Source organism: Vibrio sp. V15_P4S5T153, assembly GCF_963874485.1.
Classification (GTDB): Bacteria; Pseudomonadota; Gammaproteobacteria; order Enterobacterales; family Vibrionaceae; genus Vibrio; species Vibrio anguillarum.
The window spans coordinates 769,940-823,661 of sequence record NZ_CAWNHR010000017.1 but is presented as its reverse complement, the minus strand read 5'-3'; the positions used below and the strand labels follow the sequence as shown (position 1 = coordinate 823,661).

Sequence of the window (53,722 nt, the reverse complement as noted above, 5' to 3'; positions counted from 1 at the left end):
GGAGCTAAATTGGGATAGAGTGCTTTTAGATTACAGTCTGGCAGATAAGGTCGATGATGTTAGCCTTACTCATTATTCAAACAAGGGTAGTGTTACAAGGTATCTGTCATCAGCAAGGATATCTGTTGACTTCAATCAAGCAGAGGTGTATTACTCGCCCGTTATTGGTTTTTTGGACTAGTTTAATAACCCATTGATAACTAATAAAAGCATATCCAAAAGGCTATGCTTTTATAATTTCAATCAATAAATCGACTTAAAGCCTTGCGAAGCTCTTGATAATCTGTAATAGGTTTATCGAGTTTTTCATCTCCAATATAATGAACTTCAAAGTCAGCATCTATTCCAGAAACGTCATCTAAATCATGTATGGATATAAGCTTACTTTTACGCTTAAGGAATGCTCTAGCAACTCTCTCAGCATAACCATCAAGTCTACTGTATTCAGGTACAGAAGGAGGCTTTATCGGGAATAGTTCACTACTATATTCTTGAGACAGAAGATGACGATAAACTAGAGCTGGATTAGAATTAGGGCGATCTTTAATGAAATCATAAATTTTTTCTTCTCCCAGTGTAGAAAGTTCAGTAGTGAAAAAAACATCAAGATCACCATAATCAACAGCTTCTTTATTGATAGAAGAACCGAAAAAACCTAAGCAGTTAGGAACTCGAACCATCTTATCTAGGTGTTTTCTTGAATCCAAATAGCGTTCAACAATGATACTCATTTGTTTTTTAAGTGCAGTTTTATTCATTCTTTTACCACCTCTTTTCATTGACAAGGCATTACCCTTGATTGTGAATTGAAATGGCTCTACAGAAGAAAAAGTAAATACATCATTATGGACGGATTCAATTAACTTGTCTCTTACCGCAATATCCACAAAATCACTTAATTGTGTGAGTGACATACCCGAAGTATAAGCAAGAGTTCTTGCCGTTTTATATCTTTGACGACAGATTGACTCCATTGCATATTTTATCTGATTTGCGGTATACCCATATTCATTTAAAGGAATGGATGACTTAATTCTCGAAGGCTTAATTTTTACGTCATCAACCTTAAAATTCATATCGATTTTCTGTACAGGAATACCCTCTATCTTATAAACATCTTTACCAGGCTCTTTAGACATGTCATTTCTGAAATTATCAGATTTACATAGAGAGATTAAGTAGGGGAGATCAGATTCCGAGCATAGATAGTATCCTACCTGATTAAACATTTTGGCATAAAAATTACTAGTCATGTATTTTTCATCATCGTAAAACATCTCAAATAAATATTTGATATCACGCATTGTGATCAATGCATAACCATTTCTATCAATATAGAAGTGACACGCCTTAGAAGCTTCTTCTCCGCACTTGAACTTATTGAGCACAGCTTGCGTTAATCTTTGAGATTGCAGAACGGTTGGTCGATAAGTTATCAGTTCAGAAAGCTGATCTAGATCTCTTTGATTTGCCGCTTTCTGAAAAACAGAAATCAAGTCAAAAATACTCTCTCCATTCCAAAGATCATATTGAGATGATTTGGTAACTAACGCATTGTATACATAGTTAGATGAATAGCTAGATGACTTACGTGAATGTATAATTCCATTAATTTGATAGTCATTAGGCTTTTCCATAAAAATTACGGCATCGCTCGGGTAGCTAATAAGCTCTCCATCAAAATAAAAGTGTGCTAACGAATACTTAACCTGCCTGTTAGCTTCAGCCCTTGCTTTAAGGATTACATCTCCTGATATGTGAGCATCATTATCTTTGAACTCTTCCAGATTTAAAACAATCATCACATCTCCCTATAATATAAATATTTAATCAGGTAATTATCACGATAAAAAAGTCATGGCAAGCAAATTACCACTTTAAATCAAAAGGTTGATCAACTCAGGCATTACCAACAATGAAACCGATTTCAATCAACTCATCTTCAGTGAGAAGATCAATTCTACACCCAAAGAAATTTGTCTTCGGTTTGTAATTTTTGGGTTCTGGTGGAATGTCATAAACAACATCTCTTTTGATGGCTTTAATCATACATTATTCGGGTTTTTGGTCAGTGATTTATTTATTAAATAATGTATAAAGTCCGATTAATCTTTCACTAAATTTTAAATTTGTATCCCAGGCGGAAAAATAGTGAGTCACAATCCTTCCCAAGGCTAGAGCAACCGTCATTTTTCGTGTAGTTGATGTCCACATGAATTGCCTCTGTTACGTTTACAGTAAGCTGTGGAGTCGCAGCGATACGAGAAACGCGCTCATCTGAATACCCTACAAACTTTCCGTTAGAAGTAGTGTAAGTGCGCTCTGTATCGTTGATGATACCTACATTGAATCCAAGATCGATACTGTCAATCAGGTAGTTAACATCAAGACGATACTTATATGATGCCATTACGGACAAACTAGGGTTATCGAAAATATCCTTCATGTACCAAACCTCACCTCCAAGCTTGTGATTACTGTTCTTACTAGCAAAAGGGTAGTAAGCAACACCTAAACCTAGATGATTTTTATTAAAGCTCTCACTTGAAAGACCTGAGCTAGGAGTGTGAGTTGACCACCCACCAAACTTGATATCCAATTCATTCAAGTCATAAGACTGTTCATTTTGAAATGAGAAAGATGGCGCTGAAACTAATGCCGCAGCCAAAATCATAGATAATGTGATTTGTTTTTTCATGAGGTTTATTCCCTATATTTTATGTATTCATTATATATTAATTAGTTTAATAGTAAAGAAATATTTCAGGCAATAAAAAACCACCGACATGCGGTGGCTTTGTTCACATCCATTGCTTTCTCTTTTTGCTCTGATTCTTCCAGCAGCGAATGATGCTATCCCAGCGGCATTCACCGTAACGATTCAGAGCTTGCGCCGTGGTCTTTCTTGCAGTCCTCAAAGGACATTGCAAATCGAACTCATCGCGGCTTGTAATCGCCTTTAACTCATTCGAAAGGGTGCAAGGCTTATAATGAGCGTTAAGACGTTTCTGGTGGTTTTTATCGCGCTTGTAGCCGCTTCTTACACCGTTAGGTCGATTACTAACCCAGTATCTGCCATTTCCCTTTCTCTCATGAAGAGCCTTATAGCGTTGCTTGTATCGCTCAACAATATACTCAACTGAAATTACACGGTTAAAAGCATCCAGAACAATGTATTTGTTTACACAAGACAACCATAGGTAAGGTTCATTACCGTGCTTTGTGTAACTCCAAGGTTGACCAGGATACTTACTGCGAGCAAAAATATCATTCTTATCGAAAATCTGAACAGCCTGATTAAGCTTGTATTCATGAAAATGACCGATAAGAGAAATTCTTGGAGCAAATGTCTCGCCAACAATACAGTTTTCTGTCTTTAAAAGAGAGTAACAATATCTTCCATATCTAGAATAGCAATACCTATTAGGAAACTCAGCCTCAAGCTTCTCGAAGATCTCATTAAGGGAGTTAAATTTGGATTTGCTACCGTCAATGCATTTTAAATAATACATGTATCACCTCGTTTCTTAGTTAGTTACTAAGTCGGTGATACCCCCTTGTTCTATACTCATATCGGATCATAAGAATCCCCTTATTTAAGTTTAAAGTTCTCAAGTGACTTAAAAAATTCAGAGTCGTAACCCTGACTCATCAGCTCACAGATTGCTGCACCTACCACACCTCTTTCTCTTTGATACCCAAGAGAGGGATATGTTTTGGATTAAAGCTTACCTTGTTGATAGTGAGGTAGTGATTTAAAAGATTCAAGAAAGGCTAATGCCTTTCAATGTACGATTCTGATGTTATGCACTGCACACTTCATTATGCGTACTGGGTTATGAACCTCCCAGCTCTAAACGACTGGGTTTCTGAATAATTGATGCCGAAGCTCAAATATTCATCCTGTTAGAAACATTTCCGATATGAAATATCAGGTGAAAGGTGCCATAGCTCTATGGTCTTATGGCTAACGTCATTAAGATGTTAGCACCGCTCTTTCTTTGTCTCTCGTTTTTATACTGGTGTCGGTTCTGTCAGCCAGTTTTTTCTTTCTTTTCAAGATACTTTTGCGAGTTTTGCTTTTGGCAAACGCATTCTCTTTAATGTAATGTATCAATCGTTTCTTTAGCACTTTAGCGGCATTTGAGTCTGCATTATCTCTGTTCCCACATGACAAACAGATAAAAGTCGCTTGATCTGGACGCTCTGTATTTAAGCTCCCACAACAAGCACACTCTTTTGAGCTTGCTTTATGTGGCAACAAGGTTTTTAGTTAAAACAAGAAATAATCTGGTTCTGTTTTCATGTTCGCTCACCCCTACCTAAAGGAAGGGGATTGCGCTCACTCTCGTTCAATTTTCTGATAGTTATAGCGAAATTTTCGCAACAATCTCATCCAAATTCTTAGTTTCAAAAAAATCAGGCTCTTGATCTTCTATTTCAGTAACAAGTCTGTACGTATTTTCAATCAAAACGATTTCCAAGTTATTAATTCCATCATGATCGCCTGATTCAATGTAGCGATGCATAATTTCAAGGATTTCATCTGCCTTGTACGCAATTTCCATTCGAACTGAAATGCTACCACTAATGACATTACCAATTTCTACCGATGCGGGAACACCCTCAGAATGCACGAAGATTGGAAACACTGGGTGTTTGACAAAAGACGGAGACCCCATCTCTACATCGTTTTCGATACGAAAGTAATCAGGGATTTCCTTTAGATCATTGAATGGTTTGTACATGGTTAAGTCCTTTAATTATTCATTTGTCTTTATTATACATATATAAAAAAACAAGTCAATTACTGAGTTTTAATTTATTTATTAAATTGAGATCTGTATACATAAATCTTGAGAGCCATTATCATTTATAGCTTTCTCTTGGCTTTTTTATTATTTGCACAATATCTACTATACAAACAAATCAAAACCATGACTCCATATATGTTGACTCTGCGCCTTATATATGTATAATTAAGCCATAACAGAGGGAAAGGCTAAGCAAGCTCTTAGTCAGTCGCTTTGGGGGTTAGACCCTTGGCATCACTCATCCTTAACGGGAGCTGGAAACCATAAACTTAATGGAAAAGTCAAAATCCTCCTTTTATTTATCAAGGGTTTTGTAACGAGCGAGAACCCAAAGATAATGTATATTGGAGATTTACAAATGCCATCAACAAAAATTATCATTCCAGGCTCTAAAGTCCTAGAAAACGTATCTGCATCATTTATCGCGAATAAAGTTGTTGCTGAAGTAAAAAACAAATACGGTTCAGATTTTCCATGCACCCTGAAAGAGCTTGATGATTTCTTTGCGCCCAAAAAGCCTAAGCTAGAGCGTCATACCAGCTTATCTTTTTCAAAAAAGAAAGATAAGTTCCGTGACTTAATGTGCGATCTGTTCTTTGATATCGATGGCTATCAAGCTTTCAAGGGTATCTGGCATAAAGCATTCAATGAAGCCTTATCTGAGGTAGAGAAAGCGATTAATACCCTACCTGAATCTATGTACTTTTCTCGCTGCGATTCGTCAGAAACCTTGCTTCTTCTTGAAGATAAAGATCTAGATCTGTCTATTGGTAAATACTGTTTTAACTCTTCAAATTCTTTACTCGTTGATGTCGGAAACAATGAATACAATGAAGGTTGGCGCGAACTAAGTGAACTTGAATTTAACTTAGTGTGCTCTGCATATGTTGCTAATAATATCGCTATTGATACTGGAACAACTAGTTGTGGAGGTTCTAGTGGCTTTGGTGATATGCACAGCGATATTGAATACATCGAAAACACATATGGATTGAACTTTGCAGGTAATCACTCAAACTATTACTCTGTCACATCAGAAGAGCAGTCTATTGTTATTATTGAAGCAAAACGCCCATCTTCGATTGAAGAAGTTAAAGCTGAGTTTGCTAAAAGAATTTCATTAATCTAAACATTCAGGGAAGGGGAAGACTCTTCCTTAATATCATTGGAGTCAATTATGTACCATTCCCTTTTATCGAAATTCTATGACGCAGGCTTGAAGTTTGAATTTAACGCAGAGGATAGCCAGCCATTTTCAGTTAGTGTTGAACCTGATATTACCGTTCAACTAGTACTGCTATCTACAGGCGACATTAAGTTTAACTGCACATCTAAAACACAAAGTCTAGATCGAGTTGATGTTGTATATGGCTCTATCCAGATGATGGGTGGCTTAAACAAAAACGAGGTAATGTTTACATCTCATGTAAATATCGGTTCTCCAGCCCTTACTTTAGATTCTGTGCATGAAAAAGACGAATATCTATATGCAGATATTTATGCGATCCGTACTGCACTTGGCTCTATGATTGCTTTAACTATTAAAGATATTCTAATTGAGCACAAAAAGGATTTGGAATACCTTCGCGCTATGTATATCGCTCACCTTGATGAAGATCGCAAGGAAGAAGAAGAAAATAAAAGGATTGAAGATGCTAAAAAACTACAGGATTTTCAATCCAAGCACACAATGATTGGCTCAATGGCTGCTGATTTACTGGCTAATGAAACTAAGATTTGGAAGCAGTCACAAAATGACACGCACACCATTAATGTGATTCGTTTTGCAGACTTCTCACCAGTGCAAGTTGCGATCACACTAAAGAAAGGCTCTGCATTGCTTAATGGTGTCCGAACATCTAAGGCAAATATTGTTGAACAGCTTAAAGAGATGTACATTTTAAAATAATTTAAGTATTGACTTTGACTGTAATTTACGTATAATTGAAAGCATAGAAGAGGTTGAGGTCAATACCATGAAACAAAAGAATAAAATCAAGCTATCATTCGTTCAGAGTGCTATCATCCTGAATGTATCTCTCATTTCGTTCTCATTTTTAGTCGCAAACATGTAGGATTTGAAACTATGAAAAAGTTAGCTGTACTTTTAGTCCTTACGGTAATTTCCTTAGTAACGATCTATCAATCCATTTTCAATCAGAATGATTCCAATCTGGTTTTACCAAACGGCGCACCAGCAATCAGCAGTGAAGCTGCAAATGAATTGGTAAATCAAATCAGCGAGAATGTTAAACAATACAAGAGCGATTTAGAGAGTAAGTAGAACACTTCTTAGAAAAAGCTTTTCCGAAAGCTTTTTCTAAGGGATGGTTCGATTCCATCTCGCTAGCCGAGGACAGGTGTGAAGGGAGTTAGGTTCAATTCCTAATGATTGTTTTGCGGAATTTCTTAAGAAAAAATCTTTCTAAGAATGGCAAGTAACTCTGGTGAGACAAATGGCTCGGATGGCACGTCCGTTAAAAATCACTCGGAATGGTGATTGGGTGCAAAAAATTCAGAACTAGGCGAATATTCTTTTTGTCTTGATTGCTAATTAAAAGCCCTCTAATATTGTTATAACACCTTGATTTATATTGCCTTCTGCGTATAAATCATATTGTCGCGTTAGAGTCGATTGGTAAGTATCTGTATTACAGCGGTCAAATTTCTAATCCGATTGCTGCTTTTGAAAAATTAATGCGAACTGAAAATGGTGATCGCATTATTCGCATCTATTCTCAATACTCACTCAATATTGACAAGCTCTACATTTTTGATGAAGAGTCGAAGAACATCATGGAAGATGATATCGAGATTGATACTTCGGATTTCGACCTGTCTTGCCTTGAGAACTCGTTTAACCAGACAATGCTAGTTTGCTCTGTATTTAGAGACTACATAAAGCCTGAGATTGAAACCGAGGATGATGACGATGAGTTCGATGACGAAGACTTACCAGATGGATACGATGTCAATGAACTGATCTCTATGCTCGCTGGTGGAATAGAAGCAAATGCAGATTTTGAAAGTATGCTGCCTCAATTACACTCCTTATTCGGATTCTCTGAGAAAAGAGAAATAAACCCGTCTGAAGAAAAAATCATTACGCTCATTAATGATGAGCGATTTAACGAGCTTTCTGCTTTGCCTCTCTCTGAACTCGCTGCCTTCAGAGATCAAAATCACAGCAATCTATTTCATGTTGCGTGTACGCTAGACAATCTTGAACTACTGAAGATTGCTATTGATAGTCGCATAAGCCCTCTGGAGCGCGATGGAGACTGTTTTAGCGGAATGGATATCTGTGCGGAGCGCGGCTCAAATAAGGTCTTAGAATACATCCTGGACAACCATATAGCCGATTCACTCATCAATGCTCAATGTAATAGGGGATTTACCCCTGCTCACAGAGCCATAACGTACAACCAAACAGACTCTCTTAATATTCTTAAGTCGCATGGCGCAGATATGACCATTCGGAATGCCGTTGACATATCCCCTAATGACTACATAGGAGAATAATCGAGACTGGCAGGCTAATGCCTGCCTTTTTGTAGATTTAATTGGTATTGTTTTATCACCCTTCCTTTTTTACTCATTTTTTACTCATTCTATACTCGAAGAACACTCATTTTATACTCGCAAATCGATGATTTACAAAGGGTTTTTATCTTGAAATAATAGGTGAAACTTCAAAGAGGATTTAAAATGAATACAATCACGATGACCGATGAACAATCAAAAAAACTGGAAGAGTTGGTATCAATTTCTGCACACAACAACCCATTAGATTTAATCAATGAGGCGTTAACACTATATGAGTTTAAAGTTGCAGAAGAAAAAGAGGGGAGGTTTCTTGCCTCTATCGACAAAGAAAGTAAGCAATATTTTCGCGTGAGCTTATCGGGAGATACAAAATAGAATGATTTAACGGGCAGGGATAGTGCTGCCCGTTATCGAAATCATTGATTATGCTGCTCAAACATCGGCTTAAACCAAGCTTCAGGTGCATTTTCATTAATCCACTTTAACGCGATACGCTTTACGTGTGATTCCGTTAAAGTAATAATGACTTTAGGGTATCCATCAGCTTCTCTTCCCCAGTTCCCATTCATTGAATCGATATCGCGTTCAGCAACTTTCATAACCTCATCTGCTTGCTCTTCAAACATGCCATTATTCACTAGCATGTCTTTCATTACTTGGCGTACAGTTTTTCCGTTATAAGCCCCACGTTGAATGATTCTTGCTTTTTGTTCTGGAGTTAGATGTTTGCCAACTGAAATATCACTAGCAATAGATACAGGAATTTCTTTATTCATTTTGATGCCCTAATTTAATTTTCTTCTATTATACAAAAGAAGAGTGTAAAGTAAATAAATTAATTTATTCAAATCCATAAAAACAAAAAACCGCCCGAGGGCGGTTGATTGCCTACACCGATTTCTCGATATAGTGGAAAGACAGACGCTTCGCTTTCGTTCTCTAGTGATCTTGGCGTTCACGCGTTTGTTAGACGCTTCACTAGCTTTGCTACACTCACGTTACGGGCTGAGTGCGATACCTCCAACAACCATTAACTTTTTGGCTCCGCTAGAATTGTTAGGCCATAACCTTCTAACTTCACCTGACTAACCTAGATACCCGAGCATCTTCTTTAGCCCCCGTTAGGGCATGTATGACTTTTCAGCCTCTACATGAAAGCACTTCGTTAATAACTGTTTGCGTTTTCATCGGGACAAATGATAATACATCATTCAATTTTTTTAAGTTATCTGCTTGCCATAAAAGCTTAAAGGCTGACCAAAAACAGACAATGAGTTGGCGCTCACCTCATTTTTTTAGCCTTGAATCCAGCGACCCTCTATAAGATGAGCTTAACCACCCACCGTTAAGGATTCAAATTCATCCTGCACACCTTTGAGTCGCCAAACCCACTGAGTGTGCGTCATCTCTCTAGTACCAACCACCTGAGAAGGCAAAATGTACATTGATGACCCCTCTATATTAGCACCGCCGCAGTAAAGCAAGTGCTTTCAGTTCGGGAGGTTTCCGAACATTCCTCTGGGGAACGATTTCAATGATATTGATTCAGATTTTAAAAGTCAATATCTTTTTTATTTTTCTTTCGAATTGATTTTTTGGTTCATGTTAGATTTACAATTCTTGACCAAAATGTATACTTCTAAAACCACACATGTACTGGAAATAGATAGTGAATCTTAAAAAAATCCACTCATTGAGCAAATTAGGAAGGGAGTGCATTCAATTCCTGGAAGGTCATGATCACAAAGATACAGCGAATTGCTTCTTCGATATACTTGAGCAAACATCGAATCTTATCACCAGTTATGGTTTCCGATTAGAAGACAATGACTGTATTAAGTCCATCTTCTGCGACTCGACAGCTTTTTTTAATCAGCTTAATAAATCGCATAAACATCACTGTGACTTTCTATATGCCGTATTTGAGCTAAATCAATCACCAATTAAGAAGCTTGTACGCTTGTATGACGCAATTGCAAAGCAAGAACATGACTACTTTTCACATGACACTAAGATGAGTGTTTTATTGCAGGTATCAGAAATCATAAAATTCGAAACCGATGAGGTTGCGTTTTATAGAGGTTCTGAATCAATGTTTAGCAAAACCTTCAGGGAAAACATAAGCAATGAGCACACTATCGCAGATATCTCGCATATTATTAATGCCGAAGTGAATAGCCGTGATCTCCGCACCCGACTCATCGATCACTATGCTGCAAATTTTCTATCTTCACTGATTAAAAATGATAGTTTTCCCCTTTACAGTAAAAGAGAAGACAAGATTGAACTTGGAAATCTCGGAAAATTTTTGGAGTCAAACAATCTATCTGACTCAAAAGAACTTGATAAGCTTATTGTGACAGTATTAAAAGCCTCCAAATTCAAATGCCTTTGGTAGTCGAAAAGTGCAAACTTGATAAGTAATATATATAACTAGTGAACTTTGCACTTGAGAAATGTGTAAAGTTTTACTCATTAGATTAGAATTCAGTAATTTATGAGTAAAGTTTTACTCATTGATAAAAGCCTCCAATGTCGGAGGCTTCGTATCAGAACTCATTCAAAAGTAACTTAGGCTTAATTTTTGGTACAAGTAATCCTTCATTAGATGTTTTCAGTTTATCACCACCAGAAAGAGTCATAATCGCAAGAAAAAGCTTTTCTGGATCATTCATTAGATATCTACCGCTATTTTCATAGGGATTAATTTCGATAAGCTCTACACCGCTTGTTGTTTCCGCAAAGTCTGCCACACAAATCAAAGGGAGTCTTTCTTTAAACTTGCTTGCGAAATCCTGGGCGTAATCCAGTACATGTTTAGGACTAACGTAGTAGTCATAATCAAAGTAACGACTTAATGATGTTACCTTTCCATCAACGATGAAAGCACGATGCTCTTTATTCGGATAGGAACGAAGATCATCTAAGATGTTAATGACATCGCTTTTGATGAGTTTTCCATCCAAAGATTTGTAACTTGCTGGAATAATTTGGCTTTCTCCGACCCACGGATTGAAGTAACTTGATTGTTCAGTAAATAAGGTAAGCACAGAATCTTCAAATAAGGATAGGTATCGGTATAAGGTTGTTCCTTCAACATCAAGATCTGGTCTTTCTGATGTAGGCAATAAAAACCTGATATTATTTTCATCAAACACCTTCGCTAAAGTGTTGCCGTGAGAGCCTTTATCAAGAGTTTTTAGAAAGAATGGAAATGACAGTTCTTTTGATTTCAAAGAATCAAGGAATTCGGCTTGTGACAAGATTTCAACGTTACGACCAATCTCATCTTTAGTGAATAGATCAGCCCAGTATTTGACGCTTTCTGAAGTAGCTTTATCAATAAAGTAATCAAATCCAAGATTGTCAGGGTAGGAGTTCGACTGTTTTCTTACAACAAGGGCAAATTTATCTTTATCCAAAGAATTAATGTCAAAGTTAACTTCCGCAATAGAGAACTTTCCCTCTTGACGATCTTGTTTTGTTTGCGGTTTGACATAAGCCAGGTATGGGATTCCAAGTTCTCTACAGGTCAGAACTTCTTTACCTCTTTCTCTCAAGAGACAATGAGTCATATCCTCTTCAATCTCATTAAATCTACAACCTGCGATTTCAAGAGCATTTTCGAAAAACGCAAGGCTTTCGAACTCAATAGCTATAATTAAACCCTTTTTCATTTTTTAGCCCTTATAAATTTAATTGTTTAAATAATACATTTCTCAGCATAAAAGTCAACCGAAAGTGACCACTACAAATCAAAACCTACGAATAAATCATTAAATATGCTTTTCTTTGCCGCTCATATATGTATAATAATTGCGCTAGGGATTAAACCCTCTTAATAAATGATAAATATTGGAAAAATGAATACTAATATCCGACCTGAAAATACAGGTGTGTATGAGTTAAACTGCAAGATCGCTAAAGCTTTAAATCTTCCTCATAAGCAAGAGCTTGATAAGAAAGAACGTGCTTCTGGTGACTGGGATCAGAGAAGCGTACATATTCGAGTTCACTACAAAGATAGATTAAAGCCATTCCTTTGGGTTACGGGAGTTAATACCGTACTTACAGTCAGAGCGGTTGGCTGTAGAAGCAACAGAACCGTTGCTCTAGTGGGGAGGCTTGAGTGTGCGCTCGTCGCACACTCAAGAGAGCCGCTTAAAAAGAACCCTCGACCGATCAGGGCGGGGAGTGTCAGTACAAGTCAATGCTCTAACCAATTTTGATAATTTGGAAACAAAATGAACGCATACGAATTAAATGAACTCACCCCTAAATACCTAGTTGAGAGCGGTCATAATCGCTGTCACCCAGAAACCTGCACATGTTGGAATTTCCGCGTGTTCGAAAAATCCAGTAACGGAAGCAAAGGTGAAAACGTATTGAATTCCGACTCATCGAAAGAAGTGAAGCAGTTCTTGCTTGAAAACGACCCTCAATACAAGAACAATGACTAAAAAGGGCGCAAAGCAATGAAATCATTAATACTGAAAGCAAGTTATAAGAACTCTAATCTAAAAAAGATTTTTTTATCCCACTTGATTTACTTGGTTCTATTTATTGTTGGATACAATCTGTTTTTAGCCCTTTCAGATTCAGAAATTACTAAAGCATTGGAAAAGTTGGCGCTCTTTATTTTTATTTTTTCAATTTCTTCAATTCAAACTGAGGAAAGATTTCGATTTATTCCTAAGCTTCTATTTATGACAATTGTCATGCTTGCAAATATCTTAATTGGTGTAACCATGTTTGAATACTATGGTTCTTTGCCAACTGATGAAATTACCACTAGTGAAATTTCTGGCGATACAACCTTTAAAGCGTATGCATTACTTTTTCTTCATTTCGTTATTTGCAAAGCCATTTCCTTCTATTTTGACTGCAATGAGAAAAAGATTGTTGAGGATTCTGTTAAAAGTGAAAAAACTGAAAAAGCCCTTTAAGGGCTTTTTTTATAAATAAACCCAGAGCTTTTCGATTAAAAGAAAATGCTTCTCTTAGGTTTATTATAAATTTCATCGTATCTAGGGATTGTTTCACCAATCATTAGCTGATGGAGTTGTTCAAGAATTTCCTGCTTCTTAGGCAATAAGAATAACTTATAGTACAGTGTTTTGAATGGGTTTATGGTTGGTTCCATTATATTGATATCGAGAAAAAACCATTTTTTATAGTTTGTTCCAAACTGGAAATTAAATCCATCAGCATCACGCTTATCAATATAACTTTGTTCAGCTTCCACATCAAAAACCGTTCCTGATTTAGAATCAAAGCTGCCATCATTGGAAATCGAGTGATTTGAAACATTAGCGACATTACTAACAAAGTGATAGGTAAGTGCAGGTATTTCAGATTTCAACACGGCTTCTAGAAACTTTGAACGGGATTCCTCACTACCAAAGCCTATTTGCAAATGAATACGTATAGGATGACCAGCGCAACTTGAAATTGTGTGGTATCCCTTATCCACAAGAGCCTTAACCGTTGGATAAATGGGCGGTTCAATTTGAGTCTCAAACTCTTCAAACTTTGGGGAAATAGACACAGTATAATAAGCATCAGAACCATGTTCTGGCGCTGGCTTTCCAGTATGCACTCTACCATCAGGAAACAACTTGTTATGCTTCTGCATAAATATCTCGTTGAACATTTCCTCGGCAGTCTTTTCCTGCCTTGACTCTGAATATTGTTCCTTGTGATATTGAGACTCAACAACAATGCTATTATTCTCACGATTCAAAATAGACATTTTAAACACCCAAATCCATACGTTTATCTTTATTCTAAATTAGAAAAGTTCACTGATATAATCAAAGTCAGACACGTTCAAATCACCATCAATTTTCGTGATTTTATCTATGGCATTTTTTTGATCATATACCCATCCATCAGGGACGCAACCAATGAAGTAGCTAATTCCATCATTTGGAAAATCGTAACCATCACCATAATCACTCAAATAATCGGACAATGATTTACCATTTTTTATTGATGCAAAACTCATTTCATGAGGTTGGGCTACCACTAATAGTTTATCACCATTTTCCAAAGCATCTTCACTAAGAATACATACAAAATAATCATTAACTGATTGGATGCTCAATCGTAAATCAAGAAGCCCGTTACTAAAAATACTATTCACCAACATGACCATTTTCCAATATCTCTAAAGCTGAATCTGTATTCCCTAAAACCGCTTTTTTATGGTAACTGTAAAAACCCTTTTCGGCTTTATAATCAACACTCCAATCAGGCTTATCAATCATTCCTGCTTGCGCAATTAACTGGAAACGACAACATCCAGGCTTAATCAATTTTGTTACTTCATGATAAATGGTTGGATTCATATTATTAAAAATCACAATCATACCGTGCTTAGGAACAACCCTATCCAAAAATGTCATCTTGTTTGGGTTTTCAGGATCCTTAACATCAACCTTGAAGAAGTCTAAACAACCCCCAGAATTTACGTCACCGATATCATCACCAAAATAAGCAATGATATCCAGAACAGAGCGATCACCGACATCGCTATGAGGCTCCATGAAATAACCCTCAGTGCCGCAAAATGCACTAACATGGTATGAATTTCCATTCTCAAACTTGCTAAGTACAGGCTCAGCCCACAAGCAAAATTCATCCATGTAACGCTTAAACCATCTGTTTGGCTCGTCAGGTTTCATCATAGAGGCTACAGAGATGTATCTGGATTCATAGTATTTGTCGATCTCGCCATATGAATTTAAGACATCAGGGACAACCTCAATCCAAGCCTGGTTCTTCAGAACTTTAAGGATTTTGTTAGCCCACTCTTCTTGCAAGTATCCAACAGTAAATCCCTTTGTGAACAAATCATTTATATCAATTCTTTCAGTGGTAAACATTAGCCAATTTCCCCAATAATTCCGCAGACCAAGTATCTTGTTTTCGTAGTTTTTATTTCGGTGCATCTATGCTGATAATTCAGATCTGAGGGATTGAAGAAGACTATCTGACCTGAATTATTGGTAGGGAAGCTTCCTATAACTTCTCTATCGATAATGCTTCCACGACTATCGTATTTTACTTTTGAAAACTGCAAAACTCCGCCTTCACCTTCTTCAAAGTCTTCTTCGTTAATGACCATGCAGAAGCTAATTACAGCCTGGTTAGTACAGTCTTGATGCCAATCTACGTAATACCCTTCAGATAGCTTACAGACAGCCACCTCAATTCCCAGAGGGCATTCTTCAATATCGAACATGGAAAGTACACATCCGAACTCACTGTAAATTTTATCCACCAGCAGTGATACCATTGGTGGTAAGCCGTTTTTGTTAAAGCTGTATTCTGTACCCTTACCGTGTGTGATTGAGTCCATGTGATACTCATCAAATGACAGCTTTTTAAAAAGCTTCAGAAGCTTCTTGTTTAAAGAGGGGATGACTTTATTACTAATAAAACCCTGCTCATAAAGCTTGTTCACATCTATATCTGAGTTTTCAAATATGTCAGCAGAATGCTTATGAACGAAATGGTCTTTGAAAAGATATTTGTCCATTGATAATTGCTCTTATTTTATTGATTTGGCTTTTTGTTAACCAGTATTTTATTAATTAATAACTTTTCAGAAATAATATACTAATGAGTAATTCTATACTAGAGCTGATTAATGAAGGCATAAAAAAACCGCTCCATATACTGAAGCGGTCTTAAGCGCATACTGCGCAATTATCAATTGGTCTTTTTCCCTTCTTCACAGAACTTGTCGGCGTTCTCTTCGCTAGAACAGTGTTCTACCACTTTATCAAAGTACGGTTTATCGCGCATAACTTCTCGTTCAGAAGCACCATGACTCTTTCGAGCTTCAAGATACTCATCAAACTCCATCTTTCGGAACTCATTGCCATTTTGCATCAAAATAACCATGATGTTTCGAGCAATGGTTTCGGATTCACTGTTTTTAACAATAGATCCCATTGGGTGTCGTGTGTAATCGCTTGGTTGCGCCGTAGTAAACCTCTTTTTGAAGCCAGCGTTATCCCCGCTGGCTATTCATTGTTATCGCCTAGTATTAGTTGTAAGACACGTAAAGGGACGCGCTATTAGCCTTTAGATGCTGCTTTAAGAGTTCAGCAATGGTTTCGCCCTGCTCATCTTGAAAACCGCCTTCTAATTCGTGTAGAGCGCGGATTTTCTCTGTAGGGAATGACTCATCTAACTCATCATTCAAGTCAGTTGCCAAAAACTCTAACCATTCAAGAAGCTTATCTTTCAAAACCTCTGAATATGCAGCTTTGTTTACCATGATTCGGTAGCGTGTGAACGACGTTTCAGGATCATATGTGCGATTTTCAGCCGCAGTGTTAATGTAGTCGGTCAGCACATCGCCATACATAGAATCATAGACACGATAGTAATCAGTATCCGACTCAGTGAACGCAAGACGTTCAGAACACCATTCAAACAATTCACCGTCTTCATTTAGCAAATCATAAATACGCTCATCCAGTTCACCTTCAACTGCTTTTTCAATTGCAACCAAAAGACGCTCAAAGAAAAAATCCGTGTCAATAAATGCATTCAAGTCGCTCATTAAATGCTCATTAAACAAGATTTCTGGATGATTCTGGCTTGTATCAGTGGACACCTGAACAGGCTCGGATAACGACTTGTTCTTTAGTTCAGCCTTCAAGGTGTTGATGCTATAGCCCTCAGGCTTTCCCAACATCGCCTTTGCTAGACACGAAGCGACAAAGTTCTTTTTAGGTGAAAATTTACCGTGGCTTTCGACGTGAAAGACTTTAGTAAGATTTAGTGCGTATTGTTCAAGATGATCATTAGATTTGAACATTGTTTCTATCCTTTATTATTTATGATTGCGCTGTCGGTTTTTTCACAATCACAAAAGTTCAAAGGTAGAATCATGTGATGAAGTGTGAACGCCTGTTTACCAATCATCTTTCGATGCCGACAAAATCCGCTGGCTGGCAAGCCAATTCCTAAACGAGTCAGAACATGCTGAGGTTGTTTTCTAAGGAATGATTCGATTATACATAAATAATATAGAGGGTCAATATAAAAAGGCGGATAAATCCGCCTTTTTTGATGCTGTCTTTGAAAGTTTTGTTAGCAACTCCGCCGTAAACCCTCGCCCGATCAGGGCGGGGAGAATCACTTCCTCAAGCTCATTGATTAGCTTTTCTTCAATAAGGCAAAGTTCGCTAAGATTAACATAAGTTTCTTCACCTCCGATGAACGTAGTTACATCAATATTAATCTGATTCCAATCAAAGACCTGATCGCAACCACCGCATAGCGGCTCATTTGTTTCTTTAATAAGGTCTTTGTTTTCATGACCGCATTTTGCGCATGTCCAAGAAACCTCATTGATTTCAATATGTGTTGCATTCATTGTGCTATACCCCTATACGCTTCACAGGTTGAGAAGATGAATATTCTCGTTTGCTGCTTGACAGAATTCAGCATAAGAATCATATGGCATTACAGCACTCTTAAAAGACTCGGTAATCTCAACAACTCGGAATTCACGAACATCTGTACCGACATTGTAAGTAACAACTTCTACTGTTTTACTTTCACTTGCTGTCATTTTCGGTGATTCAAGATGACTAGTGCCACCCTTTAGAACTGAAAATAAGACAGGGGCTAATTCTGAGCATCGAAACTCACCAACACCCTGACCGAAATCAGCCATTTCATATTCAGTTCCTGCTGAATAAGTGGTAGACCAAGATTCGCAATTTACTTCTTTCATTAACTTGCTTTCTTTTTCACGGATGCCGAACATTTGTAAGTTTTTCATGGTGCGCCTCGATATTGCTTACATTTTTCTTTGATGTTTTTCATTATACATATTTAATTATTTAAGTCAATATTTATTGACTTAATTTTTTATTGGTGTAACTTACTAAGCATTAAATAATTAAAGGATACCACCATGAAAAGAGAAGATTGCTTAATTGTCATTTCTGAAGCCCTGAAAGCGGCTTCAGTCATTACTAAAGCCCAGCTATGTGCTTACCTGCGAGTTAGCTTGGATGGTGATTGTGATTCTTGCTTGGATGAAATCAAGTCACACATTGAGTCTCTTCCTGAAACATTCTCAACAGAACAGCTATCAATCGGAATCGATTCACTTTTAGATGATGAAAACGATACTGAATGGGTTCAACTGATCAAAGATGGCGCAAACTACTTCTTGAGCATTGATTGCGGTATCAAATCAACACCATTTACGAGCCTGGTTGATGCTGTAAGTTCAGCTATTGACAGCGCAATGTGCGGTTATCCTGTATTCGACATTTCAAAAGCATAAAGAGGGCAGCGCCATGAATAAACTGAATAAAATCGTTATCGCTAAATACCTTATTGATAACTGTGCAGATCACCCATTTATCGTAGATATTTACCAATCTCATGGATTGAAAATCCTAAGCGAATCTGTACGAAACAGCCGTAATTTTTTGCTAGCTGTGACAGATAAAGTTGGATGTAATCTTGATGCAAGCACAGTGAGTACACTATGCACAAACAACCTAGTTTTAAAGCTTACTGAGTCATATCTAGATCTTAAATATGAAACCGTACATATCATCGAGAACATTGTTTTTGTAAGCAATCTAGAAAATGATCTGGTAGTTATCTCTGCCAATGGCGCGGAAACTCTTGACGGTGCGCTAAACAAGACTGATATTGAACAGTTAGTTTGTAAATACAACATCCTTAACGCTTCTAAGGGCGTGTTACTTAAAGTATTAGGTTACATTGATAAGGATATCGACACTATTACACACAATTTTGAGAATTTAACAGAAGGCGACAAGCTTTCACATCGACTTCACTCAACGCCAGTTGAGATCAAAGATACAAGTCGCAATGGCACAGGTACTTATCTAGTTCCGCAAAGTGAATTAGCGTCAGGAACTCAAAGCGGAAACGTGTTTCTCTTCAATCCTGAAAAGTCATTCACGGTACTTGTTGAGGGAAGTGAAAACAACCTTTACACACATGCTATTGCGGAAAGTTTCGCGATTGATGCTGCATAAACAAGCCATAAAAATGAGGTGTTTTACCTCATTTTTAAATTGAGCTTGTGGCGTATAAATGTATAATAGAAACAAATCACTATTCAAGGAATTGCAGAATGAAAACGAAGTACAGACCACATCTAATCAATGCTAACAAACCCTTTGAGTTTACCCCTTCCAAGGGTAATGAAGTGCGCTCAGCTTTGTTGCTTGTTCTTTTTCAGAACTTCCTAGCCATTGAAAATCATTCGTTAGCACCGTACAAATCTCGCCTTGAATTTTGTGGTGAGAATAATCAACTCCACCCAAATCACCAAAGCTATGTGAATAGCGTGAACTCACATGCTTACGGCGATCTGTTCGAGCAATCACCTGATAACTTACAGGAATGCTCTGATGCTAAAAAGTTTGGTCTTCGCATGGCATACTTTCCTCAAGTGCCTTGCAATCCGTTTTACTTCCCTGTTAAAGACATCAAAGAAGCGGTTGAATTCTACAATCTGCTTGTTCGTTACGATGAGTTCTTGCTAACAGAATGCGACTCTATGCGTGTTGATTACTCCAACATCTTTGAGTTGGAGATGATTGATCCTCAAGATGGAGAATGGTGTTCTTGGTTCTTAGAATCTGGTGATGAATATTTTGATGATTTCCGTCAGTACCTAGACCATATTGAAGAAAACGAAGCTGCATAAAGCACACTGGTTCGGAATAGGGTAAGCAGTTTAAGCTTGCCCTTTTTTATTTCCTATAGCTCAATATCAATCAAATCAGATAACCAATTAAATCAAAGCTCATAAACCGAACTAACTCTGAAAACCATTCAGCATATCTTTCAAGAAAAACTCATGGCTTCCCCATGAGAAATAGCAATGGGCTTTGTTCTTTTTACTCTGAAAATGTTTTTTAAATTATTTATTATTTATCTATTGACTTCGGTTTGGTTATAAGTATAATTGTAAACATAAAGAGGGCAAAAGCTCTTAACAAAATTGAACCACACCAATAGTAAATAAGGAATAAATTATGGCATCTCGTGGCATTAATAAAGTAATTCTTGTAGGCAACTTAGGTGGCGACCCAGAAGTTCGTTACATGCCTAACGGTGGCGCGGTGGCTAATATCACTATCGCAACATCTGAATCATGGCGCGATAAGGCGACTGGTGAGCAGCGTGAAAAAACTGAATGGCATCGCGTAGCTCTGTTCGGAAAACTAGCAGAAGTGGCTGGCGAGTACCTACGTAAAGGCTCTCAAGTTTACATTGAAGGTCAACTACAAACTCGTAAATGGCAAGATCAGCAAGGTCAAGATCGCTACACTACAGAAGTTGTAGTTCAGGGCTACCAAGGCATTATGCAAATGCTAGGCGGTCGCGCTCAAGGCGGTCAAGGTCAACCAGCACAAGGTCAACCAGCACAAGGTCAACCAGCACAAGGTCGCGCTCAAGGTGGTCAACCTCAGCAACATGCTCAGCCGCAGCATCATCAACAGTCGCAGCCGCAGAACCATCAGCAGTCGCAACCGCAATACAATGAACCACCAATGGATTTTGACGACGACATTCCTTTTTAGTCCGTAAGTCATTGATTCTAAAGGATTTTACCTGAAAGGGTTGGCATTAGCCAGCCCTTTTTTATTTATCTGCAAAAATATTTAATGGCGCTTTTTAATTATTAAATTATTGACCTTTAGCGTTATTAATGTATAATTATTAAAGTTGGTTTTAGGCGGTAACATATGAAAGAAATTAAAAAAATCCCTACTCTTCAAGATGCGGAAATTAACCTTAATGGTTTCGAAATTACGGTTATTTCGCATATTAATAGTACGGGGCAGGGCGTTGGTCGATTACATCTTTACTTTATGAAGAACGATCTGGAACTCTTTAATGCAAGAATCACCTTTGTCCTAAGACCTCGTTCAAATTTCAAACAGTACAATATTGCCTTTTCACTGAATAAATCAATTTACTCGATCAGTTCAGATGATAACAATGACCCATATTATGTCTTGGAGACAAGTGATGGTCTCATTGAAGCAAGTCAGAGCCTTGCTAACCTAACTAGAAATCATCTTATGCATACTGTTAAGAGCTGTTTTGAAGATTGCTATAAAAATTATTTGATTAAAGAAAAACACGTAACCATCAAGTCTGCTATGAACGATCTAGTTTTAGGTTATTTCAAAAGCGTAGATGCTCAGATCAAAGAGTAGGGGATCAAATGAAAGCTAATAGAACAAGTCGCATTGACACCTCGCTAGACAAGCTAGCTATCGAGATTGACCTTGATATTACTGAAAGCCAAAGAGTAGAAGGATACCTAACTTTTATTTTTGCTGAGTTTGAAGTTGCGGATCTCGAATTTGTTGCTCATATCGATCTTCATAACATGAAAAAGGATATGTTTACGATTGAAAGCCCTAAGCTAAAAATCAAGCATGAAAAGGGGATTGAAGGCTTTTACAAGCAGGGTAAGCAAGCGGTTTATTTTAAAGACGAGAAGCTAAAAGAAATCATTATTAATCGAATTTCAGCGTTTACAAAAAACTTTCGCATGAACAGCGATAAAACCATTAGCCAATTCAGACATATTTTTAGAAGCAATGATAATCCCCAAGTTAAATTAGGGAACGTTGATACCTTATTTCAAAATCATATCAGGAATGCAATTCCTGATTGATGCGGCACCAAACACCATAGTAGGACAACTTATGTTATCAATTACAATCGGCACATGCCCTAACTGCAATCACCCTACACATAAGGAAGTAGGCTCGATTGGACGAAATTCTACGGACGCTTGCCCAAATTGCCAGTTGCTATACACCGAAGATTGCCAGACCAATAGCGCTCTTTTGGGGCGTGTTTATGAGTGGCAACAAATCAAAAAATTTCATGAAGCGGGCACATTCTCAGAGCTTGCTGAAAAACTAAGAGCGTTTGCTGTAGAGCATTATCAAGAAGATAAGCCAGCCTGGAGCTATGAAGAAAATGAAGATTTCAAAGGGTTATGTAAGCTTGGTGGAATGGAACACAGCGTAAAATACGGCTTATCACACCTTAAATTCATTGAAGATCGAAATATTCAATGGCGAGCACGTCAAAACAACCCTGATTTGCTCCCTTAAATCGCTCATACGCCTCTTTATGGTCAAAGTCATGGCTGTGACTACCCTTTTTTAAAAACGCCTTAAAAAGCACTCTCTGAGAGCAAGCCGTTTACTTAAAGTGGTTCTAATTTAAATTAGCGCCACTTTTATTTAGATGTCACAAGTGCTTTGGTTTTTTGGTTCTGGCAAGAAATCCATCTTGGCTAATCAAGCTTTAAGTCTGGACTTTCACTTAATTCCTTTAGAGTAAACTCATAATTGCGCTGACTGTCTGTGCATGTTGCACTTATTGTTTTATCTATTTCATCAACACTTTGTATTTTATAGTAATACCCATCAAGTGTAAATCCTTGTGATTCTTGAATTTGTTCAAAAGAAAAGCCCAATTAAGGGCTTTTACAGATCCACGTTAGGTAAACGGCTTGCTCTCAGAGAGTGCTTTTTCTGTCTAATTAGCAACTTCGCCGCAGTGTCAACGAACAATTGCTATCAATTCACATGAAAAATCCCCAAACACCCATACCTCATTTACTTTTGATTCTATATATGTATAATTGGTGATAGTTGGATTTTTATGCTGACAAGCAAGGAATAGGAACATGCACCCACTTCAAACAATCTGCTTTACCTTATCTATGACACCAGTCAATGGAAAGACGGACAACACATTTCCTGGTAGCATTCGCGAACTCGTCAACCATCAAGCCATGACAACACCAATTTATAACCTTCTCTATGATTTGGAAAAAGTGGTTGTTCACACTTCCTCTGATCTAGATGTTGAGTTTTATAAAAAGCAGATCATGACTAAAGCCGAATTGTTTTTCGATGGCGTTACTGAGCCGCTAATTCTCGATCTCATGCCTGCTCATATGGCTTTCCCACGATTCCCTGATCAGCTATTTAAGCCTAATCCAGCATCAGGTGAAATTGAGTTAGTAGAAGGCAATCCGTACTTTGATACATTTGATGATGCTATCCAGAGTGTATTTCGCTATTACATTGCAATTGCTAGAATGTGCGGACACTCCAACTTAAAATCAACTCACATCATCAAAACGTTTACCGTTGATGTAAAAAACGTAGCAACTCAAACCGTCTACCAGAAAAATATTAGTGAGGATGCAAAAAACGCGTTTATTCTATGCCTTGATAAAAAATTCTCTGAGCCTGAAGCGATGGACGGTCTCATTGAGCACTTTATTATCAACTTTATTGGTGGTATGACGCAGCAAAACGCTCACGCTCCAGTTAAAATTATGCATGAAGGTAAACCAGCGGTACAGAACGCTTTCGAAGCGCGTGATTGGTCTGAAGAAGACCTGGCGAAACCTTATTATGAAATGCTTGCTGAAACTTCATTTGACGACTACGGCGACTGTCCTGCGTATATGAGCCACTATGAGAGACTTTCTCGTTACCATAAAGCGTTATTTGAAAGCCTAAACATCGTTAATTTCCCTATGACAGAACAACGCGATGGAGTTGAGATCAGCTCTTATAGAGAGTTCTACCTGACTCCATTTAGCAATGTGGTTGTAAGTCATCTTGGCGAAATCATCAAGCAAGAGATCGATAAAAGAGGTTTATCTCTTGGTGACTTGATTAAAACTTATGCTTTAACCGTTAAGGCTTAGAGAAAACAAAAAGAGTGGCAACCGTTGCCACTCTTTTTTAATCAAATGAAATGTAAGCTCGCTTCTGAGAACTAATCCTTTCACCTCGCACATGATAGATATTAATTCCGCAAGCCTCCATGTTTGTAATCATTCCATTATCAACAAAGTATTCTTTGCATCCTGTTTTATCAAAAGAAAGCTCCCCACCAAACTCTTCTTCGTTGATTGCGTACTTAATCTTATAAGCTCCACCTTCGCCAGGGAGTTCGCTCTCTCCAAAGTAAACCGCATCCTTGACTGTGTACGTCTCATTCAAGCTGTTTGATAAAGTAACATCTTTGGGTGTGGCTAATTTTTCATGATGAACATACTCATAAATATCCGCAGGAATAAACACACGAATCATTGAAACCCCTAAGGAAGTACCGTACTTTATTTCTTCCTTTACTCCTACAGATACAGAACAACCAGAAACAAAAACAGTGGCTAAAAGTGGTAGTAAAACTGATTTTCTAATCAGATCTTTCATTTAAATTCCTTTATTTTATCAATTAAATAGTTTTTCATTTTGGAATAATTAGACGGGATAAGCCCGTCATTGTCAATCCATCTCTTTTATTACTCTTTGATTTGCGTGAACGAAAAAACGGGAGCATATAGCCCCCGTATCTTAAGTCTGAAATATTTAGAACTGCATACTTGCGTATAGACCCACTTCATCACCGTTAACATACGGAGCAAGAGCGATGTTTGTCATTGAGTAACCCATTTTAGTTACTGCGTACTGAACGCCTGTAGCAAGCACCGCACCTGCTGCAACATCACGCCAGTAGTGTCTGTCAGCTTGAACGCGAGAGTAACCAACCACCGCCGATACTGCGTAAGCAGGTAGACCGTATTCCCAGCCATAGCGGAACTGTAGGAATGCTGCTCCTTGAGCTGCTGCTGATGTGTGACCAGACGGGAATGAGTTATTTGCTGAACCATCTGGACGCTCTGCATCAACTGCCAACTTAAGAGTGTGGGTCGCTGCGGCTGTATAAAGTGCGCCTTCAGCTAGCTGGAAAAAGCCTTCTCCATCACCTTTCCAAAGAGCAATTGCACCTGCTGTTAGGGGAACACCGATCTGAGCAATATCACCAAACTTGGTTAGGTTTTCGTTTTCTGCGTGAGCCATTGGTGCTACTACGGTTGCTGCTGCCAGTGTTGCTGCGATGATTAGTTTTTTCATGGTGTATTTCCTTTTGAACTTTAACGTTAATTTAGGGAAGTCTTTGCTTCCCCTTGATGTTTATAATAATACACTAATTAGATTTAGAGTCAATGCTTTTTAATAAATTAATCTGTATTTACGGGGAAGTCTTTTTCCCCGTAATTAGATCATTTAGAAGCTCATGCTTGCGTAAAGACCCACTTCATCACCGTTCACGTATGGAGCAAGAGCGATGTTTGTCATTGAGTAACCCATTTTTGTTACTGCGTACTGTACACCTGTTGCTAACACCGCACCTGCTGCCACATCACGCCAGTAGTGCTTATCAGCTTGTACGCGAGAGTAACCAACCACCGCTGATACAGCGTAAGCAGGTAGACCGTATTCCCAACCGTAGCGCATTTGTAGGAACGCTGCGCCTTGTGTTGCTGCTGATGTGTGACCAGACGGGAATGAGTTATTTGCTGAACCATCTGGACGCTCTGCATCAACTGCCCACTTAAGTGCGTGTGTTGCTGCTGCTGTATAAAGTGCGCCCTCAGCTAGCTGGAAAAAGCCTTCACCGTCACCTTTCCAAAGAGCGATTGCACCTGCTGTAAGAGGAACACCGATCTGAGCGATGTCGCCAAACTTAGTCAGGTTTTGGTTTTCTGCTTGAGCCACTGGTGCTACTACGGTAGCTGCTGCAAGTGTTAGTGCGATGATAGACTTCTTCATGGTGTACCTCTTAAATTTACTTTATTGTTCAGATGCTTTGCATCTCTTTATGTTTCTTATAATACATTAATTAATTTAAAAGTAAATTATTTTTTAAATATTTAATTAAATTTATTAATGCATGTTCAAGTGACTATTCTAAGTCTTTTCTTAGCTGCATTCCTGCTGCTTGCTCTCAATAATACATTGCTAACGATCAGAGTCAACAATATAATTTAAATTATTTAATTTTTATCTTTTTTATAGCTTAAATTAAAGGTGGACTTTTATCGTAAGATGATGATAAAATGAGAAAAAATAAAGATTGGCGGCTTTAATTCCATGCGAAAGTAATGTTTATGATAAATTCAGAATTAACCAATAAAGTAGCTGTAGAATTCAAGATTGGTGAGACGAACTTAGTTAGCACCATATATCACTCAGATTTTGATACTGTTTTTCACGAGCTATCCGTTACGATAGGTGCGAACAGGATCAGAAATGCTAAAGCAGTATTGAAAGCAGAACTATCAAGCAGTGATTGCAGCATTGATACATTTGTACTCGATACGCTTAATGAAAATGAATCTGAACTAATCAATCAAGTAATTAATCAATTTGAGTCACTATCAAGCCAAGCCCGAGAAGTGTATGAGGCTGGTGGAAGAGGGTATACAGGCTTCTCGCTAGTAAGAGATTTTCTTCATTCTGAGGTGATAAGCGCACTCAAAGGAAGAGAAACATTGATGATTGAAGCCGCATAGCGGCTTCTTTTGTATTTCTTAGCCCTTGATAATATGGCTAAGTGTCCAACGGTCAATTTGATTTCCGTCTAACATAAACTGAAACAAATCTTCTCGCTTAACCCATGCATGGTCGGAATGATCATCGTTTTGTACAAGCGAAACCTCACCAGAAGTAGTTTTGGCGCTAAAGAGATTAGCTTCAAATTTCATTTCTGGATCTGCATCATCAGAAAGGAACATTGTTCCATCCATTTCAACAGAGACATCCAGACCCGTTTCTTCTTTCACTTCTCGAATGACAGCTTCAACTAGTGTTTCACCATCATCAACGCCACCACCTGGTGTTTCCCACATAGAACCGTGCTCGTCACTGCTTGAACGTTGAATAAGAAGGATGCCCTTATCTTCACTCTCAATCAGACATTTTACGTATTTTTTCATGTATACCATCCTTTTGCTTTGTCCTTATAATACGCAAATTTATCATCATTTACGCATTATGACGCTAACTTTTCAAAAACTGATTTCGGGATGAATGCGTATTTTTGACCACGAGGAAGTTTCTCTTCAACGCTTTGGTCAGATACTTTCCAGTAGGATACGATTGCACTTGGCTTTCCTTCTTTATCTAACTCAAAGACGGTAGCCAACCAGCCATTTGAACGTAGAGCTGAATGACCAGCAGCCATAGCGCACATTTGATCTTCAGATTCGTCGCCCTGGAGTTTAGCAATGCCTTTTACTACACGTACCAATCCAAACATATAATCACCTTGATAATTTTAATCGTTAAAATCTAACATGGATTACCGTACATGTATAAGGCATCCATCACGAGTTCTTAATCTAGCTACGAAGCAGAATAAAATCGAAAAATCGATCCAAGTCCTCTTTGTATTCAGCGACATCATGACTGATGAATCGCGCTGAACCAATTGGAGCCATATCCGTAGAACTCAGCCAGTAAGTTGCAGAGGTAGTACAAACAGTTAAATACACATGCTTGTTACCATGAGCGACATTAATCAACCGTAAATTTCGATTACGCGTTTCAACAGCATCGGTTTGTTCCGCTGTAAGGTGTCCCAATGAATTCAGGATATCTACCGTTTCTTTCGCGTTTACGCGAGAACCCAGAACTTGCTCTTCTACATCTTGATGACCAATACTTACGCGCTGACTAAAACATAGGTATGCGGAATCCAGACCATCCACAGCATTGCCGATCTTAAGGCTTTTAAAATACGAATCTTCAGTATTTAGAACAATATCGCAAAGCTCACGTAAATAAACAGTAGGATTATCAACTCTTAGCTGAAGGTATAACTCTAGCTTGTTGGCGAAATCCTTATCATTATTCGCTTTTGCTACGAGTTTGTATGCGAGACTAGAAGAGTCATTCCATTCGCGCTTAGTAACATACTTTTGTAGCTCGCTTAGTCCATATAGAGCGAATTTAGATAAGTTTGATTCATTTGTCATTCTTTCGACCTCAATAACTTTATGTTTTTATTATACATAAATTACATTGAGAGTCAAATTGATTTAAATAAAAAAATGGCGCATATAAATGCGCCAGAGTATTTGAGGCAACAATCGAGGTGATTGTCATTTTTATAGTTTTTATGATTTGTGTAAACTATGAATTGGAGATTCATGCTTAGTTGTATTGTAGTAATGGGGTTGTTAATAATCAAATTATTATTTTATATATGTGATAAAAATGCGATATAGATCAACTCATAAGTGACTGATATTAAAATAAAAATATTGCTTTTTACTTTCACTGGTGTATTCTTAATCAAATATATGAAATGAGGAATAACGATGTTTGATCGCAACCTATTGAAACCACTTGAGACTGTTGTTTTCATCAACGACTTTCGTTTTGTAAAGAAAGGAACAAGAGCTGTATTCATCCAACCTGATACCGATTCTGGACATAGCGTTGCACTTGTCGCCTTATTGGATGAAAGCGCAGAATCTTTTCTAAAAGAAAATGGATTTAATAGTGTCCAGGAACATATCGAACATAAACGCAAGCATTGTATTTTTGGTGAATCACAATGGTATAACCCTTTTACAACTTGCAAACCTTACTATGCAGATATTGTAAGCAAAACACAGCTAGATAAGGCTGAATCAGACATCAAAGGTCAGATTGAAAAACTCCAGAACAATCTTTCCGCTATCACCGAATACAAAGACTTAATTTAATGAGAATAAAAAAGCAGGCGTTTGCCTGCTTTTTATATTCCTAATACTTTATTAGAGCATCTTAGACCCTTCAATATTCATTTCTTTTGGTAGGTATACCGTTAAGTAATACTCTGCGGAACGATTTTCTTTGCTAAGTATGCGATTATTATGGGTTCGATAGTAATACTCGAATCTTCCTTTCTCGCTCTCACTGATTTGCATGATTTTTACTGGCACACCTGATGGAATCGTAGTTTTGATAATTTCACCGTCTTTTTCCTCAAATAGTGTAAATCCGTCCGATAAGAATGAGCGATTATAGTGTATTGAATATAGTTCACCAGATCCTTTTACTTCTTTTAAATAGTCATCATAATGGTTAAACCTTAATACTGAAACGAACAAAGACATCGCTGTAAGAGTAGCCATAAACACGCAAATAAGTACCGACAAGTCTTCTATATCTTCAATTCTATAAATCTTTTCATCATTAAAAGGGTTTTCATTATATTCAATTATTTCTTTGAGTCTAGAATCAAGCTCTAAATACTCTTTCTTGTATTTTGAACAAGATCTGTTGTCAAAATATAAAAAAACATAGCTCAACGACGCAACTGCTATTAATAAAATTAAGTGTGTATAGTACCCACTTGAAATTTCAGATATTGTAAATTGATCATTAATTTTTAATGCTAAGTCAGTTTGAATCGCAATGCTTTTATCAAAAAAAATAACAAAACCCTCAACAATTAACGCAATTACGAATAAAAAAGATAGCAGTGCGAGCTTAGCGCGATATAAGATAGCTGAAGGTTTATTCAACAAGAAGTCCTTTTTACTACTCGCTTTATCTAGTCTAGCCTTCATGCCTTTAGCATCATCTACAGTAGTGTTTTTATTTATTATAAACGTATCAGACATTTTATTTCCTTATTAATAATTAATTTTCAATGAATGTTAATTTAATAGCAATTATAAGTCAATAAGATAAAGAAAAAGGGAGCCTAAGCTCCCTTTTGTGCATTTCACAGATTTTATTAAGCTGCCTGCGCGATCTCTTCGATTTCAAAGTCAGCAAGTGACTTTCCATTTTCTAGCGCTTTTGCGATAACTGATGGAGTACGACCTTGACCTGTCCAAGTCTTCACTTCACCCTTACCGTCAACGTATTCGTACTTAGCTGGGCGTTTTGCGTACTTTTTTCGTGCTTTTGGCTGTTTTGTCTCAGCTTTTGTCATATAAGCAGCCAGCTCTTCTTCAGTGATACCGTCTTCTTTCATATGCGCAATAATTGCATCGAGACGAGCTTGACGTTCTTGTTGAGCTTTCTTTTCAGCTTCAACTGAACTTTGCTGTTCTTCAAACACTTTAGTCATGTTAGCCACTGCCTTTTCTAGCTGCTCTAGAGTCATACCTGAAGTGATAGAGCGTACTGAGCGTAGGTTAGTCAGGGTTGCTGCATTAATTTCGTTATTTTTTTAGCCATGAAAAGCTCCTTTAATTTTTGCGCTAGTTTGTAAGGCATCCCTTACTTGATGTTTTTAATTATACATATAAAAAGTGAGTTGTAAATACAATTTTTAAATATTTTATTATTTATCTAAAAATAAAAAGCTCCATAGTGTTGAGCTTCTTAATATTTTCTTTATGCTGCGATTCTTGGCAACTTCACCAAGTTTCCTTTGATAATTTGGTTTAGCCCAAAATCCAAATCAGAATCACCCGTCAACACTTGATTACCTAAGTGCAGAGTTTGAATTAATTTTTCTCGGTAAAAATCAACCAGGTTATATTGCATTTCATCCACTGACTTAACGACTGCGGCTAAACTGACTGCGTTGTGCGGATTCATTGAGTGACTTGCATGAGCAATATAATATTTATACAAGTCATTTGGAGTCATATCTGTTCTTACTTCTCCAAGGGTATCTTTGAAAAACATTGAAACGCATTTACAATCTGAATATAAGCTTGAACAGTTTTTCGGCATTTTAGATGATGCAGATTGCATCATCAATTCAACAATTCTTAGTTTCTTTTCTTCTGGCAGGACTTCGATCAAGCCGATATCCATTCTTAATACTTTCTCGATTTCTGGCGTTCTAGAAATAAAGTGGTACAGAGTGAAAAGGGCGTTTTCATCAACATCAGCGATTTGCTTGATCTGTTTATTGAAAAGCAGATTTACCTTTTAACTATAGCATTGCTTAGATCCTCGCTCAGCCCCTTTTTCTGCTGGGCGGTCATAGAAAGCTGCTAGAGTCTTTTCCATGAAATGAACCTACCATCCCTAAAGTGCTGGGTTTCTGAATAATTGATGCCGAAGCCCAAATATTCATCCTGTTAGAAACATTTCTGATGTGAAATAACCCCTACCTAAAGGAAGGGGATTGCGCTCACTCTCGTTCAATTTTAATGTCGATTTGCTATACATGAATACTCATAGAGTCGTCCTTATCTTATGCTCTTTTGCTTGAGATCACAGCAATGGGTGAGACCAATCCAAATCGGATTAACTCCCACTCCTGTTTTGTTGCCTTATCCAAGGCTTCGATAGATTTTAAGATAGGCTTTGCAATCCCCATTTTTTCAGAGATTTGCTCAATATTGAATCCATTCTCTTTAAGCTTGGTCATTGAATTGTATGAATCAACGATTTTTTCAGATTCGCTTACTTCACGGTTATCATAGATCGACTGCTTTAGATCCAAATCTTCTGCGCTTTCGGCTGGAAGAATATTGACATTTACAGATTCAAATTTTTGACCACCGAAATTAGCAAGAAACATTGCCAAAACATCAACAATTCCACTCTCCACATGAAACAAGCCATTACTTGATTCACGTACATCAATCTGAGCTTCTGGTGTTACACTGTTCGCAAAAGAGTTAGCTTTTAGCTTTACCGCTTCCAACGAAATATCAAGACTTGTAATCATTGGATCGATAACTAGCTGATTGATTTGTAATGTAGAATTAATCATAAATGTTCCTCTTTAATTTATATTCCTATTATACTTATATTGATTGTTAAGTCAAGCTTTTAATTATTTAATCCGTTTCTCATTTTCTACTAAAAACAAAAAGGCAGGGATCTCTCCCTGCCTCTAATTTCAACTTATACCGCGATTGATAGCTGTTCTTCTTGTGCTTCAAACTCTACATCTTGGCTTTCGCCTTTCTTCGCTTGAATCGCCAGATCTTTCATCATCTGAACAGCGTTGGCATTGTGAGTATTGATTTCATCCAGATCGGCAGCAAGTGAAAGCAGCTTTTTAGCCATTTCTGCACTCATTGTCAGTTGTACATTTTTATCATCTTCAAGCGCTTCAATAGTCACCTGAGAGGCTAGAGAGGTTACAATACTACCCATACCAGTTACTTTTTTAGGTGGCAGTTTCATCTTTTTAAGTGCCGATGTACCTTGAGATTTCTTCGGTTTCACACCAGATTTCTTTGCTTCTTTCGCTTCGGTTTTAGCTCGAACTTCTTCCTTAGCCATTACCAGAGCGATATCTGCACCATGCTGACGAATATTGTTCCAAGCGTTCGTCGCTGAGTATTTACCAAACTGAATCATTGCTTTAAGCTCTTGTGGTGCTTTCATCAACACTAGGTAGTTAGACACTTGCACAGACGACACGCCTAGCTCATCAGCGATTTGAGTTTGATTTAAACCCATGTTAATCATGCGTTGGTATGCGCCAGCTAGTTCCATTGCTGTTAGCGGACGACCCTCAGCAGATTTGATCATACGCGCAAGCTGATCAACTTCGTTGCCTGTTACTTCGATAACAGATACCGCTTTCAGATCTACGCCGTTTTCAAGAGCTTGATAGATGGCAACAGTACGGTGATGACCCTCTACCACTTTCAGGCGTTGAACTCCGTCAACTTCCACAACTACCACTTCGATTGGCGGAACGTACTTACCGTCAGTGTAAGAGCGTACAAAGCCTTCTACGTGTTCAGCATCGATATCACGAACGTTGAAACCTTCTTCAATCCAAAGCATACGAGGATCAGCATTGAAGCCGTTTACGCGCTTAACATCGATTTCCTTGTTGCCACTTAGCTTACGCAGACCGTCTTTAGAAGCCAGTGCTACACCAGTAGCGGTTGCAGTTGCCGTTGCGATTGCTTTTTGAATATTAGTAGTAGTCATGGTGCGTTCCTTCTATGAGATTCTTTTACTTAACGCTCTGTGCGTCTTGATGTGTTCGATAATACACTGGTTGGCGGCAGAGTCAATATTAATTTTTAAATTATTTAATATTTATTATTACCAAGTAAGTTACTGCATAAAATAATCATTTACTCCGCCTTTGATGTATGTATAATAAGCATGAGAAATGACACTTCTTTATTAGATTGGATTAAGGAAAGAAAAATGCACAACAATAAATTAGTAGCTATCCCCACAACCCTAAGACTTGAGGTTCCGTCAGATATGTCTGACGAGGCAATCAAAAAATTAGTTGACGCACTTACAATTGGCGATTTTGCAATTTACCCAGGCGACACTAATAAATCCCTTATTAGTCAAGTTATTGAACACTCAACTGTTGAACCAGACATTGAAATTGAAAGCGTAGTCAATCAAGTCTCTAGTGTTGATCTTTGGTCTGCTGGCAATGAATACAGTGTGATTGAATTATAGGTGAGTCTCATTTTTTAAAATTTGTTACAAATACATAAATACGAGTGGATCCTTCTAAAATGCAAGTAACCTGAATTAGAATGGAAAGACTTCAGTAAGATGACAATCTGAAGTCTTCCATTTCACGATTTATTGGAAATCACTAGGTTTCCGCATTTTCTCAAATCCTTCCTCATTAATATGCACTTTGTAGTCACAATAGAGCAACTGAGCAGCAATTGATTCTTTATAGCCGCTAATCACAGGGATGAATGCGTTAACAAATCCCTCTTTGGTGTCTACCTGATCTGCCTTCATAAACGACTTTAATGTATTGGTATCAACGTCTTTACCGTATCTTTGCTGAATGCTCGAAATCGAACCAGCGATAATACCATAAATGATATCCATGATATTTTCTGTACTGTCATAATCAAAGGAGTAATAAAGAGCTGGCATTACAGGCTTGCATTTTAGAACTGTAACTTGAAATTTCGTGTAATTTGATTCATCAGGGATAAAACCGATCTGATTAACTGACAGTAAAAACACCTCTAAAGCATCATATTCATTAGGGGCAACGATGGCGTTACATCCTTGACTTCCATCTACATTCGTAGAAAAGACGAACAAGTTTTCCATTTCACTTGTGTTCACAGTGGATGGGTAAAACTTCTTTAAAGGACGTAGGGTACTATGAACTTTTGAAAACAAACCACTTTCAACAACCTTGTCAAAATCCACATTCAATTCTCTTGAAATAAATTGTTTTAATGCCTTGAATACCGCCTGCATTCTACCATTGGCATCCAGTACAAAGCATGTTGGCTTATCCGAAACAACCTCAATTAGCTGATACATTTTTTAACCTATAATTTTTTGTTTACCTTTACGTTTAGTGACAGTATAATTAAAAACAATTCAAATATCAATAATCTTTAAATTAAAGAAGAAATTTATGAAAAGCACCGACAATTTTTGCATTGTATCCAATGGATATAGTGTGGATGTAGAGCTAAACATTATGGTTGTCCATACCAACGTTCTACAGTTCAGTATTAGAACGATGACCGATGGGCGCATGATTGGAAGTCACTCAACACACTACAATATGAATGAAAACTCAATTTCATTTTTCAGCCAACTGTCTAATGAAATCAAGCATTTAAGACTAACAAAATTCATGACTAAAGAAGAAATTGAAAAATCTTTAGGTAAAATTATTGAAGACACAAGCGCTGAAAAAGAAGCTTATAATGTGCATAACCTGATTGTTAAGCATTTCACTCTTGAGTGTTCCAGCATTCAGCAAACCCTAGAATCAATGACAATCCCTGTGATTGGTGATATCAACAGCATCAAATTCACACTCATTCAAGAAATGATATGTGTTAGATTAGAATCTCTCTTAAAAACAATTAAATAATTCAAGTGAAGGGTGTTAATAAATACCATCCCTGATTAAACTATTGACTCTCCTTCTTGTAGGTGTATAATTAGTATCATTGAGGCGAATGAAAGGTTTTGATTCAGTCATGAATAAATTAAAAGTTATTATAGATCAACTTCGTAAAAGAATCAGTGATTATGATATTAATCTAGAGAAATTAAGTGACAATATAAGTTTTAATCATTATTCATCATTCGATGAGCATTTAATTGTTGGTGAGCATTGCATCTTCTTAAGGCATAAAAAAGATAATCGTGATTACTACAAATATATAAGAAGAGAGACCCCGAAATTTAAATTCAACCATCCAGTTATCGGGATTAATTTTGAATATTTAGGCTCTAAAAACCCAAAAATTCAGTTTTCATTTCATGACTTTAGTCATAATGGCAAACCTGAACTCTCCATCCCTTTTGATTTCAGTGACTTTAAAAAAACTTTTGAAATGTCGCTGAATAACGACCTATTTAATGAAGAACTTATTTATCATTTAAAAGAGGTTTTTTTAGCAGGAAAAATGGATGAAAGCTTAAAAGCTAAAATCACAGAACAAAATGACGAGTACGAAAACGAGTGCCGTTCTTTTGGCGAGCATGTTGATACTGAGCTTAAGCAAGCAGAAGCATTAGTAACCTCATTCAATCAAGCTAAACAAACAGCACTTAAAGAACTTTCTGAGGTCGCTCAAGAGGTTGAACAGTCAGAAGAATACGCTTTGGTTAAGCAATTAAAAGCTCAGCTAAAAGACGCTGAACTAAAACTTGAAGACAAGAAATCTAGCTTGATCAAAGAGAGACCGAGCCTTGTTGAAAGCCAAAATCTAATCAGCGAATTGCAAGACCCAGATAACGGCATCGCCTTTAAAATTTACTCAATTTATCAAGGTATTGCCGAAAAGATCCTAGCTAAAAATGGCTTGACAAAGAGTGCGAGATTAAGCAAATTTAAAGGACTTAAGAATAAGGTGTTAGAGTTGCTTAACCAAACTTCACTACACTTACCAAACAGATGGAAAGTGAAAATTTCCGAAATCGAAGTTCAAGTTAAGAACTCTAAATAAACCAATGGATTCATGGGCTGCTAGCAGCCCTAAATAAAAATAAAGAGACACATCATGCGAAATATTCCATCTTACCTAAAAGAAGAGCTTAACAATCTTGGCATTACAACCCGTATCGTTGAAGGTTTTTATGAAGAGAAATATGAAGTTCCTCGCCACATCAATAAGATCCCTACAGGCTGGCAAGTACGCTTTGCCAGAAAAGGCGAGCCATACTTCTCTTGCGCTTTTTCTAACAATAACTATGGCGGTGCTGACAACGCTCTGGATGAGGCGATTTTGTGTCTCTTGGATGAGCAAAAAAATCACAAGCTGACTGACTTTCTTGAAATCGGCAATAAGAACGGCGTTAAAATCAGTTTTGCTAAAACATCACGTATTGAAAATGGTGTACCTTGTTATTCTGCATCAGTTACTTTGCTCCATCAACAAAATGGTAGCCTATCAGTAGCAAGTCGTTACCTTGGAACCAAGAACACCTTAACCCAAGAAAGATTAGATAAGGCGGTTAAAGAGCTATTGGGGGCATGGTACTGGGCTAAAACAATGAAGGGAGAAATTGGACGAAGAGCATTCTCAGAGCTTTCAAAGAAAATCCCAAAAAATGCTGCTGACTATCTTCCTCAAAACTTCAAGATCCCTTCCTATAGCGTTGGAAGCCTGTTGAACTAATCAAATTCTAAAGGGGAGTGTACACTCCCCTCTATAGCTCTATCCCTTCCTGCTTACTTCTTTTTTTGCTTAATGCCTCACCACTAAAAAATGCTTTATTGTAAACAGCAACAATAAACTCGGTTGGCTTTTCAGAAAAACTCTCAAACATATCTTCTTTAATTTTAGGTTTTAGTTGCTTGAGCATTAGCTCCCTAGATGGCAAGCATCTACTTTGACATATTTCATTAATGCAGTTCATACACGGCATAGGAAAAACACCATTTTTTCTTAATTTATTCTATTTTCTCAAATTTATCACCAAAATTGAAATTTTGGATAATTCAATTCTTGGTTTACTTTGGTTTCTATCGATCTTAAAATTTCGAATGTCAATTTAAATAACTTTAAAAACTAATAATTAAGGAAACCAAATGTTAAGCAAAATATCTTTATCTGCAATACAATTCTACCAAAATTTCATATCGCCAAAGAAGGGATTTCGTTGTGCATACGGGGTACTTAACCATACTCATGGATGCTCAGGAAGCGTGAAAGCCATTATCGAATCCAAAGGTTTGATAAACGGGTTTTCAGACATTAAGGGGCAGTTTTCTGCTTGTAAGCAGGCAAGCGAGGAACTTAAGCGAAGAAAGAAAAAGAAGAAAAATGATGAAGATGGCGTTTGTCTTGAGCCATGCACCTGTTCGGCTGCTGATTGTGCAATTCCTTCCCCTGGAAAGCTTGATGCTTGTGATTGTTTAGATGCGGCTAGCTGTATACCATAAATATTGACTCTGAATATTAATTATATACAATAATAAACATTCAATAATTAAATTCAAACAGGTAATCAGTCATGAGCCATTATATTGCAGAAAACCACGAATTCGGTGAACTCAGAGGTGTCTACACATCTTCTACTGAAGATCAATTTATGATTGATGATGCTATTGATATGACCAGTGATTTCGATGAGCGCTTCATGACTGATTTCCTTACCGTTGTAGAACAAAATTTTGAGCGAGTATCTTTTTTAACAAAGATCTATGTGAATCCTGAACATAGAGGTCATGGTTTCGGTGCTCAAATGCTTGATAGCTTTTTAGACAAAGTGAAAGAGTCAGAACTTATTTTTTTGTTAGCAAGAGTCTCAAACCCTCAAGCGAAAGGTTTTGACCTCATCGACTTCTACTGCGATAGAGGTTTTTTCCCAATTAAGCTAAGCGATGGTGATCTATTGATGGTAGACAAGAAAAATTTCGATTTATTCAAAACCACCCTGGATTTTTAATTAATTAAATATTTACCTTTTCTTTTATTTATGTATAATAGATAACATAAATAAAGCGAAGGAAATCCAAAATGAGCAGCGCATTACCATCAGTATTCAACCATCAATCGAGTGGTGTTTCTACATTTAACCCAAGATATATTGGTGACAAACTCGATGAAATCATGCTGAAATACGAAGTTACTAAGCAAGAAATCAAAGATGCATATCAGTATGTCAATGCTCATAGATCTGTCATTTCCGCTCACCTTATTTCAGGCAACAATTCGCTATTTCTTAACAGCTTAGATAATGTGATTAAATCCCTTGATGCTACTTTCTGGCTGCATTTAATTGATGACACTAAACTCCGTAATTACATGGATACAGGTTCGTACAACAACTGGAAGGATAGCTTAACAGACGCCAAGAAAACCCCTGAATTCAACAAAGAAAACGCTGAAGCTCAGTTACAAGCCTACATTGGTGATCTTGAGAGTATTTTCACTCATAGAATCAACACCATTTTTACAAAGCTATCTCCTGAACATGTCACCAACTCTCCAGCAGGTTTTAGAAACCGAATGATTTTTAGTCAATGCGGTTCTAGCGTTGAAGATTTTAAAACAAGTGGATATGTACACGATTTACGATGTGTGATCGCATTACTGCGCGGTGAAAACGAGATGCCTACCGTTCGCTCAACCGAAGTTATCTTATACCGCGTATTTGACAATACTGGTAAATGGTTACTAGCTGATGGTGGTTCATTACGCATCAAAGCATTTAATAAAGGCACTGTACACATTGAAATCGACTGGACTATTGCCGATCAACTTAATGCTGTTTTGGCAAAACTTCACCCTAATTGCTTGCCTCAAGCTCGAAAAATTAAGCCCTTGTTTAAATCAACGCTAGCACCAGTAGACACCCTCATTAGTCACGAAGTACGCGCAAGATTTAGCCAGGTTAAGATCAGTCACCCTTTGATTGATAACCCTGAATATGTAACTGGTAAACGCGCATTCACGCCTAAGCTCATTCGAGATAAATCAACCTACGTTGCCACTCTTTCATTTAATAAGTTTGATACAAATTACTTAGACGAAGCAAAGTTTATTCTATCTACGGTGTTTGGTAGCGAACCCACTTTAGATAGCTTTACCAATGAGCTTGAATGGAAGTTGGGCGACTTTAACCCTTATGAAGCACTCGATCATCTGATTTGTGTTGGAACATATCCAGAAGTGGTTAGCCACCAGCTTTATGAGAGCACAGATTACATTTGCAACTTAGTTTCAGATGTGATTAATATTGATGCAAACGAGGATGTTTGCGAGCCTTCTGTGGGGCGCGGTAAGCTTGCAAAGTTATTACCTAAAGACCAAACCAAATGTTTCGACATTAACTCTCTAAATTGCGCTGTGGTTGCAGGATTGGGCTATTCGGTTGAGCGAAAAGACTTCCTAGATTATGCGAATGAAACACCAGATCGTTTCGACTGGATTATCATGAATCCACCATACCTAAATCAATTGTATTGGACTCACCTAAAAGCTGCAATGAGCCTATTAAAGAGTGGCGGTAAGGTGGTTGCTGTAGTACCTCAATCAGTAAAAGGTAAAGAATCTGAACTTCCAAGCGATATCACCATGACCATCAACTATGAGGTTAAGGAACAGTTTGAAGGTACTGGCGTTCTAAATATCGCTGTAATTACATTAGAAAAATCAAATGTAATCAGGGGTGAGTTTTAATTATTTACTTTTATGCTTATCCATGTATAATTTAGTCATTAATAAAGATAAAAGAGGCAGGGATATTTCCTGCCTAATTATAGAGAACTTCGAATATGACAACTTCAGTAATTTCCCTTGAACATGCTGTTATCAGCAATAATGAGTTACGCATTATTGGCGCATCTACCTCATTCGCAGGTGAAAAGCGCATCGATATTCCGTCCGTAAAATCGGTTCAGGATAAACTGAAATCTGTCATTGAGCTTGCTCGTACACATGGCGCTAATATCAAAGGCCAAAAAGCGATGAAATCTGAGTTAAGCAATCTTGACTCAACGGTTTCAGCTCTAACTGTTACATATCATGCCTTATTTGATAGTGCTGTCGAGTTTTGGAAGGGTAAAGTGGACTTATCCTCAAAAACAATCCCAAATTACAACATTGATGCACTTAATGACGGGTACGAACTTCGAAACAAGATGTGGGAGCTGTTTCACCATAATCAACCTCTAAGCAAAATTCTTGAGGTCAATAGACGATTAAGCGATATTGAAGACTCAATTATGAGAGCTAAAAATCCTAGCGATATTACCTTCACACTGTAGATTTAATTATTTACTTTTGACGTTGTTTGTGTATAATGACCATATAGATAATTGCTGTGGATAAGATATGCCTGAACATTTAAAAAAAATTGCGGTAGTAACCATTAAATCTGGTGATATTGCGGGTGCTAATTTGGTTCAGGTATCACTTGTTCGAAACAATGCAATGCATCAGCTATTAACATTATTTAAAAAGATGATTGAAGATGGCATTGATACGTATCAAATCACTGTAGGTTCTGATTATAGCGCCAGCGGAACTCCTAGCAACGAAACTCTGAATGACGATGTAACTTCCCTGGTTAATGCCATTTGCGGAAAAACAGATTGCTGGCTTAGCAGTCGTGACAAATACATTGTTAGCCCGATGAAATACTACAAAGTCTAATAGCTTGAGGAAATAACAATGACTCTCACTGAAATTAAGGCAGCAATTCAAGCTGGAAAAAAAGTCTTTTGGAAGAATGAAGGATACATTGTTCAGAAAGATTTAAATGGTAACTTCCATATTATCTGTCTTTCTAACAACAACTCTATCGCATTGACTTGGGATGACGGTATTACTCTTAACGGAAACGAAGAAGATTTCGTTTTAGATGCAAACCCCAACTATGTTTTTGATGATATGGAGGCCACCTTCACTAAGGTCGCAAACACCTTCAAAATCACGTCACTAGGCTTCACAGTACACGTTAAAGGTTTTATGCCTAACAAGATTAATGTATTTAACGGCATTATTGATGAAAATGGCTACATGACGGATCTAAAAGTTAACCTTACTGGCTCAGATAATGGTGTTAGCACACCAATACTGGAAGTTCAGGAGTCAAATCAAATTTTGCTTGATTCGATCAATGCAACCTTCAGTCTTGTTGACAAAATCAACAAAAATAAAATGCAGCTTACACCTGAAAACTTAAAGCATCTTGGTGATTTTGATATCACTGTGACTGAAAAATAAATCTGATTGAAAAGCCGTTTATCGGCTTTTCTTTTTTGGAGGATATATGTTTTTTAAGAAGAAGCAGCCCTGCTTTAAATGCGAAACACCTACAAAACTGACTTTTGAGAAAAAACCAACATGTGGAACATGCAAGATTGAAATCTTGACGAGTCGTGAAGATGTTTTTTTATGTCCAAAAGATGGTCAAAAAATGGAAAAGGTTGTTTTGGAAGAGTCTGAAATTATCATTGACCGATGCCCTGTATGTAAAGGGGGTATGGCTTGATCCTGACGAGATTGAACAAAAGTGAGCGCAACCCCTTCCTTTAGGTAGGGGTGAGCGAACATGAAAACAAAAAAATTATCCCTTGTTTTCACAAAGAAATCTTGTTGCCACATAGATTTTTGCGTGATAACTTAAGAACAAGATTTATCTAATGTTTTATTGGAATTTACTTTGGCAATATTAGGCTTTAGCTACAATATTTCTGATAAGCTTAATCCAGAGCAAGCCACACTTTTTGCTCAGTGGATTGGTGCTGCCAATGTGATCCGTAATCAAAAGATTAACGAATTTAAAACCTTTCTAAAAAACAAAACACCAGAACTTATCGCTCAAGGTTACGCTTCAATCAAAAACAATCCTGAACTTTTATTTTTAAAAGACATTCCAGTTCAACTTTTACGCAATGCCGCAAGCTTGGTTTTCTCCGATGCGGAAGCTGCTAGAAAAGGACTCAGGAAGTTTCCAAAAATTAAAAATAAGTTTAAAAACGAAGTGTCGTTTTAACTAAAGAAATGTTCTTTGTGGAGCCTTTCGAGAATGGATCTCGGATCTTGATTTATAATCATGCAAAAGCGAAGCGAAGAATCGTTTTTTCCCTCACTGTTCCGCTTAAACCAGAACAGATAGGGAATCAAATCAGGCTTTCACGACAAGGGGCGAAATTTACTTTGTCAGGCAGTTTTGATGATGGTCGCTTGGTTTTAGATGAAAAACAAATCCTTTCAGATTTGTCGCATTTATCTTATGAAGAACTTGAGCTTAAAACGACTGGTGTTGATAGAGGTATTGCGCTTCACCTTTACTCTAGCGATGGATTTTCAGTCACTTACAGCCCTGAAGAAGTAGCGCGTAAAAAGCGCAGAGCGAAAAAGATAGCACATTATCAGCGTATCCTCGCTCGTAAGAAGCGATTAAACAAAAACAAAACTAAAGCTTGTGAAACGAATCAACAACGCATTGTTCAAGCCAGGATCAGCCGTATTAAGGCGAAAGAGTCCGATTGCCGAAACAATCATAATCACCATATTTCAAAAGCGTTAGTCGAAAGCGCCAATCAAATTATCGGTCTGGAAGATCTGAAACTGACGGGCATGACCAAACGAGCCACACCTAAGAAAAATGAAGATGGAAAAGGTTATGCTAGAAACCGAGCCAGAGCGAAAAGTGGTCTAAATCGATCACTGCTTGGCGTTGCGCTAGGTCAATTGGCAAATTACATAGCGTATAAAGCCCGTAAAGTGGGTAAGATTGTAATTAGCGAGCTGAATCCAGTGAATAGCTCAAAAGAGTGTGCTTGCTGTGGGGGCTTAAATACAGAGCGTCCAGATCAAGCGACTTTTATCTGCTTGTCATGTGGCAACAGAGACAACGCAGATTCAAATGCAGCTAAAGTGCTAAAGAAACGACTGATACATTACATTAAAGAGAATACGTTTGCCAAAAGCAAAACTCGTAAAAGTATCGTAGCAAGAAAGAAAAAACTGGCTGACAGAACCGACACCAGTATAAAAACGAGAGACAAAGAAAGCGCGGTGCTAACGTCCTAGTGATGTTAGCCATAAGACCATAAAACGATGGCACCTTTCACTTGATATTTCATATCGAAAATGTTTCTAATAGGATGAATATTTGGGCTTCGGCATCAATTATTCAGAAACCCAGTCATTTAGAGCTGGGAGGCTCATATGCTCAAAGACTCATCAACCAATTCTAATTTAGCCACAGGCATTTGTTTGGGTATTGCTATCGGTTAAACTAGAATCATAAAAAATATTAGGTTTTATACAGTTAAATAGGGCGCTTATGCTTGAAGCAAAATACAAGGCAGTGATTCTTAAAGGCAAGAATGCCTCAAATCAGATTCATGATGTACTAGCCATAAATTTCAAAGATAAAACTGTTCAACTTTCTGGTTGTCCCGCACAGACATCGTTAAAATCAATTTATTTATTACCTTATACCCAAATCAAGGATTCAGATGGGAAAGAGTTGTACTTGGGTGACTTGGTTCGATGCCACCATGACGAGATGATTCGCGAAGTAGATTGGAATTACGAAGACTGTGGCTTCATCTTAAGAGAGTATGGTGAAACTCGTGACAGTAAAGATGAGACCAAAAAGCGATTCATGGATCCTCTATATTTTTCTGACACAAAAGTCACGTTTTACGCCAATAAGCATGATGGCACTACGGATGAAAGAGATTTTGTTCAATACATTTAACAACAAAAAGCCATTACTCAGTAATGGCTTTTTCTTTATCTAAGATCTAAATCTATTGTGTTGTTATTCTTTATCTGCCCGTTCACACGCCTCACTACAATATATAGTATGAAACATAGTTGGGTAATAGGATTTATTACAATATGAGCAGTGTGCTTCCTTAACGCGCTTAGACCGAGAGCTACTTCCACTGCTGGAAGGAGACCCCCCAGAAGAGAACGCAAATAAACAAATCAAGCCTACAACAAACACGCCTGTCATGATTGATTCAACGATCTTAATATCAACTTCTTGTTTAGATGTTGTAGTCCCAACATTCCATTTCCTTATATTCCATACAAAAAAACACCCTTACTGGATATGCAATAAGGGTATTATCACAATAATCAGTGATTATTCAATGACCTTAAAGCTCTTTTGTAGAAAGCACAGAATCATCCATAGCAAAAACCTGCAATTTTCCAGGTGTAATTTCTGCATATGTCATTTCATTTCCAAAACTATCAAAGTCTTTAAGATAAGCTATAGCCTTTAGGATTTCTTTAGGCTTTAATCCAGGCACCTTTTCAGACTTACCATCAACAGTGTTAATGACTGCGCTTTTATCACTGGTAATGCCTGGTGACTTCTTAATACTGGTGATTGATTCAATGTTAATTACTGAATCTTCATTAACTATAATGAATTTCATGTTCTAACCTTATTTATTGAATAATTGTTTTTTGATTTGCTTCTAGCAATTCTAACAGAAACTTTTTCATTTCAAAGCTTGAGAGATTCATACCTTCTAGCAATTCTGCTGATACATCTTCACCTTCGTTCAGAGCATTCATAATCTGACAAATCTTCGAAAAGTTTTTGTTTGTTCGTAGAATCCCGATGAGTCTACGAACATGGATATTTGCAATATCTTGAATTGGGTCTTGCCCCCATACCCAATCTTCCAAATTTAGTAGAGGAATCGAAACCAGGCTGATCCATCGATCAACAGATTGTCGCCCAAACGTTTTGAATGGATATGTCTGGAACATTGTAGAAATAGGCTTAGTTGAATGAGACAAACACTCTTCAATAGTTGGTAGCTCCAAATCTTCGTAATCTCTGATCTGACTCCAGTGATCGCCAAAAAGAATCTCAACAACCATGTTGTGACAATGAGACATCGCTAAGTGTGAAATCATAATCATGCTTTCATACTCAGATTCATAGTTTTCCTCATCAAGCATATTTGAAAACAGAGAGCGAAGATGTTCTTCGTTCACTTCATCCTCAAGACATACTTCTCGCCCAAATGATGCATGTACAACGCTCCCTTTACTGCGAACAGGGAATAAGTCCCAACTCATGATATCGGTAGTCGGTAGACCTGTAGATTTTGTCACAAGCACCGTAAAACCGTTCCCTTCAATTTTTGCGACATCATTATTTTGGTCAATAACCTTAACTGGACGACCGTCTTGAAGCTCTAATTCGGCTTCCCAATCAATTTTTGTATTAACCACATTTAATGGGATGTTTGTCATTTATTACACCGTTTATCTATTTTTTAAATTTGTAACTAAACCTCACAAGTGAGGAAGGTCGATTAGTGTTTTGTCACTTCTGTGTCTGGAACCCACGCATCAGCGCCAGCTTCAACACACTCTTTGATCGTTGCAGAATGCTCACTAACTGTCTTAACGCTTAAATACTGCAAATCCACTGGTGGCTCGCACTCCCAAGATTCAACATAACTCTTAGCATCAGATTCATTTTTGAATGTTACTGCCGAGACTTGACCTACAGGATCCCAATTAGACCAGAATCCCAGCCCCATGAATGAGCCGAGGTAAACCCCTTGCTCTTTTGAAAACAAAAGAATCCCATCAAACAATGCTTTATCCATTATGACACCTCAATATATCAACTAAATTGGTTGCTTATTAGTTAGTGCAATCCAAGCAATCCAAGCACCCTGTGCCATTTCTTCCTTGTACCACCCCGAATCCCAAACAAACTCCCATTCGAAAGTAAGGTTATGATTTGGATGAATTGACTCAAACCAGGATTCGAATTCCTCATGATGCTTGAGGTATAGCTGCTCTGAAGCTGATGGCATAGTCAAATTCCTTTAAGCTACTTTTAGATTTCCAATGCGACCTTCGGAGTCGTTAAACAAAAACAGGTTTACTTGAGAAGAATCCGCAGGAGACCAGTTATCTACATTCAACCCACTTAAAATAGTGGTCATGTATTCATTGTTGGTCGCTTTAGCTTCATTAATGGCATTGGTCTTTAACCATTCATTAATGTTTCTTGAATTGCGCTTTTCAGACTTGTAGTTAGTTCTAGGGAATGGAGTGGTAATTCGTCCAGAAACAGTTCTAAAAACATCACCTTCTAAAAGCGGAATGCTTTCATTATTTACAGGTATTTTCAGCTCCTTTTTTCATGATTATATTCTTTTAATTATTAAAGTCAATAAAAAAGGAAGGCAGAGCCTTCCCTAAATAATTCGCCAGCTTTAAATGATTATGCTGTCTGAGCATCGCTTACCGTATTAATAACGATACCTTTTCCTTTATGCGCATTTTCAACCATTTCTTTTAGGTCTTCAATCTTACGCTTGAATTCAGGATCAACCACACCGCTAGCTTTATGCTCTTCAATTCGAGCCTTAACGCGCTGCTTGTATTGAGGAAAGTCAATTTGCTCCCATTGCTCATGATCGACACCATGAAACTTCCAGAAATTATCTACAGCATCGGCTTGGATAACTCGCGGACAACGCTTTTCAGAAATCTTAACTGGAACACCATGAGCAAGAGCCTCAATATCTGGAACCATTACAACAACTTCAGTGATTCGAGCGCAGTCCAGCTTAGGACTCTCTTTCACGCCTTGTCGAGCTTCTTCAAATGACATGAAGTAAGCAACAAACTCACCATTTTCAGCTTGGTAAATTGTGTGTTCTTGAGTTTGTGGCAAGTTTTTACTTGTACGGGTAAAGCAGTGACCAACAAGCAACGCTTCAGGGTATGGAATATCAACGGCAAAGTTCCAAAACATTGCCTTTCGCATTACCTGACCACGATTTCGCAATGTATCAGCAATACCTTTCTCAAGACGGTGTGAGTAATAAGCTACATGTTGAGAAGTGCGAGAACGTAAAACGTGCATTTTCATGGTGGACACCTTTATTCTTTATTTATTCAATTTGTGCTTTGATGTTTTTAATTATACATATATAAAATGGTCAGTAAAGCATTTTTCGAATAAATTATTAAATTTCAAACGGCGTCCTGGATTGCTAACAAACTTATAAACAGGTAGCATTGTCGAAGTATGAACCTCCCAGCCCTAAAGGATTGGGTTTCTGAATAATTGATGCCGAAGCTCAAATATTCATCCTGTTAGAAACATTTCCGATATAAAATATCAGACGAAAGGTGCCATCGTTCTATGGTTTTATGGCTAACATTACTAGGACGTTAGCACCGCGCTTTCTTTGTCTCTCGTTTTTATACTGGTGTCGGTTCTGTCAGCCAGTTTTTTCTTTCTTGCTACGATACTTTTACGAGTTTTGCTTTTGGCAAACGCATTTTTGTAAATGATTTAACATCCGAAATCGCCTCCCCATATTCCCTACATTCAACACCATCTTTGAGTAATTTTGCAACGAATAGGCTAGTAATTAGACCGTTATCTGGAAACTCTTTAATGATTTGGATATCTTCGGCAATCAAGCCGATTTCTTCTTCCAGCTCTTTATTCACGCATTCAATAGGGGATAGACCTTCAACACCAAAACCTTTCACAATTTCCCATCCCCAACGCCTTGTATGATGCCTAAAATTCCTCACAAGCATTAGTTTGCCATCCTTATTGATTGGCACTACCATAACACCGTAGGGAGCGTTCCACGACTCGCGAATGTACGTTCCTTTTTGAACATTGGGGAATATGACGAAATCATCATATAAGGTCATGAATCTATTTGAAAATACGGGATTTTCTTTCTCTATTTCTATTTCACCCTTGCGGTGATCTCCAAGATATATATCACTTTTCATAATATTTTTTTATTGTTATTTATTTAGTAAATTATAAATAATCTGCAACAAAAAAGAAACAAGCCCGTCATTGACGGGCTTGTGTGATAAATTGGATGGGATTCATTTCAAGCTTTTCTTATCTTGAACAATGATATTCAATTTCATGATGGAATCCAAAGGCTAGCATTGCATCTGAATTCCCTTTTATTCTTAGGCTGCGAGCTGATTAAGATCAGAAACTGTATCTAGTTCCGAACGATAAAAGTAAGCAGCACATCCGAATTTATCCATGTAGCTATCATCCTTGCCAAAACAAGCTTTCCAACCGTTAATCTCAGGCACCACCATAGATTTGATATTTTGGTCATGACCAGATCCCCAAACAGCATCAAAAAGAGCAATCGCACCGCGTTGGATACGGCATGGCTTTGTCAAATCACGGAAGATAAACTGGTAAGCATCCATATAGCCAAACCAAATTGGTAAACCACCATATCCAGCATTTCTTAGTAGCTCAATCATCCCTTTGGTATTGATAAGCTGCTTGCTTCCTTGGTTAAGCGAATACTCAGAAATATTGAGCAGGTATTCTTTTTCTTCCTCAGTCAAGTCACGATCAGCCTGATTAACAAAATCTTCGATTTTGATGTTAGCAAGTGCCATTAAGTACGCTAGTGGCTTGTTGCTCATCGCTGTATCAAGATCGCTTGAAACATTACTCTTATACTTCAAAGAAAACGTTTCATCTTCAGCGCTAACGGAATCCAAATCAAAGAACGGATTGAACTGTAACTCGAATCGCGAACCGTAATGCGCAAACAAGTCTTTTGGAGTTGTTTTGTCGGATTGTTCCAGTAGTTCTGATAGTAATGGATTAAGGATATCCTCAATGTCTTCATCAATATCAAGACAGAAATCGATATCGGCATCATCACAAGCTTCAAAGATTTTTGAACATAAACGAGTTAAGATTTCTTGAGATTTCATCTCATAAAATTGAATCTTGGAATCAAAAGAAGCGCCTGAACCGTAAAATTGAGATTCTGCACATAACTTCCCTAAAAACTCATCCAGATTATCTAGGTATGCCTTATTCAAATCAAACGCTTCTCCGTTGATTTCAGCGCGTTTCATTTGACCTTTTGCCGTGTTCTCTGCAAGCTTAACGAGTCGCATGACTTCTTTTTTCATCACAAGCGAACCATCTAAGATATTGCCGAGTCGATGGATATTGAATACTTCACAGTCATGAAAAACAATACCATCTTTTAGTTTCTCAATAATCTTTGTTGCTAGAGATTCATTTGTGTCAGTCTCACTCACACAAACATAGATAGTTTCATCACATAGCGAGAATTGAATTTCGTTATTCATTTTGGCGGTGTCCTTTAATTTATTTATTGCTCGATTATACATTAATTGCATTATCGGTCAATATTTAGATAAATAAAAAGCGATGCAAAAACCAGTCTCGCACCGCAATTTTGGACACAATGAAATGGAACTAGACTTCTTCCCAACACCAGTTACTAGCCATAAAGCTTACCACCTCAAGCTTCTTACCATCGACTTCAATCTCGAAATCATTCAGCTCATTGGTGTAGTCATTTTCCAGCTCTTTTAGAGTAAAGCACTTATTCTCATTGTCACGAACACAATGGTAGTAGTCTCCTAACTCTTTATTTACAGCCTCCGCGATATTGCAGGCAACTTGAATCTCGAACACTGGCTTTTCGAATCCGTTCCATAGGTCGCCAGGAATTGCGTAACCTTCAAAGGTGAGGTTCGGATCGTTATCAATAGTAAAAAAGCCTTTCTTGTACGTTTTAGGGATGCCGCTGTCCGCAATCTGGAACCCTTCACGCACTTTCAAGTTACATACACGAGTAACAACACCGCCACCAACAGGAAAAATACATGCGTGACCATCTTGGAGACGCACCTCATAGTAAACACCGTCTTTTACAAGCAGCTTACTCTCTGTAAGAGCCTTATCAAAAATATCCACTTTCACGTCCCTATATCATCTTGAAAAACTTACTGCTTTGTGGACTCATATGGTATTACAGATATGTAAAACCATTGCTCATCCCCTCCTTAGGGAGGGGTCTATAAACATCAATTTTCCATGATTATCACAATGTAAGATTCAATGAATAAATCTTCAAAAGACAACAGTTCTCATAAAGTGAGCTAAGAAGCAAACAAGTTTGCAGATATCAATTTGTCTCGCTTTTTGTCCTTGTAACTAGTCCGAATTAGAGGGGCGTTTTCATTGCGATGTCTGTGATTGTATTTTGGATAACCACGATACAAAAGAGCTTTACCGCTGCAATAATTGCGCTTAAATAACTTAAACATCCCTTTTTAATTATTAAATTATTGACTTTGGCCTTAATGTCTGTATAATTAGAAACATAGAGGTTAAGGAGCAAGCCATGAACAATCTAAATTTAGACGAAATCCAGAAAATCCACAATGAAATTCTTGAACAATGTTCTAAAGCCATTCCGACCAAAAGCTGGAAGCATCAAGTAAACAGCGCGGTACGAGTGGGAACATATCAATCTGCTTTCGCTAAAGCATATGTTGATGGCAATGGTGATATCTATGTAAGCGTTCACCCTCTTTTCCTACAAACACGCTTCGTTAATAAGCTTAAAGAGGTGATGGCACACGAATTTACACACTTTGTTTTAGGTTTAGATGAAAAACACAATAGCAAATTCAAGCGTTTTGAGTCATACCTACTAGATAACATTGATTGCGATCTAGATACTGCTAAATCTGAAGCTGACGAGCTTGTAAACAAGATTGATTTCAAATGGACAGTAATCGCTCATCTGGTAGACGGTACAGAGCTATTCATTGGTGGTGTCCACAGAAAGACAAAAGCCTACTCAGAATACCCAAGAACAGAGCGTGAAAAGCAAACGGTAAGCGTTGGTGAGCACAGAGGTAAAACCGTAGCTCGATACGAATTTATTCAAAACAGATAATTAAGGTAAAACCCGCCTTCGGGCGGGATTTATAAGGGATCAAGCCATGCCTAAAGAAACTAACATCCTATCTGAAATCTTATTCAATATTGATAAGCAATCAAGCTTAAAAATTTACTTTGAGCCACCTGAAAAGGCTTATTTAATCTACGTCTTTTCAAACCCAGAAGCTGTAGAGAGTTTCTCAAGTACCTTTAGCCAAATCACAAGCAAAACCCACCCCTCATATGAAGGTGAATTCAACTATGTTGCTTGTGAATTCGAGTCGGCTAAAAAAGCTCAAGAGTTTCGCAATAAGTTTGATACCGTAAGTCTTAAGCTTAAAGCGTCTGATACACTTTTAGAAAATGACAACAGTGATGAGTGGTTCAGAAATACGGTACTTGCAGAAACAAGTGACCAACTACCTTTTTCTTCTTTTGTAACCAGCAATAACACTCTTAATTCTAGCGATGTTGAAAAAATTAAGATTGCCCAAAATGCGTATCAGCGTGATTTGAAAACCTTGCAGGTTTTAACAAGAAATGAAACCAAATCTTTTAACTACATTATTGACCGCGTTAAAGACATTTTGGTAAACGGTGGAATGTTTTTAAATCGAGCCGATTGCAATGTTGTAATTGATTACTACGTTTCTTTGATGAAAAGCATTCCATATTTTGCTGGTGGTGTGGATGAATTCATTAGCTCAAAACTCACAAAGTACATTTGCGATAGAAAAATGGCTCTCGCTGAGTCCAGCATGTCCCAACACGAAATCATGCATGATGAAGGTTTCAGACCATTAATTGCGTACAACGCTGATTACTCAAGCATTGAAATCACCAAGGAGCAACGTAGCGCTCTCCACGATAAGAAGCTACCAACGGAAGTAAAGAGCATCTTGAGTAGTGTTCAATTGACTGATGTACAATGGCTCAATGTCGCTCAGGAGCTACAAAGCATTTTGACACATTCATACCTAGACAACCATTTTACAGATGGTAATGATGCCAATTATAAAGAATGTGGTATTAAGCAACTTATCCAAATCTCGTTTCAAACATTTAATATGCAGCTTTTGTACAAGTCTTTAAATGACATATCTAACTCTCTTAACGAGATGAGTATGATCGAGACGGTGGATGAACTTAACTTAATCCATAAAGAAACAGAAAGCCGACTAGTCTCTGTGAGCTAATCCTCTATAATGAAGTCTGCAAAGATAAATATCGCTCATAAGGAGCGATATTTTTTATTTTGAGAAAATGGCATCAAGACCATTTAAAGGAAAGATTGAGTTGACTAATTCATCCTCTAACCCCAAAGAGACTAGCTTACTAATGGCGCTCATAAAATTACTAAGCCCCTCAACATCAAGTATTCGATAGATTTCGCCATTCTGGTTTTTTATCCCGATGTTCATGACTTTACCATCCTCATTTTTATCTAAAGCATTAACAATGTCTGTAACCTGATTGTCGAAGCTAGCAATTTCAATGTTTGAAATGTACGTTGATTTTATCATTATAGCGCTTTCCTTTATTTGTATTCTGATATTATGGAACTAGATATTATTTGATTACAGTGATAAATTGAAGACAAATAATTCAATTTATAAGGCTTTACCATGTTTACTTTTAACATGTCTATCGATCAGAACTATGCATCATTTAAGTGCGATAAGTCTGATCTAGAGGTTTTTATTGACTCATTCGACAACAAGAGTTTTAGTGTTCGGCTTGGCACCATCCACTCAACACAATCGATTGGTGATGTTGAGGCTAGCAGTAGTGAAGAACTCAACCTTAAACTAAGCGAGCTTGTTAACTCTATTCTTTAGGACTCCACTTTTACGCACAGCCCGAAAATGTTTTTTCTCGTGGTTGTGCCGTTCACATGCCCTTTATTGTTCGAGATTTTATACTGATTGCCTTTGATTGACTTAATCAAATGGAGGTATTGAGAACCACCGACATAGCACAGAACTATATCACCCTTTCTTAATTCGGTTTTTTCCGTAACTGGAACCACTGTACAAAGCTGACCTGACGAAATACTTCCCACCATTGAGTTACCGCGAGGGCGGAATGAGATGGTTTTCCCACCTTTAAGCTCATTAATATAATTGGTTGCCCAACCCATAACTTTTTCCTTATTTCATTTTTATTTGCAATGAATAATAACACATTAGGAAATCCAAGACCGATTAATTTATTCTCAGCCAGGTAAACCACCAGCATCATACTAACGAATTTTCTAGGTATGAGCAAATCAGGCAGGGGAAGATTTTGGATTTGTGAGAGGGGTTAATTCATTAAAGCAAGCAGTATCTGATGGATTAAGGTAAATTCAAACGCTTTGAATCATATTTACTTAACCTTATAGGCTGTGACCTCAATGCATCTAAAAACGAAGCTATGGAGATAATTAATAAAATTGAATTTAAATGGACCGTTATAGCCATTCTTGAAGATGGCTCCGAGCTATTTATTGAAGGGGTCAACAGAAGAAATAATGAATACTCTGAATACCAAAGAACAAAAAACATATAATTAAAGATGGTGAGCATAAAGATAATGTACTTATTAAGGATAAGGTTATTAGAAACAAGTAAATATTTTTCCATCTTAATAAAAATAACATTCTCTAACTAAGTTAATTCGCTATTAACTATCGCTTTCTTAACTTTATTAACACAATAAATCAATTTTCGAAAATACCTTATTTACCTCAATATAATCAATTGATTGCTAAACAACCCGTTGTTATAATATTTTTTTTATCCATTTGTTGATTCCGTAAATTATCCATGCTAGTGTTTAATTATCTTTAAACAAGCACTCGTCAAGAGACTTATG

The 53,722-nt window shown here is 37.5% G+C and carries 76 protein-coding genes (1 of these 76 only partly in view); 37 read left to right on the top strand and 39 right to left on the bottom strand.

Annotated features, from left to right (window positions below; translation table 11 throughout):
• Positions 1-181 carry the final stretch of an HD domain-containing protein gene (locus AACT42_RS14985; RefSeq protein WP_094133778.1) on the top strand. Its footprint begins 3,056 nt before the window's first position, so the window shows 181 of its 3,237 coding nt (coding positions 3,057-3,237); the start codon falls outside the window, past its left edge; its stop codon occupies positions 179-181.
• Positions 182-239: 58 nt separating this feature from the next.
• On the opposite strand, the gene AACT42_RS14980 is transcribed toward AACT42_RS14985, so the two are convergent.
• From AACT42_RS14980 to AACT42_RS14960, 6 genes are all read right to left on the bottom strand, one after another.
• Positions 240-1,802: a hypothetical protein gene (locus AACT42_RS14980; protein ID WP_094133779.1), complete on the bottom strand. Its 1,563-nt coding sequence runs from the start codon at positions 1,800-1,802 to the stop codon at positions 240-242.
• 97 nt (positions 1,803-1,899) lie between these two features.
• Positions 1,900-2,049 carry a hypothetical protein gene (locus AACT42_RS14975; RefSeq protein WP_339373675.1) on the bottom strand — a complete coding sequence of 50 codons (150 nt, stop codon included), beginning with the start codon at positions 2,047-2,049 and terminating at the stop codon, positions 1,900-1,902.
• A 67-nt stretch (positions 2,050-2,116) separates the two neighbouring features.
• Entirely contained in the window at positions 2,117-2,698 is a 582-nt protein-coding gene (locus AACT42_RS14970) for a hypothetical protein (RefSeq protein ID WP_094182927.1), read from the bottom strand.
• Positions 2,699-2,801: 103 nt separating this feature from the next.
• The gene (locus tag AACT42_RS14965; RefSeq protein WP_094134213.1) at positions 2,802-3,512 is read right to left on the bottom strand and encodes a hypothetical protein; all 711 of its coding nucleotides are present in this window, start codon (positions 3,510-3,512) and stop codon (positions 2,802-2,804) included.
• A 464-nt stretch (positions 3,513-3,976) separates the two neighbouring features.
• Positions 3,977-4,261, bottom strand: coding sequence for a zinc ribbon domain-containing protein (locus AACT42_RS24825; protein WP_176432236.1), 285 nt, complete (start codon positions 4,259-4,261; stop codon positions 3,977-3,979).
• 106 nt (positions 4,262-4,367) lie between these two features.
• Positions 4,368-4,748: a hypothetical protein gene (locus tag AACT42_RS14960; RefSeq protein ID WP_094134211.1), complete on the bottom strand. Its 381-nt coding sequence runs from the start codon at positions 4,746-4,748 to the stop codon at positions 4,368-4,370.
• Positions 4,749-5,172: 424 nt separating this feature from the next.
• Here AACT42_RS14960 and AACT42_RS14955 point away from each other — a divergent pair, with 424 nt between their 5' ends.
• The 5 genes from AACT42_RS14955 (at position 5,173) to AACT42_RS14935 (ending at position 8,735) form a co-directional block, all read left to right on the top strand.
• A complete protein-coding gene (locus tag AACT42_RS14955) occupies positions 5,173-5,943 on the top strand; it encodes a hypothetical protein (RefSeq protein WP_094133253.1) in 771 nt (256 codons plus the stop codon).
• Positions 5,944-5,991: 48 nt separating this feature from the next.
• Complete coding sequence (locus tag AACT42_RS14950) at positions 5,992-6,723, top strand: hypothetical protein (RefSeq protein ID WP_094133254.1); 732 nt, start codon at positions 5,992-5,994, stop codon at positions 6,721-6,723.
• 177 nt (positions 6,724-6,900) lie between these two features.
• Complete coding sequence (locus AACT42_RS14945; RefSeq protein ID WP_094133255.1) at positions 6,901-7,098, top strand: hypothetical protein; 198 nt, start codon at positions 6,901-6,903, stop codon at positions 7,096-7,098.
• A gap of 413 nt (positions 7,099-7,511) precedes the next feature.
• A complete protein-coding gene (locus AACT42_RS14940; protein WP_094133256.1) occupies positions 7,512-8,336 on the top strand; it encodes an ankyrin repeat domain-containing protein in 825 nt (274 codons plus the stop codon).
• Between the two features lie 186 nt (positions 8,337-8,522).
• Positions 8,523-8,735 (top strand): hypothetical protein, encoded by a 213-nt coding sequence (locus tag AACT42_RS14935; RefSeq protein WP_045592188.1) that lies wholly within the window; start codon positions 8,523-8,525, stop codon positions 8,733-8,735.
• Between the two features lie 41 nt (positions 8,736-8,776).
• Here the strand turns inward: AACT42_RS14935 and AACT42_RS14930 are convergent, their stop codons facing one another.
• Entirely contained in the window at positions 8,777-9,136 is a 360-nt protein-coding gene (locus AACT42_RS14930; RefSeq protein ID WP_094133257.1) for a hypothetical protein, read from the bottom strand.
• A gap of 893 nt (positions 9,137-10,029) precedes the next feature.
• Here AACT42_RS14930 and AACT42_RS14925 point away from each other — a divergent pair.
• Complete coding sequence (locus AACT42_RS14925) at positions 10,030-10,758, top strand: hypothetical protein (protein WP_094182926.1); 729 nt, start codon at positions 10,030-10,032, stop codon at positions 10,756-10,758.
• Between the two features lie 151 nt (positions 10,759-10,909).
• On the opposite strand, the gene AACT42_RS14920 is transcribed toward AACT42_RS14925, so the two are convergent.
• Positions 10,910-12,037 carry an ATP-grasp domain-containing protein gene (locus AACT42_RS14920; RefSeq protein ID WP_094182925.1) on the bottom strand — a complete coding sequence of 376 codons (1,128 nt, stop codon included), beginning with the start codon at positions 12,035-12,037 and terminating at the stop codon, positions 10,910-10,912.
• Between the two features lie 186 nt (positions 12,038-12,223).
• On the opposite strand from AACT42_RS14920, the gene AACT42_RS14915 reads away from it, so the two are divergent.
• From AACT42_RS14915 to AACT42_RS14905, 3 genes are read left to right on the top strand one after another with little or no spacing between them, the layout of a single operon-like run.
• On the top strand, positions 12,224-12,589 hold the full coding sequence (locus AACT42_RS14915) for a hypothetical protein (RefSeq protein WP_141193162.1): 366 nt from the start codon (positions 12,224-12,226) through the stop codon (positions 12,587-12,589).
• A 15-nt stretch (positions 12,590-12,604) separates the two neighbouring features.
• Positions 12,605-12,820 (top strand): hypothetical protein, encoded by a 216-nt coding sequence (locus AACT42_RS14910; RefSeq protein WP_045592197.1) that lies wholly within the window; start codon positions 12,605-12,607, stop codon positions 12,818-12,820.
• Positions 12,821-12,835: 15 nt separating this feature from the next.
• Positions 12,836-13,306, top strand: a complete 471-nt coding sequence (locus AACT42_RS14905) for a hypothetical protein (RefSeq protein WP_094131879.1) — start codon at positions 12,836-12,838, stop codon at positions 13,304-13,306.
• Positions 13,307-13,341: 35 nt separating this feature from the next.
• On the opposite strand, the gene AACT42_RS14900 is transcribed toward AACT42_RS14905, so the two are convergent.
• From AACT42_RS14900 to AACT42_RS14865, 8 genes are all read right to left on the bottom strand, one after another.
• Positions 13,342-14,112 (bottom strand): hypothetical protein, encoded by a 771-nt coding sequence (locus tag AACT42_RS14900; RefSeq protein WP_094131880.1) that lies wholly within the window; start codon positions 14,110-14,112, stop codon positions 13,342-13,344.
• Positions 14,113-14,151: 39 nt separating this feature from the next.
• A complete protein-coding gene (locus AACT42_RS14895) occupies positions 14,152-14,511 on the bottom strand; it encodes a hypothetical protein (protein WP_094131881.1) in 360 nt (119 codons plus the stop codon).
• Entirely contained in the window at positions 14,498-15,247 is a 750-nt protein-coding gene (locus AACT42_RS14890; protein WP_094131882.1) for a 2OG-Fe(II) oxygenase family protein, read from the bottom strand. Before AACT42_RS14890 ends, AACT42_RS14895 begins: the two co-directional genes overlap by 14 nt.
• Entirely contained in the window at positions 15,247-15,903 is a 657-nt protein-coding gene (locus tag AACT42_RS14885; protein ID WP_038128613.1) for a 2OG-Fe(II) oxygenase family protein, read from the bottom strand. The genes AACT42_RS14890 and AACT42_RS14885 overlap by 1 nt, the downstream gene beginning before the upstream one ends.
• Before the next feature lie 173 nt (positions 15,904-16,076).
• Positions 16,077-16,322 (bottom strand): hypothetical protein, encoded by a 246-nt coding sequence (locus tag AACT42_RS14880; RefSeq protein ID WP_094131883.1) that lies wholly within the window; start codon positions 16,320-16,322, stop codon positions 16,077-16,079.
• Between the two features lie 94 nt (positions 16,323-16,416).
• Complete coding sequence (locus tag AACT42_RS14875; RefSeq protein WP_094131884.1) at positions 16,417-17,196, bottom strand: hypothetical protein; 780 nt, start codon at positions 17,194-17,196, stop codon at positions 16,417-16,419.
• A gap of 219 nt (positions 17,197-17,415) precedes the next feature.
• On the bottom strand, positions 17,416-17,757 hold the full coding sequence (locus AACT42_RS14870) for a hypothetical protein (protein ID WP_094131885.1): 342 nt from the start codon (positions 17,755-17,757) through the stop codon (positions 17,416-17,418).
• A gap of 21 nt (positions 17,758-17,778) precedes the next feature.
• A complete protein-coding gene (locus tag AACT42_RS14865; protein WP_038128603.1) occupies positions 17,779-18,168 on the bottom strand; it encodes a hypothetical protein in 390 nt (129 codons plus the stop codon).
• Between the two features lie 135 nt (positions 18,169-18,303).
• On the opposite strand from AACT42_RS14865, the gene AACT42_RS14860 reads away from it, so the two are divergent.
• The 8 genes from AACT42_RS14860 to AACT42_RS14825 all read left to right on the top strand — a co-directional run bounded on the left by AACT42_RS14860 (position 18,304) and on the right by AACT42_RS14825 (position 24,144).
• Entirely contained in the window at positions 18,304-18,681 is a 378-nt protein-coding gene (locus AACT42_RS14860; protein ID WP_094133912.1) for a hypothetical protein, read from the top strand.
• A 13-nt stretch (positions 18,682-18,694) separates the two neighbouring features.
• A complete protein-coding gene (locus tag AACT42_RS14855; RefSeq protein ID WP_094133913.1) occupies positions 18,695-19,411 on the top strand; it encodes a hypothetical protein in 717 nt (238 codons plus the stop codon).
• A gap of 98 nt (positions 19,412-19,509) precedes the next feature.
• The gene (locus AACT42_RS14850) at positions 19,510-20,088 is read left to right on the top strand and encodes a hypothetical protein (protein WP_094133914.1); all 579 of its coding nucleotides are present in this window, start codon (positions 19,510-19,512) and stop codon (positions 20,086-20,088) included.
• Positions 20,089-20,419: 331 nt separating this feature from the next.
• Positions 20,420-20,968: a single-stranded DNA-binding protein gene (locus AACT42_RS14845; protein ID WP_094133915.1), complete on the top strand. Its 549-nt coding sequence runs from the start codon at positions 20,420-20,422 to the stop codon at positions 20,966-20,968.
• A 165-nt stretch (positions 20,969-21,133) separates the two neighbouring features.
• Positions 21,134-21,610, top strand: a complete 477-nt coding sequence (locus tag AACT42_RS14840) for a hypothetical protein (protein WP_094133916.1) — start codon at positions 21,134-21,136, stop codon at positions 21,608-21,610.
• Between the two features lie 8 nt (positions 21,611-21,618).
• Complete coding sequence (locus AACT42_RS14835; RefSeq protein ID WP_094133917.1) at positions 21,619-22,077, top strand: hypothetical protein; 459 nt, start codon at positions 21,619-21,621, stop codon at positions 22,075-22,077.
• A gap of 31 nt (positions 22,078-22,108) precedes the next feature.
• Positions 22,109-22,525 (top strand): hypothetical protein, encoded by a 417-nt coding sequence (locus tag AACT42_RS14830; RefSeq protein ID WP_141193269.1) that lies wholly within the window; start codon positions 22,109-22,111, stop codon positions 22,523-22,525.
• Positions 22,526-23,106: 581 nt separating this feature from the next.
• Complete coding sequence (locus AACT42_RS14825; protein ID WP_094133919.1) at positions 23,107-24,144, top strand: hypothetical protein; 1,038 nt, start codon at positions 23,107-23,109, stop codon at positions 24,142-24,144.
• A 37-nt stretch (positions 24,145-24,181) separates the two neighbouring features.
• Here the strand turns inward: AACT42_RS14825 and AACT42_RS14820 are convergent, their stop codons facing one another.
• From AACT42_RS14820 to AACT42_RS14810, 3 genes are all read right to left on the bottom strand, one after another.
• Entirely contained in the window at positions 24,182-24,655 is a 474-nt protein-coding gene (locus AACT42_RS14820) for a hypothetical protein (protein ID WP_094133920.1), read from the bottom strand.
• Between the two features lie 156 nt (positions 24,656-24,811).
• Complete coding sequence (locus AACT42_RS14815; RefSeq protein WP_254918656.1) at positions 24,812-25,357, bottom strand: phosphatase PAP2 family protein; 546 nt, start codon at positions 25,355-25,357, stop codon at positions 24,812-24,814.
• A gap of 153 nt (positions 25,358-25,510) precedes the next feature.
• Positions 25,511-26,056, bottom strand: coding sequence for a phosphatase PAP2 family protein (locus tag AACT42_RS14810; protein ID WP_094133921.1), 546 nt, complete (start codon positions 26,054-26,056; stop codon positions 25,511-25,513).
• A 338-nt stretch (positions 26,057-26,394) separates the two neighbouring features.
• Here AACT42_RS14810 and AACT42_RS14805 point away from each other — a divergent pair, with 338 nt between their 5' ends.
• Positions 26,395-26,799 carry a hypothetical protein gene (locus tag AACT42_RS14805; protein ID WP_094132240.1) on the top strand — a complete coding sequence of 135 codons (405 nt, stop codon included), beginning with the start codon at positions 26,395-26,397 and terminating at the stop codon, positions 26,797-26,799.
• A gap of 18 nt (positions 26,800-26,817) precedes the next feature.
• On the opposite strand, the gene AACT42_RS14800 is transcribed toward AACT42_RS14805, so the two are convergent.
• The 3 genes from AACT42_RS14800 to AACT42_RS14790 form a co-directional block, all read right to left on the bottom strand.
• A complete protein-coding gene (locus AACT42_RS14800; RefSeq protein ID WP_053319045.1) occupies positions 26,818-27,222 on the bottom strand; it encodes an NUDIX hydrolase in 405 nt (134 codons plus the stop codon).
• A gap of 56 nt (positions 27,223-27,278) precedes the next feature.
• A complete protein-coding gene (locus AACT42_RS14795; RefSeq protein ID WP_094132241.1) occupies positions 27,279-27,545 on the bottom strand; it encodes a hypothetical protein in 267 nt (88 codons plus the stop codon).
• 82 nt (positions 27,546-27,627) lie between these two features.
• On the bottom strand, positions 27,628-28,263 hold the full coding sequence (locus AACT42_RS14790; RefSeq protein ID WP_094132242.1) for a hypothetical protein: 636 nt from the start codon (positions 28,261-28,263) through the stop codon (positions 27,628-27,630).
• Between the two features lie 345 nt (positions 28,264-28,608).
• On the opposite strand from AACT42_RS14790, the gene AACT42_RS14785 reads away from it, so the two are divergent.
• A complete protein-coding gene (locus tag AACT42_RS14785) occupies positions 28,609-28,998 on the top strand; it encodes a hypothetical protein (protein WP_094133113.1) in 390 nt (129 codons plus the stop codon).
• A gap of 51 nt (positions 28,999-29,049) precedes the next feature.
• On the opposite strand, the gene AACT42_RS14780 is transcribed toward AACT42_RS14785, so the two are convergent.
• The 5 genes from AACT42_RS14780 to AACT42_RS14760 all read right to left on the bottom strand — a co-directional run bounded on the left by AACT42_RS14780 (position 29,050) and on the right by AACT42_RS14760 (position 33,145).
• Positions 29,050-29,901: a hypothetical protein gene (locus AACT42_RS14780; RefSeq protein ID WP_094133114.1), complete on the bottom strand. Its 852-nt coding sequence runs from the start codon at positions 29,899-29,901 to the stop codon at positions 29,050-29,052.
• A gap of 116 nt (positions 29,902-30,017) precedes the next feature.
• Positions 30,018-30,431, bottom strand: coding sequence for an H-NS family histone-like protein (locus AACT42_RS14775; RefSeq protein ID WP_445286094.1), 414 nt, complete (start codon positions 30,429-30,431; stop codon positions 30,018-30,020).
• 194 nt (positions 30,432-30,625) lie between these two features.
• The gene (locus tag AACT42_RS14770) at positions 30,626-31,054 is read right to left on the bottom strand and encodes a hypothetical protein (RefSeq protein ID WP_094133116.1); all 429 of its coding nucleotides are present in this window, start codon (positions 31,052-31,054) and stop codon (positions 30,626-30,628) included.
• A 385-nt stretch (positions 31,055-31,439) separates the two neighbouring features.
• Complete coding sequence (locus AACT42_RS14765) at positions 31,440-31,964, bottom strand: hypothetical protein (protein WP_094133117.1); 525 nt, start codon at positions 31,962-31,964, stop codon at positions 31,440-31,442.
• Between the two features lie 134 nt (positions 31,965-32,098).
• Positions 32,099-33,145: a KorB domain-containing protein gene (locus AACT42_RS14760; RefSeq protein ID WP_094133118.1), complete on the bottom strand. Its 1,047-nt coding sequence runs from the start codon at positions 33,143-33,145 to the stop codon at positions 32,099-32,101.
• Between the two features lie 225 nt (positions 33,146-33,370).
• On the opposite strand from AACT42_RS14760, the gene AACT42_RS14755 reads away from it, so the two are divergent.
• Positions 33,371-33,640 (top strand): hypothetical protein, encoded by a 270-nt coding sequence (locus AACT42_RS14755; RefSeq protein WP_094133119.1) that lies wholly within the window; start codon positions 33,371-33,373, stop codon positions 33,638-33,640.
• A gap of 129 nt (positions 33,641-33,769) precedes the next feature.
• Here the strand turns inward: AACT42_RS14755 and AACT42_RS14750 are convergent, their stop codons facing one another.
• Positions 33,770-34,480 carry a hypothetical protein gene (locus AACT42_RS14750; protein WP_094133120.1) on the bottom strand — a complete coding sequence of 237 codons (711 nt, stop codon included), beginning with the start codon at positions 34,478-34,480 and terminating at the stop codon, positions 33,770-33,772.
• Positions 34,481-34,577: 97 nt separating this feature from the next.
• Between AACT42_RS14750 and AACT42_RS14745 the strand changes: the two genes are divergently transcribed.
• From AACT42_RS14745 to AACT42_RS14735, 3 genes are all read left to right on the top strand, one after another.
• Positions 34,578-35,045 carry a hypothetical protein gene (locus AACT42_RS14745; protein WP_094133121.1) on the top strand — a complete coding sequence of 156 codons (468 nt, stop codon included), beginning with the start codon at positions 34,578-34,580 and terminating at the stop codon, positions 35,043-35,045.
• An 88-nt stretch (positions 35,046-35,133) separates the two neighbouring features.
• A complete protein-coding gene (locus tag AACT42_RS14740; RefSeq protein ID WP_094133122.1) occupies positions 35,134-36,129 on the top strand; it encodes a hypothetical protein in 996 nt (331 codons plus the stop codon).
• Between the two features lie 54 nt (positions 36,130-36,183).
• Complete coding sequence (locus AACT42_RS14735; protein WP_094133123.1) at positions 36,184-36,801, top strand: hypothetical protein; 618 nt, start codon at positions 36,184-36,186, stop codon at positions 36,799-36,801.
• 31 nt (positions 36,802-36,832) lie between these two features.
• Here AACT42_RS14735 and AACT42_RS14730 read toward each other — a convergent pair whose 3' ends face one another.
• Positions 36,833-36,988 carry a hypothetical protein gene (locus AACT42_RS14730; RefSeq protein WP_176432235.1) on the bottom strand — a complete coding sequence of 52 codons (156 nt, stop codon included), beginning with the start codon at positions 36,986-36,988 and terminating at the stop codon, positions 36,833-36,835.
• A gap of 226 nt (positions 36,989-37,214) precedes the next feature.
• On the opposite strand from AACT42_RS14730, the gene yidD reads away from it, so the two are divergent.
• The 10 genes from yidD to AACT42_RS14680 all read left to right on the top strand — a co-directional run bounded on the left by yidD (position 37,215) and on the right by AACT42_RS14680 (position 43,849).
• Positions 37,215-37,568, top strand: coding sequence for a membrane protein insertion efficiency factor YidD (gene yidD, locus AACT42_RS14725; protein ID WP_094133124.1), 354 nt, complete (start codon positions 37,215-37,217; stop codon positions 37,566-37,568).
• Positions 37,569-37,639: 71 nt separating this feature from the next.
• Positions 37,640-38,074: a GNAT family N-acetyltransferase gene (locus tag AACT42_RS14720; protein ID WP_094133125.1), complete on the top strand. Its 435-nt coding sequence runs from the start codon at positions 37,640-37,642 to the stop codon at positions 38,072-38,074.
• 71 nt (positions 38,075-38,145) lie between these two features.
• The gene (locus AACT42_RS14715) at positions 38,146-39,810 is read left to right on the top strand and encodes a DUF4942 domain-containing protein (RefSeq protein ID WP_094133126.1); all 1,665 of its coding nucleotides are present in this window, start codon (positions 38,146-38,148) and stop codon (positions 39,808-39,810) included.
• 95 nt (positions 39,811-39,905) lie between these two features.
• Positions 39,906-40,397: a hypothetical protein gene (locus AACT42_RS14710; protein WP_094133127.1), complete on the top strand. Its 492-nt coding sequence runs from the start codon at positions 39,906-39,908 to the stop codon at positions 40,395-40,397.
• Positions 40,398-40,464: 67 nt separating this feature from the next.
• Positions 40,465-40,785, top strand: coding sequence for a hypothetical protein (locus AACT42_RS14705; protein ID WP_094133128.1), 321 nt, complete (start codon positions 40,465-40,467; stop codon positions 40,783-40,785).
• 18 nt (positions 40,786-40,803) lie between these two features.
• Entirely contained in the window at positions 40,804-41,358 is a 555-nt protein-coding gene (locus AACT42_RS14700; RefSeq protein WP_094133129.1) for a hypothetical protein, read from the top strand.
• A 46-nt stretch (positions 41,359-41,404) separates the two neighbouring features.
• Complete coding sequence (locus AACT42_RS14695) at positions 41,405-41,626, top strand: zf-TFIIB domain-containing protein (RefSeq protein WP_094133130.1); 222 nt, start codon at positions 41,405-41,407, stop codon at positions 41,624-41,626.
• 171 nt (positions 41,627-41,797) lie between these two features.
• Complete coding sequence (locus tag AACT42_RS14690) at positions 41,798-42,130, top strand: hypothetical protein (RefSeq protein WP_094182923.1); 333 nt, start codon at positions 41,798-41,800, stop codon at positions 42,128-42,130.
• A 47-nt stretch (positions 42,131-42,177) separates the two neighbouring features.
• Positions 42,178-43,173, top strand: coding sequence for an RNA-guided endonuclease InsQ/TnpB family protein (locus AACT42_RS14685; protein ID WP_176432234.1), 996 nt, complete (start codon positions 42,178-42,180; stop codon positions 43,171-43,173).
• Between the two features lie 256 nt (positions 43,174-43,429).
• On the top strand, positions 43,430-43,849 hold the full coding sequence (locus AACT42_RS14680; protein WP_094131915.1) for a hypothetical protein: 420 nt from the start codon (positions 43,430-43,432) through the stop codon (positions 43,847-43,849).
• A gap of 406 nt (positions 43,850-44,255) precedes the next feature.
• Here the strand turns inward: AACT42_RS14680 and AACT42_RS14675 are convergent, their stop codons facing one another.
• From AACT42_RS14675 to AACT42_RS14640, 8 genes are all read right to left on the bottom strand, one after another.
• Positions 44,256-44,540: a hypothetical protein gene (locus AACT42_RS14675; RefSeq protein WP_020330793.1), complete on the bottom strand. Its 285-nt coding sequence runs from the start codon at positions 44,538-44,540 to the stop codon at positions 44,256-44,258.
• A 13-nt stretch (positions 44,541-44,553) separates the two neighbouring features.
• Positions 44,554-45,372: a hypothetical protein gene (locus AACT42_RS14670; RefSeq protein ID WP_094131916.1), complete on the bottom strand. Its 819-nt coding sequence runs from the start codon at positions 45,370-45,372 to the stop codon at positions 44,554-44,556.
• 62 nt (positions 45,373-45,434) lie between these two features.
• Positions 45,435-45,734: a hypothetical protein gene (locus AACT42_RS14665; protein WP_094131917.1), complete on the bottom strand. Its 300-nt coding sequence runs from the start codon at positions 45,732-45,734 to the stop codon at positions 45,435-45,437.
• A 21-nt stretch (positions 45,735-45,755) separates the two neighbouring features.
• The gene (locus tag AACT42_RS14660; RefSeq protein WP_045592268.1) at positions 45,756-45,947 is read right to left on the bottom strand and encodes a hypothetical protein; all 192 of its coding nucleotides are present in this window, start codon (positions 45,945-45,947) and stop codon (positions 45,756-45,758) included.
• A gap of 413 nt (positions 45,948-46,360) precedes the next feature.
• On the bottom strand, positions 46,361-47,014 hold the full coding sequence (locus AACT42_RS14655) for a hypothetical protein (RefSeq protein ID WP_094131918.1): 654 nt from the start codon (positions 47,012-47,014) through the stop codon (positions 46,361-46,363).
• Between the two features lie 377 nt (positions 47,015-47,391).
• Complete coding sequence (locus tag AACT42_RS14650) at positions 47,392-47,901, bottom strand: NUDIX hydrolase (RefSeq protein WP_094131919.1); 510 nt, start codon at positions 47,899-47,901, stop codon at positions 47,392-47,394.
• 192 nt (positions 47,902-48,093) lie between these two features.
• Positions 48,094-49,257: a hypothetical protein gene (locus AACT42_RS14645; RefSeq protein ID WP_094131920.1), complete on the bottom strand. Its 1,164-nt coding sequence runs from the start codon at positions 49,255-49,257 to the stop codon at positions 48,094-48,096.
• A gap of 130 nt (positions 49,258-49,387) precedes the next feature.
• Positions 49,388-49,891 (bottom strand): hypothetical protein, encoded by a 504-nt coding sequence (locus tag AACT42_RS14640; protein ID WP_094131921.1) that lies wholly within the window; start codon positions 49,889-49,891, stop codon positions 49,388-49,390.
• Between the two features lie 430 nt (positions 49,892-50,321).
• Here AACT42_RS14640 and AACT42_RS14635 point away from each other — a divergent pair, with 430 nt between their 5' ends.
• Positions 50,322-50,882 (top strand): hypothetical protein, encoded by a 561-nt coding sequence (locus AACT42_RS14635; protein ID WP_094131922.1) that lies wholly within the window; start codon positions 50,322-50,324, stop codon positions 50,880-50,882.
• Between the two features lie 46 nt (positions 50,883-50,928).
• On the top strand, positions 50,929-52,062 hold the full coding sequence (locus AACT42_RS14630; protein WP_094131923.1) for a hypothetical protein: 1,134 nt from the start codon (positions 50,929-50,931) through the stop codon (positions 52,060-52,062).
• A 54-nt stretch (positions 52,063-52,116) separates the two neighbouring features.
• On the opposite strand, the gene AACT42_RS14625 is transcribed toward AACT42_RS14630, so the two are convergent.
• Complete coding sequence (locus AACT42_RS14625; RefSeq protein ID WP_094131924.1) at positions 52,117-52,389, bottom strand: hypothetical protein; 273 nt, start codon at positions 52,387-52,389, stop codon at positions 52,117-52,119.
• A 102-nt stretch (positions 52,390-52,491) separates the two neighbouring features.
• Here AACT42_RS14625 and AACT42_RS14620 point away from each other — a divergent pair, with 102 nt between their 5' ends.
• Positions 52,492-52,704, top strand: a complete 213-nt coding sequence (locus tag AACT42_RS14620) for a hypothetical protein (protein ID WP_094131925.1) — start codon at positions 52,492-52,494, stop codon at positions 52,702-52,704.
• Here the strand turns inward: AACT42_RS14620 and AACT42_RS14615 are convergent.
• A complete protein-coding gene (locus AACT42_RS14615; protein ID WP_094131926.1) occupies positions 52,701-53,006 on the bottom strand; it encodes a S24 family peptidase in 306 nt (101 codons plus the stop codon). The two genes, AACT42_RS14620 and AACT42_RS14615, sit on opposite strands and share 4 nt — an antisense overlap.
• Positions 53,007-53,722 lie beyond the last annotated feature (716 nt).

What these genes read in the sequence shown, in the direction of transcription:
- AACT42_RS14980 (WP_094133779.1), bottom strand. Translation starts at nt 1,802, where the DNA reads ATGATTGTTTTAAATCTGGAAGAGTTCAAAGATAATGATGCTCACATA.
- AACT42_RS14975 (WP_339373675.1), bottom strand. Translation starts at nt 2,049, where the DNA reads ATGATTAAAGCCATCAAAAGAGATGTTGTTTATGACATTCCACCAGAA.
- AACT42_RS14970 (WP_094182927.1), bottom strand. Translation starts at nt 2,698, where the DNA reads ATGAAAAAACAAATCACATTATCTATGATTTTGGCTGCGGCATTAGTT.
- AACT42_RS14965 (WP_094134213.1), bottom strand. Translation starts at nt 3,512, where the DNA reads ATGTATTATTTAAAATGCATTGACGGTAGCAAATCCAAATTTAACTCC.
- AACT42_RS14960 (WP_094134211.1), bottom strand. Translation starts at nt 4,748, where the DNA reads ATGTACAAACCATTCAATGATCTAAAGGAAATCCCTGATTACTTTCGT.
- AACT42_RS14955 (WP_094133253.1), top strand. Translation starts at nt 5,173, where the DNA reads ATGCCATCAACAAAAATTATCATTCCAGGCTCTAAAGTCCTAGAAAAC.
- AACT42_RS14950 (WP_094133254.1), top strand. Translation starts at nt 5,992, where the DNA reads ATGTACCATTCCCTTTTATCGAAATTCTATGACGCAGGCTTGAAGTTT.
- AACT42_RS14945 (WP_094133255.1), top strand. Translation starts at nt 6,901, where the DNA reads ATGAAAAAGTTAGCTGTACTTTTAGTCCTTACGGTAATTTCCTTAGTA.
- AACT42_RS14940 (WP_094133256.1), top strand. Translation starts at nt 7,512, where the DNA reads ATGCGAACTGAAAATGGTGATCGCATTATTCGCATCTATTCTCAATAC.
- AACT42_RS14935 (WP_045592188.1), top strand. Translation starts at nt 8,523, where the DNA reads ATGAATACAATCACGATGACCGATGAACAATCAAAAAAACTGGAAGAG.
- AACT42_RS14930 (WP_094133257.1), bottom strand. Translation starts at nt 9,136, where the DNA reads ATGAATAAAGAAATTCCTGTATCTATTGCTAGTGATATTTCAGTTGGC.
- AACT42_RS14920 (WP_094182925.1), bottom strand. Translation starts at nt 12,037, where the DNA reads ATGAAAAAGGGTTTAATTATAGCTATTGAGTTCGAAAGCCTTGCGTTT.
- AACT42_RS14915 (WP_141193162.1), top strand. Translation starts at nt 12,224, where the DNA reads ATGAATACTAATATCCGACCTGAAAATACAGGTGTGTATGAGTTAAAC.
- AACT42_RS14910 (WP_045592197.1), top strand. Translation starts at nt 12,605, where the DNA reads ATGAACGCATACGAATTAAATGAACTCACCCCTAAATACCTAGTTGAG.
- AACT42_RS14905 (WP_094131879.1), top strand. Translation starts at nt 12,836, where the DNA reads ATGAAATCATTAATACTGAAAGCAAGTTATAAGAACTCTAATCTAAAA.
- AACT42_RS14900 (WP_094131880.1), bottom strand. Translation starts at nt 14,112, where the DNA reads ATGTCTATTTTGAATCGTGAGAATAATAGCATTGTTGTTGAGTCTCAA.
- AACT42_RS14895 (WP_094131881.1), bottom strand. Translation starts at nt 14,511, where the DNA reads ATGTTGGTGAATAGTATTTTTAGTAACGGGCTTCTTGATTTACGATTG.
- AACT42_RS14890 (WP_094131882.1), bottom strand. Translation starts at nt 15,247, where the DNA reads ATGTTTACCACTGAAAGAATTGATATAAATGATTTGTTCACAAAGGGA.
- AACT42_RS14885 (WP_038128613.1), bottom strand. Translation starts at nt 15,903, where the DNA reads ATGGACAAATATCTTTTCAAAGACCATTTCGTTCATAAGCATTCTGCT.
- AACT42_RS14880 (WP_094131883.1), bottom strand. Translation starts at nt 16,322, where the DNA reads ATGGGATCTATTGTTAAAAACAGTGAATCCGAAACCATTGCTCGAAAC.
- AACT42_RS14875 (WP_094131884.1), bottom strand. Translation starts at nt 17,196, where the DNA reads ATGTTCAAATCTAATGATCATCTTGAACAATACGCACTAAATCTTACT.
- AACT42_RS14870 (WP_094131885.1), bottom strand. Translation starts at nt 17,757, where the DNA reads ATGAATGCAACACATATTGAAATCAATGAGGTTTCTTGGACATGCGCA.
- AACT42_RS14865 (WP_038128603.1), bottom strand. Translation starts at nt 18,168, where the DNA reads ATGAAAAACTTACAAATGTTCGGCATCCGTGAAAAAGAAAGCAAGTTA.
- AACT42_RS14860 (WP_094133912.1), top strand. Translation starts at nt 18,304, where the DNA reads ATGAAAAGAGAAGATTGCTTAATTGTCATTTCTGAAGCCCTGAAAGCG.
- AACT42_RS14855 (WP_094133913.1), top strand. Translation starts at nt 18,695, where the DNA reads ATGAATAAACTGAATAAAATCGTTATCGCTAAATACCTTATTGATAAC.
- AACT42_RS14850 (WP_094133914.1), top strand. Translation starts at nt 19,510, where the DNA reads ATGAAAACGAAGTACAGACCACATCTAATCAATGCTAACAAACCCTTT.
- AACT42_RS14845 (WP_094133915.1), top strand. Translation starts at nt 20,420, where the DNA reads ATGGCATCTCGTGGCATTAATAAAGTAATTCTTGTAGGCAACTTAGGT.
- AACT42_RS14840 (WP_094133916.1), top strand. Translation starts at nt 21,134, where the DNA reads ATGAAAGAAATTAAAAAAATCCCTACTCTTCAAGATGCGGAAATTAAC.
- AACT42_RS14835 (WP_094133917.1), top strand. Translation starts at nt 21,619, where the DNA reads ATGAAAGCTAATAGAACAAGTCGCATTGACACCTCGCTAGACAAGCTA.
- AACT42_RS14830 (WP_141193269.1), top strand. Translation starts at nt 22,109, where the DNA reads ATGTTATCAATTACAATCGGCACATGCCCTAACTGCAATCACCCTACA.
- AACT42_RS14825 (WP_094133919.1), top strand. Translation starts at nt 23,107, where the DNA reads ATGCACCCACTTCAAACAATCTGCTTTACCTTATCTATGACACCAGTC.
- AACT42_RS14820 (WP_094133920.1), bottom strand. Translation starts at nt 24,655, where the DNA reads ATGAAAGATCTGATTAGAAAATCAGTTTTACTACCACTTTTAGCCACT.
- AACT42_RS14815 (WP_254918656.1), bottom strand. Translation starts at nt 25,357, where the DNA reads ATGAAAAAACTAATCATCGCAGCAACACTGGCAGCAGCAACCGTAGTA.
- AACT42_RS14810 (WP_094133921.1), bottom strand. Translation starts at nt 26,056, where the DNA reads ATGAAGAAGTCTATCATCGCACTAACACTTGCAGCAGCTACCGTAGTA.
- AACT42_RS14805 (WP_094132240.1), top strand. Translation starts at nt 26,395, where the DNA reads ATGATAAATTCAGAATTAACCAATAAAGTAGCTGTAGAATTCAAGATT.
- AACT42_RS14800 (WP_053319045.1), bottom strand. Translation starts at nt 27,222, where the DNA reads ATGAAAAAATACGTAAAATGTCTGATTGAGAGTGAAGATAAGGGCATC.
- AACT42_RS14795 (WP_094132241.1), bottom strand. Translation starts at nt 27,545, where the DNA reads ATGTTTGGATTGGTACGTGTAGTAAAAGGCATTGCTAAACTCCAGGGC.
- AACT42_RS14790 (WP_094132242.1), bottom strand. Translation starts at nt 28,263, where the DNA reads ATGACAAATGAATCAAACTTATCTAAATTCGCTCTATATGGACTAAGC.
- AACT42_RS14785 (WP_094133113.1), top strand. Translation starts at nt 28,609, where the DNA reads ATGTTTGATCGCAACCTATTGAAACCACTTGAGACTGTTGTTTTCATC.
- AACT42_RS14780 (WP_094133114.1), bottom strand. Translation starts at nt 29,901, where the DNA reads ATGTCTGATACGTTTATAATAAATAAAAACACTACTGTAGATGATGCT.
- AACT42_RS14770 (WP_094133116.1), bottom strand. Translation starts at nt 31,054, where the DNA reads ATGGATATCGGCTTGATCGAAGTCCTGCCAGAAGAAAAGAAACTAAGA.
- AACT42_RS14765 (WP_094133117.1), bottom strand. Translation starts at nt 31,964, where the DNA reads ATGATTAATTCTACATTACAAATCAATCAGCTAGTTATCGATCCAATG.
- AACT42_RS14760 (WP_094133118.1), bottom strand. Translation starts at nt 33,145, where the DNA reads ATGACTACTACTAATATTCAAAAAGCAATCGCAACGGCAACTGCAACC.
- AACT42_RS14755 (WP_094133119.1), top strand. Translation starts at nt 33,371, where the DNA reads ATGCACAACAATAAATTAGTAGCTATCCCCACAACCCTAAGACTTGAG.
- AACT42_RS14750 (WP_094133120.1), bottom strand. Translation starts at nt 34,480, where the DNA reads ATGTATCAGCTAATTGAGGTTGTTTCGGATAAGCCAACATGCTTTGTA.
- AACT42_RS14745 (WP_094133121.1), top strand. Translation starts at nt 34,578, where the DNA reads ATGAAAAGCACCGACAATTTTTGCATTGTATCCAATGGATATAGTGTG.
- AACT42_RS14740 (WP_094133122.1), top strand. Translation starts at nt 35,134, where the DNA reads ATGAAAGGTTTTGATTCAGTCATGAATAAATTAAAAGTTATTATAGAT.
- AACT42_RS14735 (WP_094133123.1), top strand. Translation starts at nt 36,184, where the DNA reads ATGCGAAATATTCCATCTTACCTAAAAGAAGAGCTTAACAATCTTGGC.
- AACT42_RS14730 (WP_176432235.1), bottom strand. Translation starts at nt 36,988, where the DNA reads ATGCTCAAGCAACTAAAACCTAAAATTAAAGAAGATATGTTTGAGAGT.
- yidD (WP_094133124.1), top strand. Translation starts at nt 37,215, where the DNA reads ATGTTAAGCAAAATATCTTTATCTGCAATACAATTCTACCAAAATTTC.
- AACT42_RS14720 (WP_094133125.1), top strand. Translation starts at nt 37,640, where the DNA reads ATGAGCCATTATATTGCAGAAAACCACGAATTCGGTGAACTCAGAGGT.
- AACT42_RS14715 (WP_094133126.1), top strand. Translation starts at nt 38,146, where the DNA reads ATGAGCAGCGCATTACCATCAGTATTCAACCATCAATCGAGTGGTGTT.
- AACT42_RS14710 (WP_094133127.1), top strand. Translation starts at nt 39,906, where the DNA reads ATGACAACTTCAGTAATTTCCCTTGAACATGCTGTTATCAGCAATAAT.
- AACT42_RS14705 (WP_094133128.1), top strand. Translation starts at nt 40,465, where the DNA reads ATGCCTGAACATTTAAAAAAAATTGCGGTAGTAACCATTAAATCTGGT.
- AACT42_RS14700 (WP_094133129.1), top strand. Translation starts at nt 40,804, where the DNA reads ATGACTCTCACTGAAATTAAGGCAGCAATTCAAGCTGGAAAAAAAGTC.
- AACT42_RS14695 (WP_094133130.1), top strand. Translation starts at nt 41,405, where the DNA reads ATGTTTTTTAAGAAGAAGCAGCCCTGCTTTAAATGCGAAACACCTACA.
- AACT42_RS14680 (WP_094131915.1), top strand. Translation starts at nt 43,430, where the DNA reads ATGCTTGAAGCAAAATACAAGGCAGTGATTCTTAAAGGCAAGAATGCC.
- AACT42_RS14675 (WP_020330793.1), bottom strand. Translation starts at nt 44,540, where the DNA reads ATGAAATTCATTATAGTTAATGAAGATTCAGTAATTAACATTGAATCA.
- AACT42_RS14670 (WP_094131916.1), bottom strand. Translation starts at nt 45,372, where the DNA reads ATGACAAACATCCCATTAAATGTGGTTAATACAAAAATTGATTGGGAA.
- AACT42_RS14665 (WP_094131917.1), bottom strand. Translation starts at nt 45,734, where the DNA reads ATGGATAAAGCATTGTTTGATGGGATTCTTTTGTTTTCAAAAGAGCAA.
- AACT42_RS14660 (WP_045592268.1), bottom strand. Translation starts at nt 45,947, where the DNA reads ATGCCATCAGCTTCAGAGCAGCTATACCTCAAGCATCATGAGGAATTC.
- AACT42_RS14655 (WP_094131918.1), bottom strand. Translation starts at nt 47,014, where the DNA reads ATGAAAATGCACGTTTTACGTTCTCGCACTTCTCAACATGTAGCTTAT.
- AACT42_RS14650 (WP_094131919.1), bottom strand. Translation starts at nt 47,901, where the DNA reads ATGAAAAGTGATATATATCTTGGAGATCACCGCAAGGGTGAAATAGAA.
- AACT42_RS14645 (WP_094131920.1), bottom strand. Translation starts at nt 49,257, where the DNA reads ATGAATAACGAAATTCAATTCTCGCTATGTGATGAAACTATCTATGTT.
- AACT42_RS14635 (WP_094131922.1), top strand. Translation starts at nt 50,322, where the DNA reads ATGAACAATCTAAATTTAGACGAAATCCAGAAAATCCACAATGAAATT.
- AACT42_RS14630 (WP_094131923.1), top strand. Translation starts at nt 50,929, where the DNA reads ATGCCTAAAGAAACTAACATCCTATCTGAAATCTTATTCAATATTGAT.
- AACT42_RS14625 (WP_094131924.1), bottom strand. Translation starts at nt 52,389, where the DNA reads ATGATAAAATCAACGTACATTTCAAACATTGAAATTGCTAGCTTCGAC.
- AACT42_RS14620 (WP_094131925.1), top strand. Translation starts at nt 52,492, where the DNA reads ATGTTTACTTTTAACATGTCTATCGATCAGAACTATGCATCATTTAAG.
- AACT42_RS14615 (WP_094131926.1), bottom strand. Translation starts at nt 53,006, where the DNA reads ATGGGTTGGGCAACCAATTATATTAATGAGCTTAAAGGTGGGAAAACC.